The sequence below is a fragment of the Burkholderia sp. Bp9012 genome, from assembly GCF_003853825.1.
Classification (GTDB): domain Bacteria; phylum Pseudomonadota; class Gammaproteobacteria; order Burkholderiales; family Burkholderiaceae; genus Burkholderia; species Burkholderia diffusa.
Genome location: NZ_QTQA01000020.1, coordinates 56,237 through 113,907, shown reverse-complemented (window position 1 = coordinate 113,907; position 57,671 = coordinate 56,237). Strand labels below are relative to the sequence as shown.

The window sequence follows — 57,671 nt, the reverse complement described above, 5'->3', positions numbered from 1 at the left end:
TGCCGGTGCGCGCGATCAGCTGCGTCGGCACGCGGTAGATGATCGTCGTGAAGTCGATCGCCTGGCGCCGCTGCTCGGTCGCGTTCATCGCCGAATTGATCGCGTCGAACTTGCGGCCCTTCAGCGCGGGAATCAGCCCGTCGAACGACGTCTCGACCCACTTGCACGACAGCTTCGCGGTCTGGCAGACGGCGTTGCCGACGTCGATGTCGAAGCCCTGCAGGTCGCCGTTCGGCGCCTTCGACTCGAACGGCGGGTATTGCGCCTCGAGGCCGAAACGCAGCGTTTGCCCGTCGGCGAGCGCCGCGCCGGAACCGAGCGCGCACGCGAGTGCGAACGCGAGCTTGAGTGTGTGTGCATGCTTCATCGTGATCTCCTGGCTTGTCGGCCGGCGCCGTGCGTTCGCACGTGCTCCGGTTCCGTCGGTGGCTTTCCGTGCGACGTACACGTCGCCTGCTTGGGGTGCGGGCCGCGCCCGCGATTTACAGCGACCGCAACCGCCGCGCGCCTTCGATCAGCGTCGCGTCGTCTTTCGAGAAACTGAGCCGGATCACGCCCGCGTCGGTGCCGTCGGTATAGAACGCCGACAGCGGAATCGTCGCGACGCGCGCATCGCGGATCAGGCGCAGCACGAAGTCGCTGTCGCGTTCGTCCGAGAAGTGCCGGAACCGCGCGAGCATGAAGAACGAGCCTTCGCTCGGCAGCAGCTCGAAGCGCGAACCGGCCAGCTCGCGCGCGAGCAGGTCGCGCTTGGCCTGGTAGAACGCCGACAGGCCGAGATAGCTTTCCGGCCGCGCGAGGATCTCCGCGAACGCGACCTGCATCGGCGTATCGGCCGAGAACACCATGAATTGGTGCACCTTGCGGATCTCGTCCATCAGTTCGGCCGGCGCGATGCAATGGCCGACCCGCCAGCCCGTCACGTGGAACGACTTGCCGAACGACGACACGATCACGCTGCGTTCGGCGAGCTCACGGTGACGCGCGACGCTCTGATGTTGCGCGCCGTCGAACACCACGTGCTCGTAGACCTCGTCCGACAGGACCACGATGTCGGTATTGCGCGTGAGCTGCGCGAGCCGTTCGAGATCGTCGGCGGAGAACACCGTCGCGGTCGGGTTGTGCGGCGTGTTGACGATGATCATTCGCGTGCGCGGCGTGATCGCCGCGGCCACTTCGTCCCAGTTCACGCGGAAATGCTCGGGCGACAGCTTGATCGCGACCGGCGTCGCGCCCTGCAACCGCACGATCGGCGCATAGCTGTCGAACGACGGCTCGAAATAGATCACTTCGTCGCCCGGATGCACGAGCGCGCTGATCGCCGCGTAGAGCCCTTCGCTCGCGCTCGCGATCACCGTGATCTCGGTGCCCGGGTCGTAGCGCGTGCCGTACAGCGCCTCCGTCTTCTCCGCGAGGCGTTCGCGCAGCGACACGACGCCGGCCATCGGCGCGTACTGGTTGTGGCCGTCGCGCATCGCGCGCGCGACGCCCTCGACGAGCGCCGGATCGGGCGCGAAATTCGGCGCGCCCTGCGACAGGTTCAGCGCATCGTGCTGCGCGGCGAGCTGGCCGATCACCGTGAAGATCGTCGTCCCGACGTCCGGCAGTTTCGATCGGGGCGTGGTGGCGCTTCGCATGACTCCTCCTTCAATTGTCCTTCGCGCCGGCCCGCGCGACGCACGCGGCCCGGTTCGTGACGCATGATTTAGCCCGAGCCAATAAGGGCGGACAATCGAAAGTTCGTCATGGCGGCCATGCATTTTTCTCATGACCGGCCATGCGCAAGGCTCAATGCCAAGACCATGTGCCCGGCAACGCATGCGCATCAGGCATCTCCTCCCAGTGCCTGCCCACACTCGCGACGGGCTTGCGCTGGCCGCCCGGACGCACGGCCACGCCGCGCATCACGCACCCGCGGCCGCCAGATAGGCGCCGAGGACGGCCTGCAACTCGCCGCGCAACGCGGCGAAGTCCAGCGCGGGCCCGAGCGTGAGCAGCGCCTGCGACACGCCGCCGTAGCAGACCGCATGCGCCATTCGCGCGACCCCGTCGAGCCTCGCGGCCGGCGGCGGATCGCTGCACTGCGCAAGCGCGTCGCGCCACAGCGCGACATACGCGTCGTAATGGCGGCGGTATGCGGACAGCGGCGACACCTGCCGCTCCAGCGCGAAGAACGCACTCCACGGCGCGGCGTCGGCGGCGATCGCATCGACCTGCAGGTCGACGAGCACGGCCGCGAGCTCGGCACGCGGCACGCCGCGCAGCCCGTGCGCCGCTTCGCGCAGCCGGTCGGCCAGCGCCAGCACGCGCCGATGGATGCACAGCGCGGCGAGGCTCTGCTTGTCGCCGAAGTATTCGTAGAAGGTGCCGACGCTCACGCCCGCGACGGCCGCGATCTCGCGGATCGTCGCCTTCGCGTAGCCGCGCTCGAGCAAAAGCTGAACGAAGGCCTGCTGGAGTGCCTCGGACGTGGCCTGCGCGCGCGACTGGCGCGGCCGGCGGCGCAACGCGGGCGCGGGTTGCGCCGCCGGCTGGCCGGGCGGCGCCGGAACCTGAACATGTCGCGGCGGCATATTTGCTACTCTGAAATTCAGCGGAAACGCGTTTGACCGGCAGACCGCGAAGCACGAGACCGGAGACAGCCCGATGACCGAATCGACCCATGCCATCACGAACCAGTTCGACGAACTGGTCGACTATAACCTCTTCGCCACCGACGTCGCGCTGCGCGAGGCACTCGCCCGCGCGGGCGCCGGCTGGGCCGTGCCGCAGCTCGACGCGTACGGCGCGCGGCTCGGCAGCGCCGACACCGCGCGGCTCGCCGACGAAGCAAACCGCCACCCGCCGGAACTGAACGCGTTCGACCGGCGCGGCCGGCGCATCGACTGCGTCGACTTCCATCCGGCGTGGCACACGCTGCTCGGCATGTACCGCAACGAGGGCTTCGTGTCGCTCGCGTTCCGCGATACGCGCCCGGGCCGCTGGGCCGCGACCGCGGCCGGCTTCTACCTGCACGGCCAGATCGAGGCCGGCACGCTGTGCCCGGCGACGATGACGCAGGCCGCGATTCCGGTGCTGCAGAAGGAACCCGCGCTGTGGGACCTGCTGCGCGACAAGCTGTACAGCGACGACTACGATCCGCGCGACGTGCCGGTCGCCGACAAGCGCTCGATCTGGTTCGGCATGGGCATGACCGAGAAACAGGGCGGCTCCGACGTGCGCGCGAACACGACGCTGGCGAGCGCCGTCGGCGCGGGCGGACGCGGCGGCGAATACCGGCTGCGCGGCCACAAGTGGTTCTTCTCCGCGCCGATGTGCGACGCGCACCTGGTCGTCGCGCGCACCGCGGCCGGCGGCCCGTCGTGCTTCTACGTGCCGCGCTGGCGGCCCGACGGGACGAAGAACGCGGTCGAGATCCAGCGGCTGAAGAACAAGGTCGGCAACCGCAGCAACTCGAGCAGCGAGATCGAGTTGAACGATGCGTGGGGCATCATGCTCGGCGACGAAGGCCGCGGCATTCCGACCATCATCGAGATGGCCACGTACACGCGGCTGAACTGCGTGCTCGGCAGCGCGGCGATGCTGCGCCAGGGCGTCGTGCAGGCGATCGCGTACACGCGCCAGCGTCATGCGTTCGGCCGCGCGCTCGCCGAGCAGCCGCTGATGCGCACCGTGCTCGCCGATCTCGCGCTCGAAAGCGAAGCCGCGCTCGCGCTCGCGATGCGTCTCGCCGACGCGTTCGAGCGCGACGACTCGCCGCGCGAACGCGCGTGGAAGCGGATCGTCACGCCCGCCGCGAAATTCTGGGTCTGCAAGCGCGCGGTCGAGCTGACCGGCGAGGTGATGGAAGTGTTCGGCGGCAACGGCTACGTCGACGACGGCCCGATCGCGCGGCTGTTCCGCGAAGCGCCGGTCAACTCGATCTGGGAAGGCTCCGGCAACGTGATGTGCCTCGACGTGCTGCGCGCGGTGTCGCGCGAACCCGACGCGGCCGCGGCGCTCTTCGCCGAACTGACCGACCTCTGCGCGGGCGAGCCCCGCATCCGCGCGGCGCTCGATGCGCTGCGCGCGAGGCTCGCGGCACCGGCCGATACGCTCGAGGCGTCGGCCCGCGTGTTTGCGCAGCGGCTCGCGCTCGTCGCGCAGGCCTGCCTGCTGCGGCGCGACGCGCCCGCGGCCGTCGCCGACGCGTTCATCGCGACGCGGCTTGCCGCGCCCGACTGGGGCCGCATCGCGGGCGGCTTCGATCCGCACGCGCTCGACGTCGCCGCGCTGCTGCAGCGCGCATACGCGGCCTGACGGGCGCCGAACCGACCGCCGACGGCAAAGAAAAAGCCACCGGGCCCGACGGCCCGGTGGCTTCTTCACATGATGCCCGGCACGGCGCCCTTCGACGCCGCCGGCGACTCACGCCATGCTTACTTGCCGCCGATGCTCTTCAGCGGCTTCCACTCGCCCTTCTCGACCTTGTACATCGTGATGCCGCCGTTCTTCAGGTCACCCTTCGCGTCGTACGCGACGTGCGACGACGTGACGCCGGCCATGTCGGTCTTCGCGAGCACCGGCAGGTACTTCGCCGGATCGGTCGAGTCGGCCTTCTTCATCGCGTTGAGCATCGCCATCGCGCCGTCGTACGCGTACGGCGAGTACGTCTGCACGTCTTCGCCGAAGCGCTTCTTGTACTTGTCGGCGTAGCCCTTGCCGCCCGGCATTTCCTCGAGCGGGAGGCCTGCCAGCGATGCGATCGTGCCGTCGGCCGCGTTGCCCGCGATCTTCAGGAACGTCGGCGTCTTCACCATTTCGCCGCTCATCAGCGGTGCGGCGATGCCGAGCGTCTTCATCTGCTTGACCATCGGCGCTGCCTGCGAATCCGCGCCGCCGTAGTAGACGAGGTCCGGCTTCGCCGCCTTCAGCTTCGTCAGGATCGCCTTGAAGTCGACGGCCTTGTCGTTCGTGAATTCACGGTCGACGATCGTCGCGCCGCCGGCCTTCGCGGCCTTCTCGAACTGGTCGGCGAGACCCTGGCCGTAGGCCGTGCGGTCGTCGACGATCGCGATCTTCTTCATGCCGAGATCCTTCGCCGCGAAGGTGCCCGCCACCGAGCCCTGCTGCGTGTCGGACGTCATCATGCGGAAGGTCGTCTTGTAACCCTGCTGCGTGTATTCCGGCGCCGTCGCCATCGCGATTTCCGGAATGCCGGCGTTTGCGTAGATGCGCGATGCGGGAATCGTCGTGCCCGAGTTGAAGTGGCCGAGCATGCCCTTGATGCCGTCGTCGACGAGCTTCTGCGCAACCGTCGTGCCGGTGCGCGGGTCAGCCTGGTCGTCCTGCGTCTCGAGCACGAACTTCACCGCCTTGCCGCCGATCTTCGGGTTCGTCGCGTTGAAGTCTTCCAGCGCGAGCGCGATCCCGTTCTGCATATCCTTGCCGTAGTGCGCCTGGGCGCCCGTCATCGGCCCTGCGTAACCGATCTTCACGTCGTCCGCATGGGCCGTCCCCGCAAGCGACATGACGGCGACGAACGTCGCGCCTGCCAGCTTTTTCATCGTGTGTTGCATAGCATCTCCTTGGTACCAGGGTAAATGGAGCGGCTTCGGGATCGCCTTGCCGCTTCCTTTGTTTGATCCGAACGGCAAGGATGGTCAGCCGATCGTCATCAAATTCGCATTGCCGCCCGCCGCGGCCGTGTTCACGCTCACCGAGCGCTCGGTGAGCAGGCGCTCGAGCGCGTAGTCTTCCGCGTCGCCGTTCTCGAACGCGCCCGCCGACACGCCCTGCACCGACACGATCGGGCCCGGTCGCTGCGCGACGTCCTTCACGAGCGTCTGCAGTTCGTCGCTGTCGCCTTCGAACAGCACCGCATCGAACGGCGCGTCGGCCTGCTTGCGCACGGCCGCATGCCCCTTCAGCGCCGCCGGCAGCGCAGCGACCAGCGCCTCGCCCGCCGCGCCGGCGAACAGCGCGCGGTTGCCCGTCGCCAGCACCGCCGCGAACTGCGCGCGCGCGCCGCCCGGCGTGGCCGCGACACACAGCACCGTGCCGCGCGGGCCGAGTGTATACGTGTTTCGCTCGCCCGTCGGCCCGGTCAGCACCGCGGTCGCACCGGCCGGCACCTGCGCCAGATAGCCGTCGCAGCGTGCGGCCAGCGCCGGCTCGCGCTGCTCGATCAGCCAGTCGCGCAGCGTCGTGAGCGCCGCCGCCGGGTTGCCGCGTGCGTCGCCTTCGACCGCGCCGTCCGCGATCAGCATCTGCGCGAGCGAGCGCGGCAGGCCCGACGGACGCGTCGCGAGCAGGCGCTGCAGGTACAGCGCGCCGCCGGCCTTCGGGCCCGTGCCCGACAGCCCTTCGCCGCCGAACGGCTGCACGCCGACCACCGCGCCGATCACGTTGCGGTTCACGTAGATGTTGCCGACGTGCGCGTTCGAGATCACGTGCGCGATCGTCTCGTCGATCCGCGTGTGGATGCCGAGCGTCAGGCCGTAACCCGTCGCGCGGATCTGCTCGAGCAGCTTGTCGAGCTGGCTGCGGCGATAGCGCACGACGTGCAGCACCGGGCCGAACACTTCACGCTTCAGCTCGTCGATGCTGCCGATCTCGATCAGCGTCGGCGGCACGAACGTGCCGTGTGCGCAGGCTTCCGGCGACGACAGCTGCGTGACCGCGTGGCCCTTCTCCTTCATCGCCGCGACGTGCGTGTCGATCGTCTGCTTCGCTTCGGCGTCGATCACCGGGCCGACGTCGGTCGACAGCCGGTCCGGGTTGCCGAGCGCCAGCTCGTGCATCGCGCCCTTGAGCATCGTCAACGTGCGGTCCGCGACGTCGTCCTGCAGACACAGAACGCGCAGCGCCGAACACCGTTGACCGGCCGAGTCGAACGACGACTGCATCACGTCCGCGACGACCTGCTCCGCGAGCGCCGACGAGTCGACGATCATCGCGTTCTGGCCGCCCGTTTCCGCGATCAGCGGAATCGGCTTGCCGTCCGGGTCGAGGCGCGCGGCGAGCGTCTTGTTGATCAGGCGCGCGACTTCGGTCGAGCCGGTGAACATCACCGCGCGCGTGCGCGGATCGGCGACCAGCGCCGCGCCGACGGTCTCGCCCGTGCCCGGCAGCAGCTGCACCGCGCCAGCCGGCACGCCGGCCTCGCGCAGCAGGCGTACGGCCTGGGCGGCGATCAGCGGCGTCTGTTCGGCCGGCTTCGCGAGCACCGTGTTGCCGGCCGCGAGCGCGGCCGCCACCTGGCCCATGAAGATCGCGAGCGGGAAGTTCCACGGGCTGATACAGACCACGGGGCCGAGCGGGCGGTGCGTGTCGTTCGAGAATTCGTCGCGGATCTGCGCCGCGTAGTAGCGCAGGAAGTCGACGGCTTCGCGAATTTCGGCGATCGCGTTCGGCAGCGACTTGCCGGCTTCGCGCACGATCAGGCCCATCAGCGTGTGCATCTGCGCTTCGAGCAGGTCGGCCGCGCGCACCAGGCAGTCGGCGCGTGCATCGACGGGCGTCGCCTGCCAGATCGGCGCGGCGGCCACCGCGTGCGCGAGCGCCGCGCTCACGTGTTCGGCCGTCGCTTCGCTGACGGTGCCGACCAGGTCGCGCTGGTCGGCCGGGTTGCGCACGTCGCGCGCCGGGGCGTCGGCGAGCGCGTCGTCGGCGAGCATCGGCGCCGCGCGCCACGGATGGTGCGCGCTCGCGAGCAGCGCGGACGACAGCGACGCGAGACGATGTTCGTTCGACAGGTCGAGGCCCATCGAGTTGGGACGCTCGTCGCCGTAGAGGTTGCGCGGCAGCGGGATCTTCGCGTGCGGCGCGCCGAGCGGCACGACCTTCGATGCCTCGTCGACCGGATCGGCGACCAGTTCCTTCACCGACACCGTCTTGTCGGCGATGCGGTTCACGAAGGACGTGTTCGCGCCGTTCTCCAGCAGGCGGCGCACGAGGTACGCGAGCAGCGTTTCATGCGTGCCGACCGGCGCATACACGCGGCACGGACGGTTCAGCTTGTCGCGGCCCGTGACTTCCTCGTACAGCGGTTCGCCCATCCCGTGCAGGCACTGGAATTCGTACTGGCCGGGGTAGTAGTTCTGGCCGGCCAGGTGATAGATCGCGGCCAGCGTGTACGCGTTGTGCGTCGCGAATTGCGGGTAGACGGCGTCGGGTGCCGCGAGCAGCTTCTTCGCGCACGCGAGGTACGACACGTCCGTATAGATCTTGCGCGTGTAGACCGGATAGCCTTCGAGGCCGTCGACCTGCGCACGCTTGATTTCGGTATCCCAGTACGCGCCCTTGACGAGGCGGATCATCAGGCGGTGACGGCTGCGGCGCGCGAGGTCGATCAGGTAGTCGATCACGAACGGGCAACGCTTCTGGTAGCCCTGCACGACGAAGCCGATGCCGTTCCAGCCGGCCAGCTCCGGATCGAAGCAGAGCGCTTCGAGCAAGTCGAGCGAGATTTCGAGGCGATCCGCTTCTTCCGCGTCGATGTTCAGGCCGATGTCGTAGCGGCGCGCGAGCAGCGCGAGCGCACGCACGCGCGGCAGCAGCTCGCTCATCGTGCGGTCCTGCTGCGAGCGCGAGTAGCGCGCGTGCAGCGCCGACAGCTTGATCGAGATGCCCGGGCCTTCGTAGATGCCGCGGCCGCCGGCGGCCTTGCCGATCGCGTGGATCGCCTGCTCGTACGACGCGTAGTAGCGCTGCGCGTCCTCTTCGGTCGTCGCCGCTTCGCCGAGCATGTCGTACGAGTAGCGGAAGCCGCGCGCTTCGTACTTGCGGCTGTTCGCGAGCGCTTCGGAAATCGTCTCGCCGGTAACGAACTGCTCGCCCATCAGACGCATCGCCATGTCGACGCCCTTGCGGATCAGCGGCTCGCCGCCGCGGCCGATCAGGCGCGTGAGCGCCGACGACAGGCCCGCTTCGCTATTGGTCGTCACGAGCTTGCCGGTGATCATCAGGCCCCAGGTCGCCGCGTTCACGAACAGCGACGGCGCGTGGCCGACGTGCGAGCGCCAGTCGCCCTTGCTGATCTTGTCGCGGATCAGCGCATCGCGCGTCGCGCGATCGGGAATGCGCAGCAGCGCTTCGGCCAGACACATCAGCGCGACGCCTTCCTGGCTCGACAGCGAGAACTCGTGGATCAGCCCCTCGACGCCGCCGCCCGAGCTCTTCTCGCGCAGCGCCTCGACGAGCTGCGTCGCGAGCGTCTGCACGTCGGCCTGCAGGTTCGCGGGCAGGCGCGCCTGGCCCAGCAGGAACGGCACGCATTCCGGCTCGGGGCGGCGATACGCGGCCGTGATCGCCGCGCGCAGCACCGATTGCGGCTGCACGTTCTGCGCGAACTCGAGGAACGGATGCGGCGAGTTGTCGTCGTCGCCGTCCGTCGCCTGGCCGTCGGCGAGCTCCGTCACGCCGCTGTTGCCCGACAGTTCAGGCGGCAGCTGGCCGTGTTCGATCCGCTCGAGATACGCGAAGATCGCCTGCTTGATCAGCCAGTGGGGAGTGCGCTCGAGACGCGCTGCCGCGTCTTTCAGGCGCGAGCGGAGAAGGTCGTCGACTTTGACGCCGAGAGTCGTGCTTGCCATGGTGGGTTCGTGCGCCGGTGCGAGCCCGGCGATGTGGTGTGAGAGGATGCGCGAAATCCTACGGCACGCAATAAAAAGGTGCAACCGAATTGATGGATAGGTTGCACCTTCAAGTTACTCAATATAATCAGCCACTTATGAAGTTGCAACCTAGGGGTTGCCCGTGGTCGGCGGATCGGTGTTTTCCCTGATCGGGGCGAGTTGGCGCGCGTGGGCAACCCTCGGCGTGCACCACCGAGGGGAAAAGCGGGTTGCACTGTGCGAGGTGGCAGGGAATTCAGGCGGGTGTGGGACTGGCCGGCAGGCGGATCACGCAGGTCGCCGGTTCCGGCCGGCTCGGTATCGGCGAGCGGTGTGGCGGCCGCGCGCGCAGCGCTCAGATATCCAGCGGATCGACCTCGACGCTCCACCGCAGCACGCCCTTCAGCGCACACAGCTCCGGCTGCCATGCGCGCAGCGCATGCTGCAGTGCCGCCCGCGACGCGCTTTCGAGCAATAACTGCGCGCGGTGGACGTTCGCGACCTTGACGATCGTCATCGGCACCGCGTCGTAGACGGTCACGCGATCGGCGCCCGGCAGCCCCGGCAACGCGGCCGCGGCCTGCAGCAGGAACGCGAGCGCCGCATCGAGCGTGCGTCCTTCGGCGCGCAGCAGCGCCTGGTAGACGAACGGCGGCAGGTGCGCGTCGCGGCGCTCGCCGAGCGTCGAATTCGCGAAGCCGACGTAATCCTGCCGGCCGAGCGCGTGATACAGCGCGTGACGCAGGTAACGCGTCTGCACGAGCACCTCGCCCGGCAGTCCGGCGCGCCCCGCGCGGCCGCTCACCTGCATCAGCTGCGCGAACAGCCGCTCGCTCGCGCGGAAGTCGTGCGAGAACAGCGCGGTGTCGGCATTGAGCACGCCGACGAGCGACACGCGCTGGAAGTCGTGCCCCTTCGCGATCATCTGCGTGCCGACCAGGATGTCGACTTCACCGGCGTGCACGTCCGAGAACAGCGCCTGCGCACTGCCCTTGCGTCGCGTGCTGTCCGCGTCGATCCGCAATATCCGTGCGCCCGGCACGGCCTCGGCGAGCGCCTCCTCGATGCGCTGCGTGCCGCGCCCGAGCGGCGCGATATCGACGTTCCCGCATTCCGGGCACGACCGCGGAATGCGCGCTTCCCAGCCGCAGTGATGGCAGCGCAGTGCATGCTCGGGCTTGTGCAGCACGACGTAGGCGCTGCAGCGCGGGCAACCGGCGACCCAGCCGCACGCGTCGCACGCGAGCTGCGGCGCGTAGCCGCGCCGGTTCAGGAACACGAGGCTCTGCTCGCCGCGCTCGAGCCGCGCCTTCAACGCCGCGACGAGCGGCCCCGACAGCCCGCCCATCGACGCGCGCCCGCGCCGCCGCTCCTCTTCGAGATCGATCAGCCGCACGGTCGGCAGCGTCGCGTCGGCTACCGCGCGGCGCGACAGCGTGAGCCGCGTGTAGCGGCCCTGATCGGCCTGCCACCAGCTCTCGAGCGAAGGCGTCGCCGAGCCGAGCACGACCGGAATGCCGAGATGCTTCGCGCGCCACACGGCAAGATCGCGCGCCGAATAGCGCAGCCCTTCCTGCTGCTTGTACGCGGGCTCGTGCTCCTCGTCGACGACGATCAGTGCGAGCGTCGGCAGCGAAGCAAGCACCGCGAGCCGCGTGCCGAGCACGATCCGCGCGCGGCCCGTGTGCGCGGCGAGCCAGTTGCGCGCACGCTCGCCCTCGGCGAGCCCGCTATGCAGCGTGACGATCGCGTCGTCGGCGAGCGTGCCCGCGAAGCGTGCGCGGAACGCGGCCTCGAACTGCGGCGTCAGGTTGATTTCGGGCACGAGCACGAGCGCCTGCGCATCGGGCCGTGCATCGAGCAGCGCGGCGAGCGCATGCAGATAGACCTCGGTCTTGCCGCTTCCGGTCACGCCATGCAGCAGGAACGGCGCGAAGCCCTGCGCGGCGCGGATCGCATCGAGCGCCTCCGCCTGCTGGTCGGTGAGCGCCGGCGGCACAGTTCGTCCACTGGTTGTCGACAGGTTATCCACAGCTTTGGGCACAGGCGCGTCGGCCCAGCCGATTTCCTCGATGGCGACCCAGCCGCGCGCCGCCCAGTCGTCGAGCGTGGCGGCGGCCTTCGGATGCAACGCACGCGCATCGGGCAACGTCATCGAATCGGTGTCGGCGAGCGCCTGCGCGAGCCGCCGCAGCGCGGCCCCGCGCGCCGGCAGTGCGTCGGGCAGCGCCGCGCGGCCGGCTTCGGTCAGCCGGTAGCGCACCTCGGGCGCCAGCAGCCGGCCCCAGCGCTCCGCGTCGCGCAGCGCCTGCGGCAACGCCGGCAGCGCGACTTCGCCGCGACCGCGCTGGTAATAGTCGGCCGCGAACGACACGAGCGCGAGCCAATCCGGCGCGAGCGGCGGCAGCTCGGTACAGATCGCGTCGATCGCCCGCAACCGGGACGGCGGCACGTCGGTGTGAGTCGTCACTTCGCAGACGAGGCCGACAACCTGCCGCTTGCCGAACGGCACCTGCACCAGGGTGCCGGGCTCAGGCGCCGGCTGGACGTCGCAGCGGTAGTCGAACAGGGTGGCGAGCGGATGGTCGAGGGCGACCCTGAGGTAGGTGCCGCCCATCACCGCGCTCCGGCGACAGCACGGGGCGCACCGGCGAATTGCACCCGGGTCCGCGCCACGGTGGCGAACTTAAAGTAAAACTTCAGATTCGGCGCTAAGTTTTGGATTCGCATTAGGAATCGCCGTATACCCTGACCAGCCTGTGGATAACTTTGTTGAGAACTCGCCGTTCAACAGCCGCGAAGCGCGCGGGGCCGTGCTTCCCGCTGTTTTCGGCCGCCGTCGGCCGCGCCCCGCGGAGCCTTATTCCATAAGGCTGCTATTCAAATTACGGAACCATAGCGAGACATTTCGACCGATACAGGGCTCTACCGCGCTGCAACGTGGAAAATGTGCATAAGTCAAGTCTTGACAAGCCTTGAATCGGCAACCGGTGCGGGGTTGCGCCCTGTTTAGCGCCGACAGCGAAACGCCGCCACCCCGCAGTGCAGCATGGCAGCGCTTGCGCTTAGCCGACCGATCCGCTACGGATCTTGCGGCTGTGGGTGTGCACTTCGTCGACGAGCTCGGCGACGTGGTCGGGCGACGTGAACTGCGAAATGCCGTGGCCGAGGTTGAATACGTGACCGGGGTGATTGCCGTAGCTGTCGAGCACCGCACGCGCCTGCTCGCGCACCACGGCCGGCGGCGCAAACAGGATCGTCGGGTCGAGGTTGCCCTGCAGCGCGACGCGCCCGGCGACGCGTTCGCGCGCGGCGCCGAGATTGACCGTCCAGTCGAGGCCGACCGCGTCGACGCCGGTCGCCGCGATTTCCTCGAGCCACAGGCCACCGCCCTTCGTGAACGTGATCACCGGCACGCGCTCGCCGTCGTGCTCGCGCTTCAGTTGCGCGACCACGCGACGGATGTAGTCCAGCGAGAAGCGCTGATATGCGCCGTCGGCGAGTGCGCCGCCCCACGTATCGAAGATCATCACGGCCTGCGCGCCGGCTTCGATCTGCGCGTTCAGGTACGCGGCCACGGCCTGCGCGTTCACGTCGAGGATCCGGTGCATCAGGTCGGGGCGCGAATACGCCATCGACTTCACCGTGCGGAAATCGTCCGACCCGCCGCCTTCGACCATGTAGCACGCGAGCGTCCACGGGCTGCCCGAGAAGCCGATCAGCGGCACGCGCTGGCGGCCCTGGCCGTCGGTCAGCGCGCGGCGGATCTCGCGCACGGCGCCCGTCACGTAACCGAGCGTCTCCTCGATGTCCGGCACCGCGAGCTTCGCGACGTCGGCCTCGGTGCGCACCGGATGCGCGAACTTCGGCCCTTCGCCGACCTGAAAGTCGAGGCCGAGGCCCATCGCGTCGGGAATCGTCAGGATGTCCGAGAACAGGATCGCGGCGTCGAGCGGGAAGCGCTCGAGCGGCTGCAGCGTCACTTCGGTCGCGTAGTCGGGATTCTTCGCGAGGCCGAGGAAGCTGCCGGCGCGCGCGCGCGTCGCGTTGTATTCGGGCAGATAGCGGCCGGCCTGACGCATCAGCCAGATCGGCGTGTAGTCGGTCGGCTCGCGCAGAAGCGCACGCAGGAAGGTGTCGTTGAGCAGGGTATGGGCCACGGTAGGAGCGACGAGCGAAGGCAAAGCGGCATTTTACCGGAGCGCGGCCGGACGGCTGCGTATGCCGATGCGATGGCGGCCATATGACGCGCGCGATGGCTCCGTTATGATCGGACGCTGATATCGAACCGACCGAAGGAGGAGACCGATGAAGACATTCGCCACGCTGGCCACGCTCGCCGCTGCCATGCTTTGCTGCGCCGCCGCGCACGCGCAGGGTACGACCACGACGGCGGCCCCGACCACCGCGGCCGTCGGCTCGCGGCTCGACGACGTAGTCGCACGCGGCACGCTGCGCGTGTGCACGACGGGCGACTACAAGCCGTATTCGTACTACCGCGCGGACGGCCGCTTCGAGGGCATCGACATCGACATGGCCGAGTCGCTCGCGAAATCGCTCGGCGTGAAGGCCGAGTTCGTGAAGACGAGCTGGTCGAACCTCACCAACGACTTCGTCGCGAAGTGCGATGTCGCGGTGGGCGGCGTGTCAACGACACTCGAGCGCCAGAAGCGCGTGTTCTTCACGCAGCCGTACGTGGTCGACGGCAAGACGCCGATCGTGCGCTGCGCGGACGCCGACAAGTACCAGACCGTCGCGCAGATCGACCGGCCCGAGACCCGCGTGATCGTGAACCCGGGCGGCACCAACGAGCGCTTCGCGAAGCAGTTCTTCACGCATGCGAACCTGAGCGTCTATCCGGACAACGTGACGATCTTCAAGCAGATCCTCGCGGGCAAGGCGGACGTCATGGTGACGGATGCGTCCGAGACGCTGCTGCAGCAAAAGCTGAATCCGGGCCTGTGCTCCGTGCATCCGGACAAGCCGTTCCAGTTCGGCGAAAAGGCGTACATGGTGCCGCGCGGCGACGTCGTCTTCCAGCAGTACGTCGACCAGTGGCTGCATCTGGCGCTATCGTCCGGCGAATACCAGGCGATCTCCGACAAGTGGCTGAAGTGAGCACGATCGCTTGCGGAACGGGCGTCCGATAACGACGTGGACCCGTTGCCGCCGCCGGCCGGGCACCCCGCCGTTACACATCGGCGTGGCGCGTGGCCGGCGTGAAATCGCGAAAACCGGCCGAATGGCCGACTATCGCGTGCCTCAATCACGTTTCAAAATCTTTCCGACGAATGAATCGTCATGTGCGGTATCTGCCGCGCGATGCACATTCCGGCGTGTAAATCGGCATTTCATCGACGCCGATACGCATGAAAAACGCATTATGCGCACCCGATGAAAACTCTGCGGAAATGACGAGTAAATATGACCTTCTTCAGGACCCCGAAAACAGAAAAAAATCCCGGAAAGCCTTATCTGGCGGGCGTTACAACCTGAAACACTTTGTTACCGTGAGGGATCATTAATTCGCCCACAATGGGCTCAACGGTTTCAACACGGATGCGGTCTCGTGTGCCAAGTGTGAGCGGACGCGAAGCGCTGCGAGCCAGTCGGTCACGTACCGAAGCCCTTCCGAGGGGCATCCCTGTTGGAGTCGTTTCCGGCTCCCGCCGGACTCGGTTTCATCTTTGGTCTCCTCGCGCTAACCCCGTAGCGTGTGGTTTTTAGCGGGCTAATAAGCCCGCTTTTTTTCGTCCATCGAAAACGCAACGGCCCGCAGGCCGCCGCGTTCGTCCCGCCGCCGGGCCGCTTGCTCGTATCAAGCGGTCTTCTGCACGTCGAGCTTCAGTTCGTCGATCATCCGTTCGCGCATCACGAATTTCTGCACCTTGCCCGTCACCGTCATCGGCAGCTCGTCGACGAAGCGGATGTAGCGCGGAATCTTGTAGTGCGCGATCTGGCCGCTACAGAACGCGCGCACGTCATCCTCGGTCATCTGCTCGTTCGCGCGCAGCACGATCCACGCGCACAGCTCCTCGCCGTATTTCGCGTCGGGCACGCCGAACACCTGCGCGCTCTGAATCTTCGGATGCCTGAACAGGAATTCCTCGATCTCGCGCGGATACACGTTCTCGCCGCCGCGAATCACCATGTCCTTCAGCCGGCCGACGATGTTGCAGTAGCCGTCGGCGTCGAGCGTCGCGAGGTCGCCCGTATGCATCCAGCCGTCGACCAGCACCTCGCGCGTCTTCGCTTCGTCGTCCCAGTAGCCGAGCATCACCGAGTAACCCTTCGTGCACAGCTCGCCCGTCGCGCCGACCGGCACGATCTCGCCGGTTGGGTCGACGATCTTCACCTCCAGGTGCGGCTGGATGCGGCCGACCGTCGTCGTGCGCTTCTCGAGCGGGTCGTCGGTCGAGCTCTGGAACGACACGGGGCTCGTCTCCGTCATTCCGTACGCGATCGTGATCTCGGACAGATGCATCTGCGACACGACGCGCTTCATCGTCTCGATCGGGCACGGCGAGCCGGCCATGATCCCGGTGCGCAGCGTCGACAGGTCGAACTTCGCGAAGTCCGGATGATCGAGCTCCGCGATGAACATCGTCGGCACACCGTGCAGCGCGGTACAGCGCTCCTCGGCGACGGCCGCGAGCGTCGCGACCGGATCGAACGCCTCGCCGGGGAACACCATCGCCGCGCCCTTCGACACGCACGCGAGCACGGCCAGCACCATCCCGAAGCAGTGATACAGTGGCACCGGGATGCAGAGCGAATCCTGCTCGGTGAAGCGCATCGCCATCGCGATCGAGCGCGCGTTGTTGACGACGTTGCGGTGCGTGAGCGTCGCGCCCTTCGGGCTGCCGGTCGTGCCGCTCGTGAACTGGATGTTGATCGGATCGGTGGCCGCGAGTGTCGCGCCGGTTGCGTCGAGCCGCGCGACATCGAGCGTGTCGCGGCCGCGCGCCATCACGTCCGCGAAGCGGAACATGCCGGCCGGCGCGACCTCGCCCATCGACACGACCGTGCGCAGGCTCGGCACGCGTGCCGCATGCAGGTCGCCCGGCGTCGCGCCCGCGAGCTCCGGCGCGATCGTCTGCAGCATCTCGACGTACGCCGACGTCTTGAAGCGCTCGGCCGCGATCACGGCCTTGCAGCCGACCTTGTTCAGCGCGTATTCGAGTTCCGCAAGCCGGTAGGCCGGGTTGATGTTGACGAGGACTGCGCCGATGCGCGCGGTCGCGAATTGCGTGAGCAGCCATTCGCTGCGGTTCGGCGACCAGATGCCGACGCAGTCGCCCTTCACGATCCCGAGCGCGGCGAGGCCCGCCGCGAGCACGTCGACCTCGTGCGCGAACGCGCGCCAGGTCCAGCGCACCTGCTGTTCGCGGAACACGACGGCCGGGCGATCGGGAAAGCGGCCCGCCGTGTCGAGCAGGAACCGGCTGATCGTCGCTTCGGATAGCGGCACGTCGGTCGCGCCGCGCACGTACGACAGTCCGTTTTCGGGCGCGATCAGCGCCCCCTTGCCAAGGTCTGCTGCCATCGATGTCTCCGTCCGTTTTTGTCTGATCGGCTCAGCACGCGGCTGACGCGCGCGCCTGCTCCGCCACGATCGCGGCGGACTGCCTCTGCGCGGATGATGCCGCGTTCTGCTGACGACACTCTGACATCAAATCGCGGCGGGCGGATGAAATAGCACGACCGGACGATACGATCCGGCCCGCAAAAAACCGACGAAAACGACGGACGAAAAAAAAGCAGCCCGAAGGCTGCTTTCTTTCGCGGGATACGCGCGCGCGGCTCAGTGCCGGCTGCGAATCTTCGCCAGACGCTGGATCGCTTCGAGCTGCGCCATCGCGGTCGCGAGCTCCGATTGCGCCTTTGCGAGGTCGAGGTCCGACTTCGCGTTCTGCAGCGTTTCCTCGGCACGCTTGCGCGCTTCCTCGGCTTTCGCCGCGTCGAGGTCCTTGCCGCGGATCGCGGTATCGGCGAGCACCGTCACGGCGCCCGGCTGCACTTCGAGAATGCCGCCTGCGACGAACACGAATTCGTCGTTGCCGCCCTCGACTTCGATGCGCACCGCACCCGGACGAATCCGCGTGATCAGCGGCGTGTGACCCGGCAGAATACCCAGCTCACCCGTTTCGCCCGGCAGCGCGACGAATTTCGCCTCGCCCGAGAAGATCTGCTCTTCCGCGCTGACGACGTCTACTTTGATGGTTGCCATATCGACTCCTGGTTGAGCGTATTACGTGGGCGCCCGTCCGTGAAAGGATGCCATCGAGACATCCTTCACGAACGCACGGGCGCCCGCTGCGTTACACCCGACCTTTACTGGATCTTCTTGGCCTTTTCGAAGGCTTCGTCGATCGTGCCGACCATGTAGAACGCCTGTTCCGGCAGGTGGTCGCACTCGCCGTCGACGATCATCTTGAAGCCACGGATCGTTTCCTTCAGCGGCACGTACTTGCCCGGCGAGCCCGTGAACACTTCAGCGACGTGGAACGGCTGCGACAGGAAACGCTGGATCTTACGAGCGCGCGCGACCGACAGCTTGTCTTCCGGCGACAGTTCGTCCATACCCAGAATCGCGATGATGTCGCGCAGTTCCTTGTAGCGCTGCAGCGTCTGCTGAACGCGACGGGTGATCGAGTAGTGCTCTTCACCGATCACGTTCGGGTCGATCTGGCGCGACGTCGAGTCGAGCGGGTCGACCGCCGGGTAGATACCCAGCGAAGCGATGTCACGCGACAGAACGACGGTTGCGTCCAGGTGGCCGAAGGTGGTTGCCGGCGACGGGTCGGTCAAGTCGTCCGCAGGGACGTACACGGCCTGAACCGACGTAATCGAGCCCTTCTTGGTCGACGTGATGCGTTCCTGCAGCTTGCCCATTTCTTCAGCCAGCGTCGGCTGATAGCCCACTGCCGACGGCATACGGCCGAGCAGTGCCGACACTTCGGTACCGGCCAGCGTGAAACGGTAGATGTTGTCGACGAAGAACAGCACGTCGAGACCTTCGTCACGGAAGTGCTCGGCCATCGTCAGGCCGGTCAGCGCAACGCGCAGACGGTTGCCCGGCGGCTCGTTCATCTGGCCGTACACCAGCGCGACCTTGTCGAGAACGTTCGAGTCCTTCATTTCGTGGTAGAAGTCGTTCCCTTCACGGGTACGCTCGCCCACGCCCGCGAACACGGAGTAACCGCCGTGTTCCTTCGCGATGTTGTTGATGAGCTCCATCATGTTGACGGTCTTGCCCACGCCAGCACCGCCGAACAGGCCAACCTTGCCGCCCTTTGCGAACGGGCAGATCAGGTCGATAACCTTGATACCCGTTTCGAGCAGTTCGGTCGACGGCGACAGTTCGTCGAACGCCGGAGCCTTCTGGTGGATCGAACGCGTGTGTTCGCTCACGATCGGGCCGGCTTCGTCGATCGGACGGCCGAGCACGTCCATGATACGACCGAGGGTCGGCTTGCCGACCGGCACCGAAATCGGATTTGCCGTGTTCTTCACGGTCAGACCGCGGCGCAGGCCGTCGGATGCACCCAGACAGATGGTACGGACAACGCCGTCGCCCAGCTGCTGCTGGACTTCGAGCGTCAGTTCCGAGCCATCGAGAATGAGCGCGTCGTAGATCTTCGGCATGCTGTCGCGCGGGAATTCCACGTCGATAACGGCGCCGATGCACTGTACGATCTTGCCTTCTACCAAAGCAGCAGTACTCATCGCTTTTCCTTTAAATACCTGATTCTTTACTCGCGCAAAGGCGCAGTTGTCGTCCGTGGCGCGCGCTTAAACAGCAGCTGCGCCGCCGACGATCTCCGACAGTTCTTTCGTAATCGCGGCCTGGCGGCTCTTGTTGTATACGAGCTGCAGTTCGCTGATCACCGTCTTCGCGTTGTCGGACGCGGCCTTCATCGCGACCATCCGCGCCGATTGCTCGGACGCCATGTTTTCAGCGACGGCCTGGTACACCAGCGCCTCGACGTAACGCACGAGCAGTTCGTCGACGACTGCCTGCGCGTCCGGCTCGTAGATGTAGTCCCACGACGTAGCCGGCGTACCGTCATCGGCTTCGAAGTGTTCCGACGACAGCGGCAGCAGCTGCTCGATCACGGCTTCCTGCTTCATCGTGTTGACGAAGCGCGTGTAAGCGATATAAACCGCCGACAGCTTGCCTTCCGAATACAGGTCGAGCTGCGTCTTCACTGCGCCGATCAGCTTGTCCAGATGCGGGGTGTCGCCGAGGTGCACGACCTGCGACATCACCTTCGCGCCGAAGCGGTTCAGGAAACCGAGGCCCTTGCTGCCGATCGCCGTGGCTTCGACCTTCTGGCCCTTCTCTTCCAGCTCCTTGAACTTCTGCACCGTCGCACGCAGCACGTTGGTGTTCAGCCCGCCGCACAGACCCTTGTCCGTCGTGACGAGGATGATGCCGGCCGTGTTCGCGCCGTCGTTTGCCACCATGAACGGGTGGCGGTACTCCGGGTTCGCGCGGCTCATGTGCGCGGCGATGGCACGGACCTTGTCCGCGTAAGGACGAGCGGCGCGCATGCGTTCCTGCGCGCGGCGCATCTTCGATGCGGCCACCATCTCCATCGCCTTCGTGATCTTGCGCGTGTTCTGCACGCTCTTGATCTTGCCGCGAATTTCCTTCATTCCAGCCATAGCTTGCTCCTTGACCGAAGCTGCGCGGGCGCATCAGCACCCGCGCGGCCTCAGTGTGTCACTCGCGGATCAATAGGCACCCGACTTCTTGAAGGATTCGATCGCCGCGCGCAGCGCGCCTTCGTCGTCCTTCGAGAGATCCTTGGTGTCTTCGATGCGCTTGATGAGGTCAGCGTGGCTGGTCTTCAGGTTGTCGCGCAGGCCCTTCTCGAACGGCAGCACTTGCTTCACGTCGAGGTCGTCGAGGTAGCCGTTGTTCGCGGCGTACAGCGACACGGCCAGTTCCCAAACCTGCAGCGGCTGGTACTGCGGCTGCTTCAGCAGTTCCGTCACGCGGCGGCCGCGCTCGAGCTGCTTGCGGGTCGCTTCGTCGAGGTCCGATGCGAACTGCGCGAATGCGGCCAGTTCACGGTACTGCGCGAGGTCGGTACGGATACCGCCCGACAGCTTCTTCACGACCTTCGTCTGAGCGGCGCCACCGACTCGCGACACCGACACGCCGGCGTTGATTGCCGGGCGGATGCCTGCGTTGAACAGGTCGGTTTCCAGGAAGATCTGGCCGTCGGTAATCGAGATCACGTTCGTCGGAACGAACGCGGTCACGTCGCCAGCCTGCGTTTCGATGACCGGCAGTGCCGTCAGCGAGCCGCTCTTGCCCTTCACTTCGCCGTTCGTGAACTTCTCGACGTACTCTTCCGACACGCGAGCAGCACGCTCGAGCAGACGCGAGTGCAGATAGAACACGTCGCCCGGATATGCTTCACGGCCCGGCGGGCGGCGCAGCAGCAGCGAGATCTGACGGTATGCCCAAGCCTGCTTGGTCAAGTCGTCGTAAATGATCAGCGCGTCCTGGCCGCGGTCGCGGAAGTATTCGCCCATCGTGCAGCCGGCGTACGGTGCGAGGTACTGCATCGCTGCCGAATCCGACGCCGTAGCGGCGACGACGATCGTGTATTCCATCGCGCCCGTTTCTTCGAGCTTGCGAACCACGTTCATGATCGACGAAGCCTTCTGGCCGATCGCGACGTAGATACAGATCAGGTCCTTGCCCTTCTGGTTGATGATCGCGTCGAGCGCCACCGCGGTCTTGCCGCACTGACGGTCGCCGATGATCAGCTCACGCTGGCCACGGCCGATCGGCACCATCGCGTCGATCGACTTGATGCCCGTCTGCACCGGCTGCGACACCGACTTACGCCAGATCACGCCCGGGGCGATCTTTTCGATCGCGTCGGTCAGCTTCGCGTTGACCGGGCCCTTGCCGTCGATCGGGTTGCCGAGCGCGTCGACCACGCGGCCGACGAGTTCCGGACCAACCGGGACTTCCAGAATGCGGCCCGTCGTCTTGACGACGTCGCCTTCCGAGATGTGTTCGTATTCGCCGAGAATCACCGCGCCGACCGAGTCGCGCTCGAGGTTCAGCGCGAGGCCGAACGTGTTGCCCGGAAACTCGAGCATTTCGCCCTGCATCACGTCCGACAGGCCGTGGATGCGCACGATACCGTCGGTCACGGAGATCACGGTGCCCTGGTTGCGAACGTCTGCGCTCGCTTCAAGGCCCTGGATCCGGCTCTTGATCAGCTCGCTGATCTCAGAGGGATTGAGTTGCATTATTCGCTCCTGATAGTCAATTCTGTTGCGTGCCGGCGTGGCGCTCAGGCGGTCAAGGCAGCCTGCATCGATGCGAGGCGCGCGCGAACCGAGGTGTCGAGCACTTCGTCGCCGACCGTCACGCGCACGCCGCCGATCAGCGACGAATCGACTTCGACCGTCGGCTTCAGCTTGCGCTTGAACTTGCGTTCGAGGCCAGAGACGAGGCTTTCGAGATCCGCGCCGTTCAGCGGGAACGCGCTCACGATCTCGGCGTCGGCTGCACCTTCGCGTTCGTTCTTGAGCGCCTCGAACTGCTCGGCGATTTCCGGCAGCAGCGCGATGCGATGATTGTCGACCAGCATCTGCACGAAGTTCTTCGCTTCGGCGCCAGCCGCGACCGGCGACTTCACCGCAGCAAGCAGCAGCTCGGCCACTTGCGTGCGCGTCACCTTCGGGCTCGACGCGACCGACAGCACTTCCGGCAGACGCGCAACCTGGGCCAGCTCTTGCACGAGCGTGGACCAGGCGGCGATGTCACCTCCCTCGGCCACGCGGAACAGCGCTTCTGCGTAAGGGCGGGCGATGGTTGCAAGTTCGGCCATGATCAGAGCTCGGCTTTCAGTTGATTCAGCAGTTGGGCGTGGGCCGTTTGATCGACTTCGCGCTTCAGGATCTGCTCGGCGCCCTTCACGGCCAGCGCGGCGACTTCGCCACGCAGCGCTTCGCGCGCCTTCACGATTTGCTGTTCTGCTTCCGCTTTCGCCTGGGCGACGATGCGGGCGGCTTCAGCCTGGGCGTTGGCCTTGATTTCCTCGGCGACCGCCTGTGCACGCTTTTCAGCGTCGGCGATGCGCTGCTGGCCGTCGTTGCGGGCCTGCGCGAGTTCCTGGTCCACGCGCTTGTGCGCTGCGTCGAGTTCCGCCTTGCCCTTCTCCGCGGCGGCGAGGCCGTCGGCGATCTTCTTCGAACGTTCGTCGAGGGCGTTGATCAACGGCGGCCACACGAATTTCATCGTGAACCACGCGAGGACCAGGAACACGACCATTTGCGCAAACAGAGTTGCGTTGAGATTCACGGTGTTTCCTTATCTGCTATTCCGGAAAAATGAAACGGTAAGGCGCTCATCGAGTTGCATTCGATCAGCGCCCCAAGTCTCCGTTCCGCCCTGCGCCGGCTTACGCCGGACGCATATTTCCGAGGAACCTTAGCCTGCGAGCTTCGACAGGAGCGGGTTCGCGAACGCGAACAGCATTGCGACACCAACGCCGATCAGGAATGCAGCGTCGATCAGGCCGGCCAGCAGGAACATCTTCGTTTGCAGCGGGTTGATGAGTTCCGGCTGACGTGCGCAGGCTTCGATGTACTTGCCACCCATCAGCGCGATACCGATACAGGCGCCGATTGCACCCAGGCCGATGATGATGCCGATACCGATGGCGGTCAGACCCTGGATGTTGGCGATGTAAGCTTGCATGATCACTCCTTTGTGAAAAGACTTGGAACTGAGATTTAAAAAACTAAAACGGAAACTCTTTTTTGCACGCCGCGCTTAGTGCTTGTCGTGCGCCTGGCCGAGATACACCAGCGTCAGCATCATGAAAATGAATGCCTGCAACAGAACAATCAGGATGTGGAAGATTGCCCAGACGCTACCCGCGATCACGTGACCAACGAAGCCGAGGAACGTTGCGTCGCCACCGAAGCTCCACATGCTGCCGAGCAGGGCGATCAACAGGAACAACAGCTCACCCGCGTACATGTTGCCGAACAGCCGCATGCCGAGGGAAACGGTCTTTGCGAGATATTCGACGATGTTCAGCGCGAGGTTCGGGATCCACAGCAGCGGGTGCGCGCCGAACGGAGCCGACAGCAGCTCATGCACAAAGCCGCCCGCGCCCTTGATCTTGATGCTGTAGTAGATCATCAGGACGAACACGCCGAGCGCGATGCCGAGCGTGCCGTTCAGGTCGGCCGTCGGGACGATGCGATGGTGGGAAATCACGTCCGACAGACCGAGCAGACCGATGACGCGGCCCGGCAGGTCGACGGGGAGGAAGTCGAGGGAGTTCATCAGCGCGACCCACACGAACACCGTGAGGGCGAGCGGAGCGATGAAGGTGCGGTTGCCGTGGACGATGGCCTTCGATTGATCCTCGACCATTTCGACGAGCATCTCGATCGCACACTGGAAACGGCCCGGCACGCCCGAGGTCGCCTTGCGGGCGGCCAGACGCAGCAGGAGGATCGTCACGATGCCGCACACGATCGACCAGAACAGCGTGTCGAGGTTCCAGACGTGGATGTCGAAAATCGACGTCTGATGCGAGGTGGAGAAATTCTGCAAGTGGTGCGCAATGTACTCGGACGGATCCGGACCGCGCGTGCCTTCGCTAGCTGCCATATCGTTAATGCCACCCAAATTGTCGAAAATCGTTTTGCCCCGTTCCGCAATACGCTATTGCGGGAACGGGCCGGTGCGGTTCATTGTCGAAACCGCACGCTGCTTGTTGCTTACCGCCAGGCCAGCGCGATCCAGTACGTCTTCAGCACGACGAGGTAGGTGACGAGGAGCGCCGGCCAATGCACGCCGGCATAGCCGTACGCCACTGCGGCGAACATCCCGATCGTCACGCCGAGCTTCAGGGCTTCGCCCATCACCCAGCTCATCACGGTGGCCGAACCACCTGCCTTCAGTCGTGCCACGAACAACGCGCTTGGCACCCAGCCGATCGCCCCGCCCAGAAACGCGGATTGCGCAGCGGCGCCCGGCGACTTCGAAAACAGCCACCACGCCAGCGTTGCAACCAGGGACAAGACCACCTGCGCGATCACCACCTTGTAGGGGGTTACGCGCGGCGGCTTGCTCACGTTCGGACCGAACAGCCTCTCGGCTTCCGTCCGCGTGAGCGGAACGATGTTGTTATCTTGCAGCTCGGCATCCCAGTCGTCGCCATCGGACTCGCGCCGCTCGCCGGCCGCTGAAGCGGTGCGTTGCGCTCGGTGATCATCGTGCCTGTCGTTCGGCGCCTGACCCGCCATCGCAATCTTCCGCAAAATCCTTGAACCCGGCCCCAAGCTTTCCGAAAGCTTTCAGGGGTGCCTAGCTAACAAATCCGGGCGATTGTAAGCGATAGTTGCAGGTGATTCAAGGCTTTAGACGCGACAAAAACCTGCGTAAAACGACGCCTCATGATGTGAAAAAGCGTGCGCGTCGATGACGTACGATGACAGTTGTAAGGTCGGCTTTTTGCGCCGGCATTTCTTGCCCGAAAAAGGCGCGGTCGCGATGAATTGAGGTGACAACGAAGTCCGGTGCGGGCGACACCAGCGCGACGTGATCGCAGCAGAAATCCTGCTGTGACGCGATCACGGGAAATGACCCGACGCGGCGACGGGTAACAGAGGAAACACTGTGGCCGCCACGTCGAGCGCGATGCGCGAAATGCGCTTGAACGTGAGCACGCCGATGCCTGCAATCAGTTGTTGTGCCGCCACAGTAGTTCGACTGTGGTGGCACAACACTTATCAACAGGACCGCCTTCGCAACGACCGGGAACGCTGTGCGCCCTCCCCGCCATGCTTGCGGCACGCGTAAGCCGCACTGATCCGCATCGCTCAGCCGTGAACGAGCAACCACGCACCCAGCGCCGCGCTCAGGATCGCGAACGGAATCGACACGAGGTGAAACGGCACCCACATACGAGGCTCCTTCGCAAGACGCACCGCGATCAGGTTCGCGAGCGAACCGATCGCGAAACCGAAGCCGCCGACCGATACGCCGAACGCGAGCGCCCGCCAGTCGCGCGTGAATTCCGACAGCAGGATCGCCGCCGGCACGTTGCTGATTCCCTGTGACACCACCGCGCCCGCTGCGAACACACGCAGCGGCGAATCGAGATGGGTTCGCGCGATCGCATCGTGGACGACCGGCAGCGCAGCCGCGCTGCGCAGCACGACGAACATCAGCACGAAGATCAGCAGCAGCAGCCAGTCGATCTTCAGGACCGCATCACGTCTCGCCACCAGCAGTGCGATCACGACGGCGATCAGACCCGGCACCGGATTGTGCGCATCGGCGAGCAGTACGAACGCACCGAACAGCACCGCCGCGAGCAACGCATGCATGCGCTGTACGGGAACGGCCTGGACGTCTCCCGACAGATCGAGCGGCTTCGCGCGAAACGCGCACGCAGTCAGCACGAGCAGCAGCGCCATCAACGCCAGTGCGAGCGGCCCGAGCGTGACGACGAAGCGGCCAAACGACACGCCGCTCAATTGCCACAGGAAAAGGTTCTGGGGATTGCCGAGCGGGGTCGCGACGGACCCCGCGTTGACGGCCAGCGCGACCACGATCACGAGCCGCCGGAACGGCAGCGGCGTCAACGTGCGCAGCGATACCATCAGCGGCACGACGACGAACAGCGCGACATCGTTGGTGAGCCACATCGCGAGCGCCGCCGCGAACACGACGAGCAGCATCGCAAGCCCGCGCTCGGAATGCACGTGATGCACGATGCGATGCGCGAGCCACATCAGGCACCCGGACAGCTCGAGCGCCTTGGTCAGCATCAGCAGACCCGCGAGCGTCGCGACGGTCTGCCAGTCGACGAGACCGACCAGCGCGGCAATTGGTTGCGGACGCAACCATTGCAGAACAACCAGCGCAAGCGCCAGCACCGTTAGTACGGGTTCCTGCAAAAGCCAGCCAAGCCACCGGCGCGGCGCCGGTGCGCCCGTGTTTTCCATCGATCGTGCCTCGTTATTCTTCGGCCGCGACGTTGCCGCGCAAGCGCGCAAGAATGCCCTCGAGCGCGTCGAGGTTGCCGAAATCGATCATCACCTGCCCTCGCCCGCGGCGGCCGAGCTTGATCTTCACCGTCGACGCAAGCAGGTCGGACAACTCCTCCTCGAGACGACGCGTGTCGCGGCCGCCGTCATCCTTCGCGCGCGCCTTCACCGCCGGCGCTTCCTTCGTCGTATGCGCGACCAGCTTCTCGGTCTCGCGCACCGACATGCGCTTGTTGACGACCTGGTGCGCGAGCGTGATCTGCGTCGCGGCATCGACCGCAAGCAGCGCACGCGCGTGGCCCATGTCGAGGTCGCCGGCCAGCAGCATCGTCTGCACCGGCGCTGCGAGGTTCAGCAGACGCAGCAGGTTCGATACCGCGCTGCGCGAGCGGCCGACCGATTCGGCCGCCTGTTCGTGCGTGAAACCGAACTCGTCGAGCAAGCGCTGGATCCCGTGCGCCTCTTCCAGCGGATTCAGATCCTCGCGCTGGATGTTCTCGATCAGCGCCATCGCGGCGGCGGCCTGATCGGACACGTCCTTCACGAGCACCGGTACTTCGTCGAGGCCGGCCAGGCGTGCCGCACGGAAACGCCGCTCGCCCGCGATGATTTCGTATTTGTCAGATGAAATAGGTCGTACCAGGATCGGCTGCATCACGCCTTGCGCGCGAATGCTGGCCGCCAGCTCCTGCAGGCTGCCTTCGTCCATCCGCGTCCGCGGTTGGTACTTGCCCGCCTGCAGCTTGCCGAGCGCGAGCGTGTTCGGCGCCCCTTCGATCTTCACCGCTTCGGTGATGTCCGCACTGCCGCCGAGCAGCGCTTCGAGGCCACGTCCCAAGCCCTTCTTCTTTGGTACCGCGTTCATGTCTTTCTTCCTCGCTTCGCTCATGTCCGGATCACGACACCTCGAACGCGCGCACGCGATCGATCATCTCGGCACCAAACTGGATATACGCCTGCGCACCGCGCGAGTTGCGGTCGAATACGACGCCCGGCAACCCGTAACTTGGCGCTTCCGCCAAGCGCACGTTGCGCGGAATCACCGCGTCGAACACCTTGTCGCCGAAGTGCGCTTTCAATTGATCGGAGACTTGCTGCTGCAGCGTGATGCGCGGATCGAACATCACGCGCAGCAAGCCGATGATCTTCAGGTCGCGGTTCATGTTTGCGTGAACCTGCTTGATCGTATTGACGAGATCCGACAGCCCCTCCAGCGCGAAGTATTCGCACTGCATCGGGATCACGACGCCATGCGCCGCGCACAGTCCGTTCAGCGTCAGCAGCGACAGCGTCGGCGGGCAATCAATCAACACGAAGTCGTAGTCGTCGGCCACGCGTTCGAGCGCGCCCTTCAACCGTCGCTCGCGGTTATCGATGCTGATCAGCTCGATCTCGGCACCGGACAGTTCACGGTTGGCCGGCAGCACGTCGTACGTGACGCCTTCCGGACGCACGCGCGCTTCCGTCACCGATACGCCGTCGACCAGCACTTCGTACACGGTCGACTCGCAGGCGGCCTTGTCGATCCCACTACCCATCGTCGCGTTGCCCTGCGGGTCGAGATCGATCAGCAGGACTCGTTGCTCCTGCGCTGCAAGGCTTGCGGCGAGATTGACCGATGTCGTCGTCTTGCCGACGCCCCCCTTCTGGTTCGCAACGCAGAAGATCTTTGCCATCGTTGGTGTGTTCCCTTTACCTTCAAACAAACGGCGCGCTACCGCGCGCCTTCAATTCGCCTCGTCGACGGTGACCTCGATCAGATGCCGTTCGGCATCGAGCATCGGTACCGCCAGCCGCATCGTCTGCTTTACATGACTGCCCTCCGGCAACCGTGCAATTTCGTCGTCCGGATGGACACCCTTCATTGCCCAGATCGATCCACCGGGCGCGACGAGATGTCGAGCAAGTTTAACGAAGTCGGATAGATCCGCGAAAGCGCGGGATACGATCATGTCGAATTTTTCCGGCACTTCGATACCCGGCTGCAGCGATTCGACACGCCCGGTGACGACAGACAGGTTCGCGAGCTTCAGCTCGGCGCGCATCTGCGTCTGGAATGCAGACTTCTTCTGCACGATATCGTTCAGCGTGACCTGCCAGTCCGGCTGGACGATCGCCAGCACGATACCGGGCAACCCGCCGCCCGAACCCACGTCGAGCACGCGCGCCGATGCATGGTCGCGCAGATGCGGAACGATGGAAAGCGAATCGAGAATGTGCTGGATCAGCATCTGCTTCGGGTCGCGGATCGCGGTCAGGTTGTAGACCGCGTTCCACTTGCCGAGCAGCGCGACATAGTCGAGCAGCTGGTTCCGTTGTGCATCCGTCAATGCGATGCCGAGCTCGGCCGTGCCGTCGGCGAGCATCTGTTCAAGTACGTCCCGATTAACCGCCGGCGCGCGACGCGCCGTCATTGTTGCGTCGGGACGGTGCCGCCCCCCTGTTCCGTCGCCTCTGCGGCGGTGCCGTTACGACGGCCAAGGCCTCGGCGTTTCAGGTGCACCATCAGCAGCGAGATCGCTGCCGGCGTGACGCCCGAGATCCGCGATGCCTGGCCGATCGTTTCCGGGCGGAACTCGTTCAGCTTCTGGCTCACCTCGAACGACAGGCCGCGCACCTCGCGGTAGTCGATACCGTCCGGCAAGCGTGTGTTCTCGTTCGCATCGTTGCGCTCGATTTCACTGGCCTGCCGCTCGATATAGCCCTGATATTTGATGCCGATCTCGACCTGTTCCTTGATCTGCTCAAGCAGCACCGGATCGTCGGCCAGCGGCTCTGCAGGCGCGCATTCACCGCCCTTCAGGCCGCACACACCGTCGTAGCTGATACCGGGGCGGCGCAGCAATTCGGCGAGGCTGTACTCGTGATCGATCGCCTTGCCGAGCAACGCGGTCGCCTCTTCAGGCGGCAGCGTCTTCGGCGTGACCCACGTCGATTTCAGTCGTTCGGTTTCACGTGAAACAGCGTCGCGCTTCCGGCTGAATGCGTCCCAGCGCACGTCGTCGACGAGGCCCAATTCGCGGCCGATCTCGGTCAGGCGCATGTCCGCATTGTCTTCACGCAGGCTCAGACGGTACTCGGCACGGCTCGTGAACATCCGGTACGGCTCGGCCACGCCACGTGTGACGAGGTCGTCGACCAGCACGCCAAGGTAGGCCTGGTCGCGACGCGGGCACCATGCGTCCTTCTCCTGCACGTAGCGGCCCGCATTCAGACCGGCCAGCAGCCCTTGTGCGGCCGCTTCTTCGTAGCCGGTCGTGCCGTTGATCTGGCCCGCAAAGAACAGCCCGTTGATCGCCTTCGTCTCGAGCGATGCCTTCAGCGCGCGCGGGTCGAAGTAGTCGTATTCGATCGCGTAACCGGGGCGTAGGATGTGCGCGTTCTCGAGGCCGCGCATCGAGTGCACGAGTTCGAGCTGCACGTCGAACGGCAGGCTCGTCGAAATCCCGTTCGGATAGAACTCGTTGGTCGTCAGCCCTTCCGGCTCGAGGAAGATCTGGTGCGATTCCTTCGATGCGAATCGGTGGATCTTGTCCTCGATTGACGGGCAGTAACGCGGGCCGACACCTTCGATCACGCCTGTATACATAGGCGAACGGTCGAGGCCGCCGCGAATGATGTCGTGCGTGCGCTCGTTCGTGTGCGTAACCCAGCAAGGCAGCTGCTGCGGATGCTGCTCCGCACGGCCCAGGAACGAGAATACGGGGATCGGATCGAGGTCGCCCGGCTGCTCGTCCAGCTTCGAAAAGTCGATCGAGCGGCCATCGATACGCGGCGGCGTACCGGTCTTGAGGCGTCCCTGCGGCAGCTTCAACTCCTTCAAGCGCGCCGACAGCGACACGGCCGCCGGATCGCCCGCGCGACCGCCCGTGTAGTTGTTCAGGCCGACGTGAATCTTGCCGTCGAGGAACGTACCAGCCGTCAGCACGACCGCACGTGCGCGGAAGCGGATGCCGATCTGCGTGACGGCGCCGACCACGCGGTCGCCTTCGACCATCAGGTCGTCGACAGCCTGCTGGAACAGCCACAGGTTCGGCTGGTTCTCGAGCCGATGGCGGATCGCTGCCTTGTACAGGATGCGGTCGGCCTGCGCACGCGTCGCGCGCACGGCCGGGCCCTTCGACGAATTGAGGATCCGGAACTGAATACCGCTCTCGTCCGTCGCGGCGGCCATCGCGCCGCCGAGCGCATCGACTTCCTTGACCAGATGGCCCTTGCCAATGCCGCCGATCGACGGATTGCAGCTCATCTGGCCAAGCGTTTCGATGTTATGGGTCAGCAGCAGCGTTTTCGCACCCATACGGGCCGATGCCAATGCGGCTTCCGTGCCGGCGTGCCCGCCACCGACGACGATGACGTCAAATTCTGTGGGAAAAAGCATGGTGGATTCCGGGCGCAGAACTGCGCACGAACCTATCTGAGAAATGTATGGGCCGAATTATAGCGGGTTCGCTTTTCACCCGAAGACCGTCCGAATGGTAGGGCCGGTTCATTTGGCCACTTTTTTTGCCCGATCGGCTGAGCTGTGCCGTGCGGCCTGCTTCGGCGGCGCTGCTGCAGCCTCAGCGCACATCGTCATACTGTGCAAAATCGCGCACCCGGCAGTGGTTTGCGACCTCCGCCATCGCTGTGCCATCACAGCATTTCGGATCGACCTGCCCGAGCTTATCCCCTGTGCCGCTTGGCTCATGTCGATGGAACGCTGTCACGCGTGCAGCGCTCACTGCCCTGTGCAACCCGGCGCGATGAGGCCCCCACTCTCGTCACAGGGTTTCTGCTTGTCGCTCCGGCACTTATCCCCACGCCCGATTCGCCGACGCATCTCCCCACTCCCAGAAAACAAAAGCGGCGTGTTTCACGTGAAACACGCCGCACGTTTCCCGCCGACCGCCCCCCATCAAGCCGTTTTTTTCACCAGCCCCAGGTATGTTTCGATCACCCGCGGATTCTGCGCCAGCTCCGCCGCCGGCCCTTCCAGCGCAAACTCCCCCGTCTCCAGTACATAGCCGTAGTCCGAAATCTGCAGCGCAGCCCGAGCGTTCTGCTCGATCAGAAGCGTCGCGACGCCTGTGCCGCGTAACGCGCTGATGATATGAAAAATCTCCTTCACGATCAGCGGCGCCAGCCCGAGGCTCGGCTCGTCGAGCATCAGCAGATCGGGCTTGCCCATCAGCGCACGGCCCACCGCGAGCATCTGTCGCTCACCACCCGATAGCGTGCCGGCTGCCTGCTTGCGCCGCTCCTTGAGCCGCGGAAACAGCGCAAACACATGATCGAGCTGGTCGAGGAAGTTCGACTCGCCTGCGAGCTTGCGGCGATACGCGCCCAGCACGAGGTTATCCTCGACCGTCATCGTGCTGAACAGCTCGCGCTTTTCCGGCACAAGGCACATTCCCCGCGCGACACGCTGTTCGACCGGCAGTGCGCCCACGTCCTTGCCACGGTACACAACTGCCCCTGTCGCATGTCCGGTCACCGGCAACGCGCCCATGATTGCGTTCAGCAGCGTCGACTTGCCGGCCCCGTTCGGGCCGATCACGCTGACGATCTGTCCGGCGCCGACCTTGATCGCCGCTCCGTGTAACGCCTCTACCTTCCCGTACCGCACCGCCAGGCCGCGCACGTCGAGAATCGGCATCGTCGTCTCCGCCATCATTCCACCCCGCCCAGATACGCTTCGAGCACCGCCGGATCCTGCTGCACGTCCTGCGGCAGTCCTTCCGCGATCCGCGTGCCGAATTCCATCACCACCAGCCGGTCGGTGAGGTTCATCACGAAATCCATGTCATGTTCCACGAGCAACACGCTCATTCCTTCCGCCTTCAGGCGCCGCAGCAGGTGGGCGAGTTGCTGCTTCTCCTGGTAGCGCAGCCCGGCGGCCGGCTCGTCGAGCAGCAGCAGAGTCGGATCGCAGCAAAGCGCGCGCGCGATTTCGAGAATCCGCTGCTGGCCGAGCGCGAGGCTGCCGGCTTCGTCGTACATGTGCCTCTCCAGCCCGACGCGGCGGATCTGTCGTGCCGCCTCGGCCAGTAGCTGCGCTTCCTCGTGCGCATTGAACCGCGCGATGCTGCGCCACACGCCCGTATGGCCGCGCAGGTGCGCGCCGATCGCGACATTCTCGAGCACCGTCATCGTCGGCAGCAGCTTCACGTGCTGGAACGTACGACCGATCCCCCGCCGGACAATCTGGCGCGACGTGAGCCCGTCGATCCGCTCGCCGCGGAACGTGATCGTGCCGCCGGTCGGCTGCAGCACGCCGGTCACGAGGTTGAACGTGGTCGACTTGCCGGCGCCGTTCGGGCCGATCAGGCCGATGATCTGTCCCGCCTTCACCTCGAAGCTGACGTCGTTGACGGCCACCAGGCCACCGAACTGCTTGCGCGCGTTGTCGACGACGAGCAGCGGCTCGCCCGCCACCGGCTTCGCGCGCTGCGGCAGCGGATCGGCATGGTCGGGCACGTGCGCGCGCGGCCCGCGCGGAAACAGCTTCGCGACGAACGGCCACACGCCTTGGCGTGCGTACTGCAGCAGCAGCACCATCAGCACGCCGAACACGATGATCTCGAAGTTGCCCTCCGAGCCGAGCAGCTTAGGCAACAGCGTCTGCAGGTAGTCCTGAAGCACGGTGAGGATCGCGGCACCGAGCACCGCGCCCCACACGTGCGACACGCCGCCGACCACGGCCATGAACAGGAATTCGATCCCGTGGTTCAGGCCGAACGGGGTCGGGTTCACCGCGCGCTGCAAGTGCGCGTACAGGAAGCCCGAAACCGCAGCGAGCACGGCCGCGTAGATGAAGATCACGACGCGCATCCACGCGGTGCTCACGCCCATCGCCTCGGCCATCACGCCGCCGCCACGCAATGCGCGGATCGCACGGCCTGGCCGGCTGTTGAGCAGGTTCTGCACCGACACGATCGCGGCCAGCACGACGGCCCAGATCAGGAAGTACAGGCTTCGGCCGCTTCCGAGCTCGATGCCGAACAGGTTCAGTGCCGGAATCCCGTTGATCCCGTCGTACTTGCCGAGCAGTTCGAGGTTTCCGAAAAGGTAGAACAGCGCGAGACCCCACGCGATCGTGCCGAGCGGCAGGAAGTGCCCCGACAGGCGCATCGTGACCGCACCGAGCACGAGCGCGACGAGCGCCGTCAGCACGACGCCGACGATCAGCGCGAGCCACGGCGACACGCCGTAGCGCGTCGTCAGGAATGCGGTCGCATACGCGCCGATGCCGACGAATGCGGCCTGACCGAAGCTCGTCATGCCGCCAACGCCCGTCAGCAGCACGAGGCCGATCGCGACGATCGCGTAGAGGCCGATGTAGTTCAGCAGCGTGATCCAGTATTCGGGCACCTGCAGCGCGCCGGGCAGCACCGGCAGCGCGAACAGCACCACGAGAAACACCCAGAAAGTCTTGTTGCGTACCATCGTCTTCATCGCGTCACTCCTCTTCCTCTTCCGTGTGCGGCGTCGCGAAACTGCGCCACAGCAGCACCGGGATGATCAGCGTGAACACGATCACTTCCTTGTACGCGCTCGCCCAGAACGACGAATACGATTCGAGCACGCCGACCAGCAGCGAGCCGGCGGCCGCGAGCGGATAGCTGACCAGCCCGCCGATGATCGCGCCGACGAAACCCTTCAGGCCGATCAGGAAGCCGGAGTCGTAATAGATCGTCGTCAGCGGACCGACGAGGATGCCGGACAGCACACCGAGCCCGGCCGCCAGCGTGAACGCGAGCCGCCCTGCTTCGGTCGTGCCGATGCCGACGAGCCGCGCACCGAGCCGGTTCACGGATGTCGCACGCAGTGCCTTGCCGGCGATCGTGCGGCCGAAATACACGTAGAGCGCGCCGATCAGCACCAGCGCGGTCACGACCACGAGGATGCTCTGTACCGACACCGTCATGCTGCCGACCGACAGCGACGCATCCGCGAAGCCGTTGGTGCGCGAGCCTTCCGCCCCGAACATCACAAGCCCGAGGCCGACCATCGCGAAATGGACGGCGACGGACACGATCAGCAGCAGGAGTGTCGTGCCTTCGGCGATCGGCTGATAGACGAGCCGGTAGACGAACGGCCCCATCGGCACGACGATCGCGAGCGTCAGCGCGATTTGTGCAAGCATCGGCATCGGCTGCGCGGCAAAGCCGCGCGTAATCGCGAACACCGCGAGCGGCAGCAGCACGTAGCGGCTGCCGAGCGTCGCGAGCGTGCGGCCGAGCTGATGACGGCGTTCGCGATGGCGAATCAGGCCGCCGACTTCCAGCAGGAAGCACGCGATGCCCATCACGAACAGCAGCCAGCACGTGGCGGGAAATTTCTGCGCCTGCAGCGCTGCAAGCGTGAGCGCACCGTAGGCGACGAATTCGCCCTGGGGAATGAAGATCACCCGCGTGACGGAAAACACCAGCACGAGCGCCAACGACAGCAATGCATAAATGGCGCCGGTCGTGATGCCGTCTTGCGCGAGGATCGCCGCAATCGAGAGATCCATACGTTTCGGGTATCGAAGATGCTGCGGAGAAACGAAAGACGGGAATGGCCGCGGCGCACGAACGGCAAAATCGGCGCGTCAGGCGCCACGCGGCGGGCCCCGGTGATTCCATGCGGCACGGGAGCGGCCCGTCAGGCCCGCTCCGCTGCCGACGGCGCGCACGGCGCCGTTCGCGCCGCGCCCGCCGGTTTCACGTGGTGCTTACTCGGCCTGCAGCTTCCACTTGCCGTCGACGATCTGCACCATCACGCGCGCACGCGTGTCGAAGCCGTTGTGATCGGTCGGCGTCGTGTTGATCACGCCGTGCGACACGGGCAGGTCCTTCACGCTCTCGAGCGATGCGCGCAGCGCCTCGCGGAACGCCTCGGTGCCTGGCTGGCCCTTCTTCAGCGCTTCGGGGATCGCACGCTGCAGCAACAGCCCCGCATCCCATGCGTGGCCGCCGAAGGTCGACAGCGACCCCGCGCCGTACGCCTTCTCGTACGCGGCCTTGTAGCCGAGCGCCGGCTTCTTCACCGGGTTCGAATCGGGCAGCTGGTCGGTCACGAGCACCGGGCCGGCCGGGAGGATCTCGCCTTCGCAATCCTTGCCGCACACGCGCAGGAAGTCGTTGTTCGCGACGCCGTGCGTCTGATACACCTTGCCCTTGTAGCCACGCTCCTTCAGCGTCTTGGCGGGCAGCGCGGCCGGCGTGCCGGACCCGGCGATCAGCACCGCATCGGGATTCGAGCCCATCAGCTTCAGCACCTGCCCCATCACCGACGCGTCGGTGCGGTTGTAACGCTCGTTCGACACGACCTTCAGCCCGTTCTTCGCGGCAGCCGCATTGAACGTGTTGTACCAGCTGTCGCCGTACGCATCGGCGAAGCCGATGAAGCCGACCGTCTTCACGCCGTGCTTCGCCATGTAGCCGGCGATCGCATCGGCCATCAGCTGGTCGTTCTGCGGCACCTTGAACATCCATGCGCGCTTCGCGTCCATCGGCGAGATGATCTGCGCGCTCGCCGCGAGCGAGATCGTCGGCGTCTTGCCCTGCGATATCGGATCGAGCATCGCGAGCGAGTTCGGCGTGACGGACGAACCGATGATCGCGTCGACATGATCCTCGTCGATCAGCTTGCGCACGTTCTGCACCGCGCGGCTCGTGTCGGACGCATCGTCGAGCACGATGTACTGGACGCTCTTGCCCGCGATTTCCTTCGGCAGCAGCGCGATCGTGTTCTTTTCCGGAATCCCGAGCGACGCGGCCGGCCCGGTGGCTGACAGCGTTACACCGATCTTCACCTGCGCCGACGCCGTGGCCGCCGCGCACACGAGGCCCGCGGCAAGCAGAACCTCCATCCATCGATTCATCTTCATTTATGTTGTCTCCAAACGCTGCTCGAAAAATCCGCGGGTCGCTCGGGCGGCTCCCGGTCCCCAAACAAGTTAATAATTTAACTATCTCGCCGTACCGCGCCTACACTCGTTTTCCCGTGAAACGCCTGCACCGCCATCAAGCCCCGGTGATACTGCGCGCGCACGCGCCGCGGCGCGCTCCGAAACGGTCGCGCGACCGCCACGATGCGCGGCAGTAATGTCGTCTGGATGAACCAACCGGAGAAATGCGGCGTTGCGCGAGACACGATCGATGCGGACGCAACGATTATCGGAAGGTCGGCCGGCCGGGCCGGGTTCGGCTCCGCAAGCGGGCGATGCAGGATCGAAAAATCGGCCGTTCATGCGAACGCGAACGACACGTGGGATGCGAACGCAACGACCGCGGAGACCATCGTGCCGGCAAATCGCACCGGAACGCGCATGCCGGCCGCAGGACGGCTCGTGAACGCCGGGGTATGTCCGTGCACCGCCGACCCCGAACGAGCGGCGCCAGCCGCCCCTTGCACCCCGATCCATCGTCCCGCGCTTCTCATCCAACCGCACTCCCTCTTCTGCATTTTGCTTGTAGGAGAACTGCCGACCGTTTTCCCGACCGCACGGTCGGCGAAAGCTGAGTGTAACGGACGCTTTTTGCGCACGCCAACCGGGTAAGCCCGGACGGCAATGCACGTGGCTGCGCGCCAGCGGCGATCGACCGGCAGGAAGGAAGGACGAAAACGGAGGAAGACGGGATGAGACGCGAGCGAAGTCGGGCAGAATGTGGCGGCACGCCTTTGCACCAGCAACGGAAATTCGCGCACCAAATGAAAAAGCGCTGTTGGATTCCGTCCAACAGCGCTTTTGGGGTCCGGGCACTTTGTGCCTCGATTGTCTCCTCGTTCTCCACCTGCAAATTCGTTTCGCGGTGCATCAGAACTGAAACGAAGATTAAAGGACCTTTCACCCTGCGACAACTTAGCATTTACCCCTATGGTGCATCGCCGCACGAAAATGGGGCACCAGCCTTGCCGCGCGGCACCGGCGCGAGGCCGCCGAAACGCCCTTCCCGGCTGCGCCGGATGGTGCTTCGCATCAACGCGCCGCAACGGCCGCTGCGATGCAATCAGGACGGCCTGAGCGTCTTCACCCGCGCGACCATCTCGCCGACGATCCCGCGCCGGAACGCAAGCACGCATGCGATGAAGATCAGCCCCGTGACGATCGTCGCCGATTCGCCGAGCGAGTGGAACCAGCCGATGCCGGTCGCCGACGCGAGCCATTCGCCGATGTCGCCGAGCCGGTCCTCCAGCGCGACGATCAGCGCCGCGCCGAGCAACGGGCCGAACAGCGTGCCCATCCCGCCGACGAGCGTCATCAGCACGACGAGGCCCGACATCGTCCAGTACGCGTCGGACAGCGTCTCGAAACCGAGCACCAGCACCTTCAGCGAACCGGCCAGCCCCGCGAGCCCGGCCGACAGGATGAACGCGAGCAGCTTGAAGCGATCGGTATCGTAGCCGAGCGAGATCGCGCGCGCCTCGTTCTCCTTGATCGCGACGAGCACCTGGCCGAACGGCGAGTGCACGATCCGCACGATGAAGGCGCACGCCGCGACGATCACCGCGAGTACGACGTAGTAGAGCGCGACGTCGTTCGACAGGTCGACGACCCCGAACAGGTGCCCGCGCGGCACGCCCTGCAGGCCGTCCTCGCCGTGCGTGAACGGCGCCTGCAGGTAGATGAAGTAGACCATCTGCGCGAACGCGAGCGTGATCATCGCGAAGTAGATGCCCTGCCGGCGGATCGCGAACAGGCCGACGACGAGCCCGAGCAGCGTCGCGGCAACGGTACCGACCAGCACGCCGAGCTCCGGTGTGAAGCCGAGCGTCTGGATCGCATAGCCGGTCACATAGCCGGCGGTCGCGAGGAACATCGCATGACCGAACGACAGCAGCCCCGTATAGCCGATCAGCAGGTTGAACGCGGCCGCGAACAGCGCGAACGTGAGCACCTTCATCACGAACACCGGATACGCGCCGATGAACGGCGCGACGAGCAGTGCCGCGAGCAGCACGCCGTATAGCACTTTTCTCTGCATCATTTTTCCTTGCCGAACAGGCCCGCCGGGCGGAACAGCAGCACGATCGCCATGATCACGAACACGACGGTGGCCGATGCTTCCGGATAGAACACGCGCGTGAAGCCCTCGATCACGCCGAGCAGCAGGCCGGTGATGATCGAGCCGAGGATCGAGCCCATCCCGCCGATCACGACCACCGCGAACACGGTGATGATCATCGGCTGGCCCATCAGCGGCGACACCTGGATCACCGGCGCCGCGAGCACGCCCGCGAACGCCGCGAGCGCGACGCCGAAGCCATAGGTGAGCGTGATCATCATCGGCACGTTCACGCCGAACGCCTCGACGAGTTTCGGGTTCTCGGTGCCGGCGCGCAGATAGGCGCCCAGGCGCGTCTTCTCGATCACGAACCAGGTCGCGAGACACACCGCGAGCGACGCGACGACCACCCACGCGCGGTAGTTCGGCAGGAACATGAAGCCGAGATTGGTCGCGCCGGACAGCTGCGACGGCACGTCGTACGGCTGGCCGGACGATCCGTAGATCGACCGGAACACGCCTTCGACGACCAGCGTGAGCCCGAACGTGAGCAGCAGCCCGTACAGGTGATCGAGCTTGTACAGCCAGCGCAGCATCGAACGCTCGATCAGGATCCCGAACGCACCGACGATCAGCGGCGCGAGCACGAGCATCGCCCAGTACGGCAACGCGAAGTACGACAGCCCCATCCACGCGAGCATCGCGCCCAGCATGAACAGCGCGCCGTGCGCGAAGTTGATCACGTTGAGCAGCCCGAAGATCACCGCGAGCCCGAGGCTCAGGATCGCGTAGAACGAGCCGTTGACGAGCCCGAGCAGCAACTGGCTCAGCATCGCCGGCAACGGAATGCCAAAGATTTCCATCGACTTAGCCGTCAGAATGAGTTTCGTTGCGCGCGCAACGTTCAAGCCGTCGCGCGCACGGGCGGCGCAGCGGGCACATCGCTGCGGCCGCCACCACGCGCCGCTATGTCGCGCTTACTTCCACATCGCGCAGCGCGATTCCTGCTTGGTGCCGAATGCCTGGTCGCCCGGAATCGTGGCGAGCACCTTGTAGTAGTCCCACGGCTCCTTCGATTCCGACGGTTTCTTCACTTCCATCAGATACATGTCGTGAATCATGCTGCCGTCCTGGCGAATGAAGCCCTTCGCGTAGAAGTCGTTGATCTTCATCTTCTTCAGCTCGGCCATCACCTTGTCGGAGTCGGTCGTGCCGGCCGCCTGCACGGCCTTCAGGTACGTCGTCACCGACGAATAGTCGGCCGCCTGCAGGCTCGACGGCATCTTCTTCATCTTGCCGAAGTAGCGCTGCGCCCACTGGCGCGATGCCGCGTCGCGGTTCCAGTACCAGCTGTCGGTCAGCACGAGGCCCTGCGTCGTCTCCAGGCCGAGGCTGTGCACGTCGTTGATGAACATCAGCAGCGCGGCGATCTTCATCGTCTTCGTGATGCCGAATTCCTTCGCGGCCTTGATCGAGTTGATCGTGTCGCCGCCCGCGTTCGCGAGGCCGAGGATCTGCGCCTTCGACGACTGCGCCTGCAGCAGGAACGACGAGAAGTCCGACGCCGACAGCGGGTGGCGCACCGTGCCGAGCACCTGGCCGCCATTCGCCTTCACGACATCCGACGTGTTCTTCTCGAGCGCCTTGCCGAACGCGTAGTCGGCGGTCAGGAAGAACCAGCTCTTGCCGCCCTGCTTCACCACCGCCGAGCCGGTGCCCTTCGCGAGCGCCATCGTGTCGTACGCGTAGTGGACCGTGTACGGCGTGCACTGCTCGTTGGTCAGCGTGTCGGCGCCCGCGCCGATGTTGATGTAGACCTTCTTCTTCTCGGCCGCGACCTGGTTCATCGACAGCGCGGTCGCGGAGTTCGTGCCGCCGACCAGCAGGTCGAGCCCGCCGCGGTCCATCCACTCGCGCGCCTTCGACGCGGCGATGTCGGCCTTGTTCTGGTGATCGGCATAGACGACCTCGATCGGCTTGCCGAGCACCTTGCCGCCGAAGTCGGCGACCGCCATGCGGATCGCCTCGAGGCCGCCCTGCCCGTCGATGTCCGCGTAAAGGCCCGACATGTCGGTGATGAAGCCGATCTTCACGGTATCCGCGGCCTGCGCGGCGCCGGCGGTGAACGCGGCAGTCGCGAGGGCGAGACAGGCGTGTGCGAGGGTCTTCATTTTCATTGACGTCTCCTGTTGTTCTGATGCGTTGTGGTTGTTCGAAGCCGCCACGGCTAGCGGCGAGAGAGACGGGGCGGCGTCACACCCCGAGCAGGTCGTGCAGGGTGGGCATCTTGCTTTCCAGTTCGGCCGCGCGGAAATGCTCGACGATGCTGCCGTGCTCCATCACGTAGAACCGGTCGGCAAGCGGTGCCGCGAAGCGGAAATTCTGTTCGACCATCACGATCGTGTAGCCGCGCGCCTTCAGCGCGACGATCATCCGCGCCAGCGCCTGCACGATCACCGGCGCGAGGCCTTCGGAAATCTCGTCGAGCAGCAGCAGGTTCGCGCCGGTGCGCAGGATCCGCGCGACCGCGAGCATCTGCTGCTCGCCGCCGGACAGCCGTGTGCCCTGGCTCTGCCGGCGCGACGCGAGGTTCGGGAACATCGTGTAGATCTCGTCGATCGACATCGCGTGGTCGCGCGGCCCGATCGGCGGCGGCAGCATCAGGTTCTCCTCGCACGACAGGCTCGAGAAGATCCCGCGCTCCTCCGGGCAGTAGCCGATGCCGAAATGCGCGATGCGGTGCGTCGCGAGGCCGATCGTCTCGTTGCCCGAAACCTTGATCGACCCGCTGCGGCGGCCCGTGAGGCCCATGATCGCGCGCAGCGTCGTCGTGCGGCCCGCGCCGTTACGGCCGAGCAGCGTGACGACTTCGCCGCGATGCACCGTCAGGTCGACGCCGTGCAATATGTGGGATTCCCCGTACCAGGCCTCCAGGCCCGTGATCTCCAGCGCGGGCGTACCGCTCTCGACGCCGCTCAATTCGCGTTCCTCCCGTTCGCTGTGCTTCATGCGTGCGCCCCCGCGAGCGCCGCGTCGGCGCTGCCCATGTAGGCCTCGATCACGAGCGGATTCTTCGACACTTCCGCATACGAGCCTTCGGCCAGCACCTCGCCGCGTTGCAGGACGGTGATCGTGTCGGAGATGCCCGCGATCACGTTCATGTTGTGCTCGACCATCAGGATCGTGCGGCCGCTCGCGACCTTCTTGATCAGCGCGGTCACGCGATCGACGTCCTCGTGTCCCATCCCCTGCGTGGGCTCGTCGAGCAGCATCAGTTCGGGTTCCATCGCGAGCGTGGTCGCGATCTCGAGCGCGCGCTTGCGGCCGTATGCGAGCTCGACGGTCGGCACCTGCGCGAAATCAGTGAGGCCGACCTGCGTGAGGAGGTCCATCGCGCGGTCGTCGAGCCGCTTCAGCGTGCGTTCGCTGCGCCAGAAATGGAATTCGGTGCCGAGCGCGCGCTGCAGGCCGATACGCACGTTCTGAAGCGCGGTCAGGTGCGGGAACACGGCCGAGATCTGGAACGAGCGGATGATGCCGCGCCGTGCAACCTGCGCGGGCCGCTCGTCGGTGATGTCGATGCCGTTGAAGACGATCTGGCCGGCCGTCGGTGTCAGGAACTTGGTGAGCAGGTTGAAGCAGGTGGTCTTGCCCGCGCCGTTCGGTCCGATCAACGCATGGATCGCACCGCGCCGCACACGCAGGTTGACACCGTTCACGGCGGTGAAGCCCCTGAATTCCTTCGTCAGTCCGCGTGTTTCGAGAATCGTGTCGCCGAGAATCATGTTCCCTTCCGTACGAAGTCAGGCGAAGCACCGGGAAGATTCGCGAGAAGCGTCCGCGAACAGGTCCGCGGATCAGCGGGCTGCCCCCCGGGCGCCGAATTACGCCTCGAGGGTGGTCTCCCGCGCCGACGCGTATGCACACTGCGCAACATTGTCGCGCCGTTGGTGCAGTGCAATCATCGGGATTTGCACTTATAGGGCTGGCCGCCATATGGCACGCGGCTGAGCGCGAATTTCGACGCGTTTTTTTTGACGCGCGCATCATCGAAGGTCGCTCAATCGCACGACGCGTGCCTGCTCGAACGCGTGCACGTTACGCCGCGCGTCATGTCGTCGCGCAACGAGAAGGCCGCGAGCAATGCGCGGCTTGCGGCGCAATCGCCGTGCGTGTCGTCGATCCGTTGCGATCCGCACGCCGGCTTGTTTCGCATAGCGAATCAGCGGGCACCCGCATGACGGCCCGCTGTCGTGCCTGTCAGCGTGGCGTCATGCAGCCGTCATCGTCGCTTCCGTTCGCACCTGCGTCGCGTCGTGCGCAGCACGTCGATCGGCGCGGATCATGTCGCTCGCGCGCTCGGCGATCATCAGCGTCGGCGAATTCGTGTTGCCCGACGTGATGAACGGCATCACCGATGCATCGACGATCCGCAGCCCGGCGATGCCGCGCACGCGCAGCCGGCTGTCGACGACGGCACGCTCGTCATCCGTGCGCCCCATCCGGCACGTACCAACGGGATGGAAGATCGTCGTACCGACCGCACCCGCCGCTTCGATCAGTTCGGCTTCGGTCTGGTACCGCTTGCCCGGCAGGATCTCTTCCGGCTGGTAGCGCGCGAGCGCCGGCGCGGACGCGATGCGCCGCGTGAGGCGTAGCGCATTCGCCGCGACATGACGATCGTGGTCGGTCGACAGATAGTTCGGTGCGATCGACGGCGCCGCGCCCGCATCGGGGCTCGCGATGTGCACGCTGCCGCGCGAGCTCGGCCGCAGATGGCAGACGGACGCCGTAAAGGCGTTGAAGCTGTGCAGCGGCTCGCCGAAACGCTCCAGCGACAGCGGTTGCACGTGGTATTCGAGATCGGGGCGCGTGAGCGCGGGATCGTCCGGATCAGACTTCGCGAACGCGCCGAGCTGCGACGGCGCCATCGACATCGGCCCGCGCTGCAGCAGTGCATATTCGGCGCCGATCATCAGCTTGCCCCACCAGTGCGCGGACAGCGTGTTCAGCGTGCGCACGCCTTCGACGCGAAATGCCATCCGCAACTGCAGGTGATCCTGCAGGTTCTCGCCGACACCCGGCAGATCCTGCACGACGTCGATGCCGAGCGCCTGCAGCCGCGCGCCCGCACCGATGCCCGACAATTCGAGCAGCTGCGGCGAATTCACCGCGCCGGAGGTGAGCAGCACTTCGTCGCGAGCACGCGCGACGTAGTCGGTGCCGCCGCCGCGATACTCGACGCCGACCGCGCGCCGTCCGTCGAAGATCACGCGCTGTGCATGCGCGCCGGTGATCACCGTCAGGTTCGGGCGCGTCATCGCAGGCCGCAGGAACGCCTTCGACGTATTCCAGCGCACACCGCGCTTCTGGTTCACCTCGAAATAGCCGACCCCGGCATTGTCGCCGCGGTTGAAATCGTCGGTCGCCGGGATGCCCGTCTGCTGCGCGGCCTGTGCGAACGATTCGAGGATCTCCCAGCGCAGCCGCTGCTTCTCGACACGCCAGTAGCCGCCTGCGCCGTGCGCATCGCTCGCGCCCGCGTGGTGATCCTCGCTGCGCTTGAAGATCGACAGCACGCTGTCCCACGACCAGCCGGCGTCGCCGGTTTCCTGCGCCCAGCTGTCGTAGTCCTCGCGCTGGCCGCGCATGTAGATCATCCCGTTGATCGACGAGCAGCCGCCGAGCACGCGGCCGCGCGGGTACGACAGCGCGCGGCCGTTGAGCGCCGCCTCGGGCTGCGTCTTGTACAGCCAGTCGGTGCGCGGATTGCCGATGCAATATAAATAGCCGACCGGGATGTGGATCCAGTGATAGTCGTCCTTGCCGCCGGCTTCGAGCAGCAGCACACGGATCTCGGGATCCTCGGTCAGGCGGTTCGCGAGCACGCAGCCCGCGGTGCCCGCGCCGACGATCACGTAATCGAATTCGCCCTCGAGCGTGCGTTGAGTACTCACGAGTGTCTCCATCAGTTGTTGTGCACCGCGCGTGCGATTCCGCGCGTCGCTTTCAGCATAGTGCGTCGCGGGCGATGCGGTCGATGAAGCGTACTCCGGCCGCCCGCCGCCGATCCAATGAGTTATGCTGAATCGCGTTATAAGCTGCGCTCATATCACGACGATGGATCTCACCCTGCTCCGTGCGTTCGCGACGGTCGCCCGCGAAGGCAACCTGACGCGCGCCGCCGTGCAGCTGCACCTGACGCAGCCGGCCGTCAGCCTGCAGATCAAGCATCTGCAGGAAACGCTCGGCGTCACACTGTTTACGCGCACGTCGCGCGGGCTTGCGCTCACGCGCGACGGCCAGACCCTGCTGCCGCACGCCGAGCGCGCACTGGCCGCGGCCGCCGACGTGCAGCGCGCCGCTGCTGCGCTGCGGCACGAGGTGCGCGGCCGGCTGCGGATCGGCACGATCCTCGATCCCGGCTTCCTGCGGCTCGGCGGCTTCCTGCGCGCGCTGGTCGAAACCCATCCGCAGATAGAAACCGCATTGCGGCACGGGATGTCCGGCTGGGTGCTCGAACAGGTGCGTGCGCAGGCGCTCGACGTCGGCTATTACATCGGCCGGCCCGACGAGGACGATCCGCGCGACGACACGCTGTTCCACACGATCACGCTCACACGTTTCCAGTACCGCGTGCTCGCGCCGGCCGGCTGGAAGGAGCGCGTGCAGCGCGCGCACGACTGGCGCGCGCTCGCTGCGCTGCCGTGGATCTGGACGCCGCCGGCGTCCGCCCATCACCGGCTGCTGTCGCGGCTGTTCGCGGCGGCCGGCGCTCAGCCGGTGAAGGTCGCCGAGGTCGACCAGGAGCAATCGATGCTCGATCTCGTGAAATCGGGGATCGGGTTGACGCTCGCGCGCGACTCGACCGCGCTGGCCGAAGCGCACGCGCATGCGCTGGCCATCGTCGAACACGTGACGGTGCCGACCGAGCTGACCTTCGTGACGCTCGCCGAGCGGCGCGCCGAACCGGCGATCGCGGCCGCGCTGCGGCTGATCGAGACCCAATGGGCGATATGAATGCCGCTGATGCCGATGCGGCCGGTCGTGCATCGGGCTCAGGACGCAGGCGTGCGACGCGCCGCGGGTGTCCAATCGACGCCCGCAGGTGAGGGGTGTTATCGCGAACGGGCTCGAATCGCGTGCCCCGCATCGCGTCGCCGCTTCCCGCTTGCGCGTCACGCCACCATCGCAGGCTTTTTGCTAGATTGTGCCTTCGCACACCGCGAGACCCCTGATTGAAGGAGACCCGCATGGCCCGCAACATCGAGATCAAAGCCCGCGCCCGCGAATTCGACCGGCTGCGCGAACAGGCGGCCAAGCTCGCCGCCGAAGCGCCGCTCTTCTACCGCCAGCAGGATTTCTTCTACGACGTGCCGCGCGGCCGGCTGAAGCTGCGCCGCTTCGAGGACGGCACGCCGGCCGAACTGATCTTCTACCAGCGTGACGACCGTGACGGGCCGAAGGCGTCGTACTACACGCGCAGCCCGGTGACGAACCCGGACGCGATGCACTCGCTGCTCGCGACCGCGCTCACCACGCGCGGAATCGTGACGAAGGAACGGCACGTGTACCTCGTCGGCCGCACGCGAATCCATCTCGACCGCGTCGACGGCCTCGGCGACTTCATCGAACTGGAAGTGGTGCTCGGTCCCGACGACGACGAAGCCGGCGGCGAAGCCGAGGCCCATGACGTGTTCGCGAAGCTCGGCGTGGCGCAGGAGGATCTCGTAGCGGTCGCGTACGTCGACCTGCTGAACGCCGACGCACGATCCGAAGCGGCCTGATCCGGCCCTGTCCGCGGCGGCGCCTCGCGCCCCGCCGCCGGCCCGGCCGCCGCGTCAGGCGGCGCCGGGCGCCAGGTGCGCGAGCGGCAGCGCGCCGTTGCGCTTGAAGGTCGTCAGCACGATGTTCGAGCGCACGCTGTCGACGCCCGGCACGCGCATCAGCTTCTTCATCACGAACTGGGACAGCGCGTTGAGATCCGGCGCGACGATCCGCAGCAGATAGTCGGCGTCGCCGACCACCGCATGACATTCGAGCACTTCGGGCAGCACGTCGATCTGTTGCTGGAACTGCTCGATGATCGAATCGCCGTGGTGCTTGAGCTTCAGGCTCGTGAACGCCGTGACGCCGAGCCCGAGCTTTTCGGGGCGCAGCATCACGCGGTAGCCTTCAATCACGCCGGCCGCCTCGAGCCGCTGCAGCCGCCGGCCGATCTGCGACGGCGACAGCGGCACCTCCTCGCCGAGCTGCTGGTGCGTCGCACGGCCGAAGCGCTGCAGCACGTCGAGAAGCGCGAGATCGAAGTGATCGAGTTCCAGCATGAGCGTTCTCCGCATTGGTTCCTGTTTTGGTGCGCGATTATCGCATCAACAGGCGAATTCACGCCATCTTTGCGCTCATTCCGCACGCGACTCGCTCTACACTTGCATGGTTCCCAACCACAGCGTGCAGAGCCTCACCATGTCCACCGTCGTCACCGCGAAACTGCAGGAGCAGTTCGACGCGGGCCTCGAAACCCGCGCCGATTTCACCATCGACCAGCCGCTCGAACGCTACGGCCAGGTCGACCACGCGGTGTGGCAGCAGCTCTATGCGCGCCAGTCGGCGCTGCTGCGCGGACGCGCATGCGGTGCGTTCATCGCAGGGCTCGGGAAGATCGACCTGCCGGCCGATCGCGTGCCGTCGTTCGCCGACGTGAATCGCCAGCTCAAGCCGGCCACCGGCTGGGAGATCGTCGCCGTGCCGGGCCTCGTGCCCGATCGCGTGTTCTTCGAGCACCTCGCGAACCGGCGGTTTCCGGTCACCTGGTGGATGCGCCGCCCCGATCAGCTCGACTACCTGCAGGAACCCGACTGCTTCCACGACCTGTTCGGCCACGTGCCGCTCCTGATCGAGCCGGTGTTCGCTGACTACATGCAGGCATACGGCCGCACCGCGCTCGCGGTCGCGGACGACGAAGCGGCGCTCGCGCGCCTGGCGCGCCTCTACTGGTATACGGTGGAGTTCGGGCTGATCCGCGACGCAAACGGCACGAACGGACTGTCGATTTACGGCGCCGGGATCGTGTCGAGCAAGGGCGAGAGCCTGTACAGCCTCGAAAGCGCGGCGCCGAACCGGCTCGGTTTCGACCTCGAGCGCGTGATGCGCACGCGCTACCGGATCGACACGTTCCAGAAGACCTACTTCGTGATCGATGATTTCGCGCAATTGTTCGCGCTGGCGGACGTCGATGGCCGTGCGCTGGCCGACCGGCTGGCCCCGCTGTCCGAGTTCCCGGCCGACGCGGTGGTCGACCGCGATCTCGTGCTGCATCGCGGCACGGGCGAAGGCTGGCCGGACGACGCCGACGCGTAAGGCCGCGGGCCGACGCCCGCCCCTCGATGTCTGTCCCCGGATGGCCATCCCGCAACTATGAAACAATGACCGGTATCGGCTTTACCGCGTGGCCTTTGCCCGCGTGCGGGCGCCGTTACCGAACGAGGTGCAACATGATTCACAAGCTCACATCAGAAGAACGCAAGACCCGACTCGAAGGCCTGCCTCACTGGACGGCCGTGCCGGGCCGCGACGCGATCCAGCGCAGCCTGCGCTTTGCCGATTTCAACGAGGCCTTCGGCTTCATGACGCGTGTCGCGATCAAGGCGCAGGAAATGAACCACCATCCGGAATGGTTCAACGTGTACAACCGCGTCGACGTGACGCTGTCGACCCACGACGCGGACGGCCTGACCGAACGCGACATCGCGCTCGCAACGTTCATCGACCAGGTGTGCGCACACACCGATCCGGCCGCCTGAGACCTTCCTCTACCGCCGCGCATCTTTCGACGCGCGGCGCGTCAACTTTTCATTTCGATGAACGTTTTCTAGGATGTACTCAGCGAAAGCCTTCAGCTTTCCAAGCCATCCTTAAGGCGCACGTAAGTCTCGTACGCTTTCCGCGCCTTGGGGTCCAAACCTTCCAGTTGCAGCGCGCCTTCGCGCTGTACAATCAGCAGCGCATACGGCTTGGAGAGCGCGCTGGCCTCTTCGCAGAGTTTGAGTTCGTCGCCGCTCGACGGCGAGCGGGCGCGCCAGAAATTGATCGCGGCTTCGAGGTCGTGAATCGAAATATCGGACATGATTGGATTTAATCGTTCGCTGGCCGCCATGCTTGATTGTCAGGCGATGCGTCGCCCCTGTGGAAACGGCGTCGTGCTGTCCGCGTGCCTGAACCGCCAACCCATTGTACTTGAGCGAACTTCATGCGACTCCTTCTGATCGAAGACGACCGCCCCATCGCACGCGGTATCCAGAGCAGCCTCGAGCAGGCTGGCTTCACCGTCGACATGGTGCATGACGGCATCTTTGCCGAACAGGCGCTGGCACAAAACCGCCACGAACTCGTGATCCTCGACCTCGGCCTGCCGGGCATCGACGGTATGACGCTGCTCACACGCTTTCGCCAGACCAATCGCCACACGCCGGTCATCGTGCTGACCGCGCGCGACGAATTGAACGACCGGATTCAGGGCCTGAACTCCGGCGCCGACGATTACATGCTCAAGCCGTTCGAGCCGGCCGAGCTCGAAGCGCGCATCCGCGCGGTGATGCGCCGCAGCGGCCCGCACAGCGACATGCCGCGTCCGGAAGTGTCGCTCGGCGGCGTCCGCCTGTCGGGCGTCGATCGCCGCATCTTCAACGACGACAAGCCGCTGGAACTGTCGCCGCGCGAATTCGCGGTGCTCGAAATGCTGCTGCTGCGTCACGGCCGTGTGGTCAGCAAGGCCCAGCTGCAGGATCACCTCACGCACTTCGGCGGCGATCTCGGCGACACCGCGATCGAAGTCTACGTGCACCGGGTGCGCAAGAAACTGGAGCAGTGCCGTGTCGAAATCGTCACGGTGCGCGGCTTCGGCTACCTGCTGCAGGAAATCCGCCAGACCGCGAGCGTCTGAGCGGCGCCGCACGCCGGCCGGCCGCGTGCCGCCGGCAAGCCGCCCTGCCCGCGTCGCCGTCCGACGCACGTCCGCGCCGCTCCCCGTGAGCGGCGCTTATCCATTTGCCTGTCGAAATGTCTTCTGATCCGGCTGTCACCACCAGCCTGCGCCGCTCGCTGCTTCGGCGCCTCGCCGCGCCGCTGTCGATGCTCGCGCTGATGAGCGGCCTGATCGCCTACTGGCTCGCGTGGCAATACACGCAGCACGTGATCGACCGCTCGCTCGCCGATCTCGCCACCGCCATCTCCAAACAGATCCAGATCGCCGGCCCCGACGCGCCGTTCACAGTGCCGCCGCTCGCGCAGGCGATGTTCTCCGATCCGGCGGAGGCGCTGATCTATCGGATCAGCGACGGCGAACAGGAACTCGCCGGCGACCCGAAGCTGCCGCTGCGCGGCATCAACGTGCGCCGCATGCATCACGCGTACGTGTTCGAGGCCGAGTACGACAATCGCGCGGTGCGCGTCGCGCAGGTGCGTGTCGACAATGTCGAGGGCGGCAAGCCGATGGTGGTCGAGGTCGCGCAGCCGGTGCGCCACCGTTACCGGATCGCGGCCGAATTCCTCGTCGCGATCATGATGCCGCTGCTGCTGTTGCTGCTCGCGGGCTGGGGCATCGTGTGGCGGGTCGTGAACCAGCAGCTCGGCCCGCTCACGCATCTCGCCGATTCGCTGAACCGGCAGACCCACACGTCGCTCGAGCCGGTCGACGAAACCGACGTGCCGCTCGAGATCCGGCCGCTGACGAGCGCGATGAACGCGCTGCTCGGCCGCCTGAAGACCGCGCTCGACGCGCAGCGCAAGTTCATCGCCGATGCCGCGCACCAGTTGCGCACGCCGCTCACGGCCGTGAAGCTGCATGCTGAACAGGCCGCCGTCGCGCGCGACCCGCAGCAGACCTACGCCGCCGTGCGCGAACTGCGCGCGGCCGCCGACCGCGCGGTGCGGCTGTCGAACCAGCTGCTGTCGCTCGCGCGTGCGGAGCCGGGCGAACAGGCCGCGCGTTTCGTCGACGTCGACCTGGCCGCGATGGCGTTCGAGACGGGTGCCGAGTGGGTGCCGCGCGCGCTCGCCTCGCATGTCGATCTCGGCTTCCAGCGCAGCGACGATCCCGGCGAAGACGAAACGCTGAACGTGCGCGGCAACCCCGTGCTGCTGCGCGAAGTGATCGCGAACCTGCTCGACAATGCGCTGAAATACGTGCCGCTCGCACGGCCGGCGGGCGCGCGGATCACGGTGAACGTCGCACGCGGCGCGCTCCAGGACGGCCAGCCAGCCGCCGAGATCGTCGTCGAGGACAACGGCCCGGGCGTGCCGGCCGGCCAGCAGGCCGACCTGTTCAAGCGCTTCTTCCGCGGCGATGCGCAGAGCGGCAACGGCGTCGAGACGGGCGCCGGGCTCGGCCTCGCGATCGTGCACGACATCATCGCGATGCACGGCGGCACGGTGTCGTACGAGGATGCAGCGGAAGGCGGCTCGCGTTTCGTGGTGCGGGTGCCGCTCGCCAAGCGCACCGCGAAGCCGGCGAGCGAGACGCCGGCCGCCACGCCGACGCACTGAGGCGCGTGCTGGCCCCCGTATCGGGCAGGACGGACGGCCGCGCGGCGGCCATCCTGGTGAAGGTGAAACGGCCGCGCCGGTCACTTCTTCTTTTTCTTGTCCTTCGCGACGGACTCTGACTTCCTGTCCTTCTTCTTTTTCTTCTTGCCATCGTCGTCCGGCGTAGCGAGCAGCGTGCCGCGACACGCGGCCGCGCCGCAATGGCACGCGTATTCGCGCTTGAGCTTCTTCGTCAGCTTCTCGTCGATCACGAGGCCGTAGTCGTAGAACAGCTCTTCTTCTGGCCCGATATCGCGCAGCGCATGGATGAACACGCGGCCCTCGATCTCCTCGGCCTCGCAGTTCGGCGCGCACGAATGGTTGATCCAGCGCGCGCTGTTGCCGTCGATCTTGCCGTCGATCACGCCGCCCTCTTCCAGTGCGAAGTAGAACGTATGGTTCGGCTCGTTCGGGTCGTGCGGATGGCGGCGCAGCGCTTCCTTCCACGAAATTCGCTCGCCCTTGTATTCCACTACGCGTTCGCCGGCCTTGATCGGCGCCACCGCGAACACGCCCTTGCCGTGTACTCCCGAGCGGCGCACCGCGATCCTGCGTGAACTCATCGAACGAATCCTTTGAAGACGACTTGAATGGAAGACGGCCGCGCTTTCGATTTGCGCGGCCTTGCGTCGCGCGAAACGAAAACGCGGCACCGGTTGGTGCCGCGTCGGGGCATGCGGCGAATCACCCGCATCCTACACGTTCACGATTGCTTCGTTCAACATCGCGCGCAATATCGCACGCATGCCGCTCAGCGCTGGCCGAATGCGATGTCGCCGAACAACGCCTTGTGCTCGCGGGGCTGCGAACGCCAGTACTGCGGCGGCGCCGACACCTGTGCGCCGAGCTCGGCGGCCGCATGCCACGGCCAGCGCGGGTCGTACAGCATCGCGCGCGCCATCGCGACGAAATCGGCGTCGCCGGCCTCGATCAGCTGGTTCGCATGCGCGGGCTCGTTGATGAGGCCGACCGCGATCGTCGGCATCCCGACCGCGCGCTTCACGGCCTTCGCGAACGGCACCTGGTAGCCGGGCGACAGCGGGATCTTCTGCAGCGGCGACACGCCGCCGGACGACACGTCGATCCAGTCGCAGCCGCGCTCCTTCAGTTCGTGCGCGAACGCGATCGTATCCTCGAGTTCCCAGCCGCCCTCGACCCAGTCGGTCGCCGACACGCGCACGCCCACCGGCCGGTCCGCCGGAAATGCCGCGCGCACGATGTCGAAGATCTCGAGCGGAAAGCGCATCCGGTTTTCTCGCGAGCCGCCGTATTCGTCGGTGCGCTGGTTCGAAAGCGGCGACAGGAACTGATGCAGCAGATAGCCGTGCGCCGCATGCACCTCGATCGCATCGATGCCGAGGCGCGCGGCGCGCTTCGCTGCAGCAGCGAACGCTTCGCGGATCCGGTTCAGGCCGGCCGCGTCGAGCGCGAGCGGCGGCGTCTCGCCGTCCTTGTGCGGTAACGCCGACGGCGCATGCGGCAGCCAGCCGCCATCGGCGACGGACACGAGCTGGCCGCCCTTCCACGGCACCTCGCTCGACGCCTTGCGCCCGGCATGCGAGAGCTGCATCGCGACACGGACCGGCGAATGCTTGCGGATCGCCGCCAGCACCGGCTTGAGCGCCGCTTCGGTCACGTCGTCCCACAGGCCGAGGTCGCCGGCCGTGATGCGCCCGTCGGGTTCGACGGCGGTCGCTTCGATGCAGAGCAAGCCCGCACCGGACAGCGCGAGATGGCCGAGGTGAATCATGTGCCAGTCGGTCGCCTCGCCGCGCTCGGCCGAGTACTGGCACATCGGGGAGATCACGATCCGGTTCGGAAGGGTCACGCCGCGCAGCGTGAACGGAGAAAACAACGCAGTCATGGATGCCGCTCGCCAGGAAAGGGAAACAGCGGACCAGCGTAGCATGCGGGCTCGAAGCCTGCTCGTAGCCGGCTCGGCAGTAAGCGGATGGTCAGGCAGGGGGCCGGCGTGCAGCCGGCCGCGAGGCAGCGCGCACGCGGCGTGCGGCGGTGCGCCGACCCGCAATGCCCGCGGGCCGGTCACGCGCGATGCCGCTCGCCCGGGATCAAAGCCCGACGCTGTCGAGCCACTCGCCGAACATGCGTCGTGCGGCCGTCTCCAGCGCAGGACCGTGCTGAACGGTGTCGGCGCGCAACTGGCGCGCGTCGATGCCGGGCGTCGACGCGATTTCGCCGGCATTGCCGATCAGCCAGGGTTCGAAGCGGTCGGCGCGGATTTCAGGATGACATTGCAGCGCCAGCACGTGCTGCCCCCACGCGAAAGCCTGATGGCGGCACGCCGGTGTCGATGCAAGATGGATCGCGCCGCCCGGCAGGTCGAACGTATCGCCGTGCCAGTGCAGCATCGAGGTCGCCGCGCCGTCGAGGTGGCGCAGCGGCGACGCGCGGCCCGCGTCGGTGAGCGTCAGCGGCGCCCAGCCAAGTTCCTTCTGCGCAGCCGGATAGACGCGCGCACCGAGCGCGCGGGCGATGAACTGCGCCCCGAGGCAGATGCCGAGGATCGGCAGTCCGGCATCGATGCGCTGGCGCACGAGTGCCGCGAGCGGCGCGATCGACGGATACTGCGCATCCTCGTACACGCTGAGTGGCCCGCCGAGCATCACGATCAACGCAGGCTTGAGCGCGTCAAGCGCCTCGACGCGCGACGATCCGACGTCGACGTATCGCACCCGCCGCCCGCGCTCTCCGAGCACCTGCTCGAAGCTGCCGAGGTCCTCGAAATGCACGTGGCGGATCGCCACCACTTCAGCGTTCATCATCGGCCTCCCGGTCGATCGACGGACGTCAGCCGGCGAACAACTTCCAGGTCTTCTTTTGCGTCGCCGCGTCGGCTTCTTCGTGCACCGAACAGTCGAGACGCAGATCGCTGTCGGCCATCGACAGATCGAGCGCCGCGCAGTGATGCACGGTCTTCTTCGACTGCTTGCCCGGCTGGAAATGCGCGCACGTCAGGCACATGCGCTGCGGCGGCGTCGCACCGGCCACCTGCAGCTCGCGCAGCGTCTTCAGCAGCGCGCGGTACAGCGTGCTCTGCTCGTCCGCGCCGAGCTTGCCGACTGCTTTCGTCAGGAATTCAGGCCATTGCAGCGCCTTCTTCGCCGCGGTGCGGCCGCGGGCCGACAGGCGCACGGCGAGCGCACGGCCGTCGTCCAGTGCGCGACGCTTCTCGACGAGCCCCTTCGTCTCGAGCGTGCTGACCGCATCGCTGGTGGTCGCAGCCGTGAGTTGCGTCTCGCGGGCGATCTCGCCGAGCCGCATCGGGCCCTTGCGTTGCAGCAGCAGCACGAGGATCTCGCCCTGCGTCGGCGTGAGGCCTGCACCTTCCGCCCAATCCCATGCCTGGCTTCGCATGGCCGTACTCAACCGCAGCAAGCTGTGGGTCACACGTCCCGAAGCCTGATTCCCGTAAACGCCTTCGCTCATAGTCTTTTCGCTTTGCCGCCGCCCGGATCGCCGAGCAGCCGTAGTGTGGAGATCGAATGTCTATCTCAAAACAGACGCTCGTTGAAGAGCGTCGACACGGCCGTCGCGAGGCACACGCGGCGGTCGCGTTCGCGGCGACCGGTGAGACACGGGTCGTTCCGGTGTCCGCAAAGCCGACATTCTAAGCGAGAGCGGAAAATCGCACAGCTAAGTTATCCCCTTCAATCTGTGGAAAATCGCTGGATAACCGGATTTTTTCGTTGTGCCGGCAATCTCTGCCGACCCCACAACCGAACGCGCAAACATTTTCCTGTTGGAATCGGCCATCGTGCCGATGGTACCGATCCACCGGGTTATCCATCCCGCAGAGCATTGACTTTGAAGCGGAATATCAGGTTATCCACAGATTTTCAGGACGACTGGCGACGCGCTGCGCACGAATCGGCGTCGAACGGCGTTCAGCGAATCGGCGCGCGGTCGAGCCTGTAATCTGCAAAACATTTTTTCATTCACGCCAGCGCAGGCATTGCTGACGGACCGTCTCGTTCAGCGATTTTTCCTGTTTGAAAACGGTTCTCAACCACGATGCGTCATTCACCCGCGCCTTCGCGAGCGCGCCGATCTCGTCGAGCGCCGCGCGCGAGCCGAGCGCGGCCGCATGCGGCGCGATCCGGTCGAGCGTGTCGAGGATGTCTTCCGCGATCGTGCGGCGCTCACCTGTCTGAGGATTGACGCAGGTGCCCTCGAGCCCGAAGCGGCACGCTTCGAAACGGTTGAATGTGTAGACGAGATAGTCGTCCTCCGACAGCTTCAGCGGCCGGTCGGTCAGCAGGTAGCGCGCGAGCGTCTGGATGTAGCAGGCAATCGCGGCCGCGCGATCGACCGACAGCGGCGTGTCCATCACGCGCACTTCGATCGTCCCGTAGCCGGGCTTCGGCCGGATGTCCCAGTAAAAGTCCTTCATCGAGTTGACGACGCCCGTGTTGACCATCTTCGTGAAGTACTCCTCGAAGCTGTCCCAGGTCAGCACGAACGGCGCGCGGCCCGACAGCGGGAACGCGAACACCGAATTCAGGCGCGCCGAATGGAAGCCGGTATCGACGTTCTGCACGAACGGCGACGACGCGGACAGCGCGATGAAGTGCGGAATGAAGCGCGACATCGAGTGCAGCAGGAACAGCGCGCTGTCCGGATCGGGGCAGCCGATGTGCACGTGCTGGCCGAACACGGTGAACTGCTTCGCGAGATAGCCGTACAGCTCGGAGATGTACTGGAAGCGCGGCGCGTCGTAGATCTGCCGGTCGCTCCACTGCTGGAACGCGTGCGTGCCGCCGCCGGCGAGCCCGACGTTGAGCTGGTCGGCCGCCTTCACGAGCACGTCGCGGATCGCGTGCAGCTCGCTGACCGCCTGTTCGTGCGAATGGCAGATGCCGGTCGACAGCTCGATCATGCTCTCGGTAATTTCGGGCGTGATGTTGCCGGGGAAGGTCTCGCCCTGGATCAGGCGCATCAGGTCGGATGCCGCCTTGGTCAGGTCGTAGTTGTGCGTGTTGACGACCTGGATCTCCAGTTCGACGCCGAACGTGAACGGTTCGGAATTGACGAAAGTTTCGAGTGCCATGGCAGGTTCCGGAAATCAGTTGCCGTCGCTGCGTTCGCTGACCGCCGACAGGCAGCGGTAGACGACGAACGGGCTGACGAGCTGCAGGATCACGATCGTGCACATCACGATCGCACGCAGGTGCGGGTCGAAATTCGGATAGAGCTGGTAGGTGTCGTCGACGAGCAGGTACGACAGCGCGGACATCGGTGTGAGCGCGATGCCGAGCGCGATGCCTTGCTTCATCCCGATGCCGCTCGGCTTCGCGAACGCGACGACGCCGGCCAGCTTCGCAACGAGCCGCGTGACGATCAGCACGATCGCGAGCAGCCCGCCGAGTGCGATGTCGCCCCACGTGAACGACGTGAGCGTCAGCACGAACAGGACCACCGTCAGCAGCCAGCCGGCCGTGCCGAAATGCTCGGGCCACAGCTGCGGCCGCGCTTCGAGGTTCTTCACGATGATGCCGGCGAGCAGCAGCGTGAGCAGCGTCGACAGCTTCAGCGCCTGCGCCACCGCGATCGCGAGCATCACGAGCCCGAACAGCGCGACGAACGAATGCTCGTCGCGCATCGTCGAGGTCATGTGGCGGAACAGGTAATTGCATGCACGCGCGACCAAGTACGCGACGATGAACGAACCGGCGATCAGGTAGACGGGTTGCAGGATCGTCGCGAAAACGTTCCCGTACGCCTCCTGGTGGAGCCAGCTCGTGACGAGCTTGGTCAGCACGATCGCGTACACGCTGTTCAGCGCGGTCAGCGTGATGAGGCGCTGCGACACCTGCCCTTCCGCGCGCAGTTCGGTCTTGAGCTGGATCACCATCGACGGCGACGTCGCGATCGCGATCGCCGACAGCACGAGCGCGACCATGCCCGACACGCCGAGTGCGAGCATCACGAACAGCACGAGTACGAATGTCAGCGTCGCCTCGGCAAGGCTCGACGCAATGAGCCACGGATTGCGGCGAATCCATTTCAGGTCGAGACGGCTGCCGAGCTCGAACAGAAGCAGCCCGAGCGCGACGTCGATCAGCAGCCGGGAGGTTTCGTCGGTGCTCGCGTCGATCACGCCGAATCCGAACGAACCGGCGACGAGGCCGATCACCGCATAGCCGGTGATGCGCGGCAACCGCCATGCGCGGTAGCACAGCTCGCCGCACAGACCGGCCGCGAACAACGCGAGCCCGGCCCAGAACACGGCATCCGGTGCAAGCGGCCAGTTGGGCAGGAATGAAAACGCCGACTTCATCGTGGTGACTTCTCCTTTGGAAGCAATCGCCAGCGGCGCGGGGTCAAGCGTCAGAAATGAGATGCACGCCGGCTGGGTATCGCCCCGAATGTGATTGTTGTGGTCGACGACGGCGGGACATGGGATCCGCCTTTTTCCGCCGTCCGGCGGAACTGTCGTTCAGGCTGC

At 65.9% G+C, this 57,671-nt stretch carries 49 protein-coding genes (1 of these 49 cut by a window edge); 8 read left to right on the top strand and 41 right to left on the bottom strand.

The window, feature by feature from the left end:
* The 3 genes from DIE11_RS25415 to DIE11_RS25405 form a co-directional block, all read right to left on the bottom strand.
* A protein-coding gene (locus tag DIE11_RS25415) for an ABC transporter substrate-binding protein (protein WP_124627925.1) crosses the window boundary here: on the bottom strand, window positions 1-367 show its 5' end (the start). It extends 422 nt beyond the left edge of the window; the window shows 367 of its 789 coding nt (coding positions 1-367); the start codon lies at window positions 365-367; its stop codon lies beyond the left edge, outside the window.
* Window positions 368-482: 115 nt separating this feature from the next.
* Window positions 483-1,637, bottom strand: a complete 1,155-nt coding sequence (locus tag DIE11_RS25410) for a pyridoxal phosphate-dependent aminotransferase (RefSeq protein ID WP_124627923.1) — start codon at window positions 1,635-1,637, stop codon at window positions 483-485.
* A gap of 267 nt (window positions 1,638-1,904) precedes the next feature.
* A complete protein-coding gene (locus DIE11_RS25405) occupies window positions 1,905-2,573 on the bottom strand; it encodes a TetR/AcrR family transcriptional regulator (protein WP_124627921.1) in 669 nt (222 codons plus the stop codon).
* Between the two features lie 73 nt (window positions 2,574-2,646).
* Here DIE11_RS25405 and DIE11_RS25400 point away from each other — a divergent pair, with 73 nt between their 5' ends.
* On the top strand, window positions 2,647-4,299 hold the full coding sequence (locus DIE11_RS25400) for an acyl-CoA dehydrogenase family protein (protein ID WP_124627919.1): 1,653 nt from the start codon (window positions 2,647-2,649) through the stop codon (window positions 4,297-4,299).
* Window positions 4,300-4,418: 119 nt separating this feature from the next.
* Here the strand turns inward: DIE11_RS25400 and DIE11_RS25395 are convergent, their stop codons facing one another.
* The 4 genes from DIE11_RS25395 to hemE all read right to left on the bottom strand — a co-directional run bounded on the left by DIE11_RS25395 (window position 4,419) and on the right by hemE (window position 13,756).
* The gene (locus DIE11_RS25395) at window positions 4,419-5,558 is read right to left on the bottom strand and encodes a branched-chain amino acid ABC transporter substrate-binding protein (protein ID WP_124627917.1); all 1,140 of its coding nucleotides are present in this window, start codon (window positions 5,556-5,558) and stop codon (window positions 4,419-4,421) included.
* An 84-nt stretch (window positions 5,559-5,642) separates the two neighbouring features.
* Entirely contained in the window at window positions 5,643-9,575 is a 3,933-nt protein-coding gene (putA, locus tag DIE11_RS25390; RefSeq protein WP_059602057.1) for a trifunctional transcriptional regulator/proline dehydrogenase/L-glutamate gamma-semialdehyde dehydrogenase, read from the bottom strand.
* 376 nt (window positions 9,576-9,951) lie between these two features.
* Window positions 9,952-12,213, bottom strand: a complete 2,262-nt coding sequence (locus DIE11_RS25385; RefSeq protein ID WP_124627915.1) for a primosomal protein N' — start codon at window positions 12,211-12,213, stop codon at window positions 9,952-9,954.
* Between the two features lie 448 nt (window positions 12,214-12,661).
* A complete protein-coding gene (gene hemE, locus DIE11_RS25380; RefSeq protein ID WP_124627913.1) occupies window positions 12,662-13,756 on the bottom strand; it encodes a uroporphyrinogen decarboxylase in 1,095 nt (364 codons plus the stop codon).
* Window positions 13,757-13,904: 148 nt separating this feature from the next.
* Between hemE and DIE11_RS25375 the strand changes: the two genes are divergently transcribed.
* Complete coding sequence (locus DIE11_RS25375; protein ID WP_124627911.1) at window positions 13,905-14,714, top strand: transporter substrate-binding domain-containing protein; 810 nt, start codon at window positions 13,905-13,907, stop codon at window positions 14,712-14,714.
* Window positions 14,715-15,414: 700 nt separating this feature from the next.
* Here DIE11_RS25375 and DIE11_RS25365 read toward each other — a convergent pair.
* The 26 genes from DIE11_RS25365 to DIE11_RS25245 form a co-directional block, all read right to left on the bottom strand.
* On the bottom strand, window positions 15,415-17,142 hold the full coding sequence (locus tag DIE11_RS25365) for an AMP-binding protein (RefSeq protein ID WP_124627909.1): 1,728 nt from the start codon (window positions 17,140-17,142) through the stop codon (window positions 15,415-15,417).
* Between the two features lie 258 nt (window positions 17,143-17,400).
* A complete protein-coding gene (locus DIE11_RS25360; RefSeq protein ID WP_006477288.1) occupies window positions 17,401-17,826 on the bottom strand; it encodes a F0F1 ATP synthase subunit epsilon in 426 nt (141 codons plus the stop codon).
* A gap of 104 nt (window positions 17,827-17,930) precedes the next feature.
* Window positions 17,931-19,325, bottom strand: coding sequence for a F0F1 ATP synthase subunit beta (atpD, locus tag DIE11_RS25355; RefSeq protein WP_034183838.1), 1,395 nt, complete (start codon window positions 19,323-19,325; stop codon window positions 17,931-17,933).
* Between the two features lie 66 nt (window positions 19,326-19,391).
* Window positions 19,392-20,267 (bottom strand): F0F1 ATP synthase subunit gamma, encoded by an 876-nt coding sequence (gene atpG / locus DIE11_RS25350; RefSeq protein WP_059602072.1) that lies wholly within the window; start codon window positions 20,265-20,267, stop codon window positions 19,392-19,394.
* Window positions 20,268-20,336: 69 nt separating this feature from the next.
* Window positions 20,337-21,878 carry a F0F1 ATP synthase subunit alpha gene (gene atpA, locus DIE11_RS25345; RefSeq protein WP_059602075.1) on the bottom strand — a complete coding sequence of 514 codons (1,542 nt, stop codon included), beginning with the start codon at window positions 21,876-21,878 and terminating at the stop codon, window positions 20,337-20,339.
* Window positions 21,879-21,922: 44 nt separating this feature from the next.
* Complete coding sequence (locus DIE11_RS25340; RefSeq protein WP_014895498.1) at window positions 21,923-22,462, bottom strand: F0F1 ATP synthase subunit delta; 540 nt, start codon at window positions 22,460-22,462, stop codon at window positions 21,923-21,925.
* A gap of 2 nt (window positions 22,463-22,464) precedes the next feature.
* Complete coding sequence (locus DIE11_RS25335; RefSeq protein ID WP_006477283.1) at window positions 22,465-22,935, bottom strand: F0F1 ATP synthase subunit B; 471 nt, start codon at window positions 22,933-22,935, stop codon at window positions 22,465-22,467.
* Between the two features lie 129 nt (window positions 22,936-23,064).
* Window positions 23,065-23,334 (bottom strand): F0F1 ATP synthase subunit C, encoded by a 270-nt coding sequence (gene atpE, locus DIE11_RS25330; protein ID WP_006482730.1) that lies wholly within the window; start codon window positions 23,332-23,334, stop codon window positions 23,065-23,067.
* A 75-nt stretch (window positions 23,335-23,409) separates the two neighbouring features.
* Window positions 23,410-24,261, bottom strand: coding sequence for a F0F1 ATP synthase subunit A (gene atpB, locus DIE11_RS25325; protein WP_039351439.1), 852 nt, complete (start codon window positions 24,259-24,261; stop codon window positions 23,410-23,412).
* A 110-nt stretch (window positions 24,262-24,371) separates the two neighbouring features.
* On the bottom strand, window positions 24,372-24,899 hold the full coding sequence (locus DIE11_RS25320; protein ID WP_059682672.1) for an ATP synthase subunit I: 528 nt from the start codon (window positions 24,897-24,899) through the stop codon (window positions 24,372-24,374).
* A gap of 327 nt (window positions 24,900-25,226) precedes the next feature.
* Window positions 25,227-25,355, bottom strand: a complete 129-nt coding sequence (locus DIE11_RS37075) for a hypothetical protein (protein ID WP_260437177.1) — start codon at window positions 25,353-25,355, stop codon at window positions 25,227-25,229.
* Window positions 25,356-25,475: 120 nt separating this feature from the next.
* On the bottom strand, window positions 25,476-26,606 hold the full coding sequence (locus DIE11_RS25315) for an SLC13 family permease (protein WP_124627907.1): 1,131 nt from the start codon (window positions 26,604-26,606) through the stop codon (window positions 25,476-25,478).
* A 13-nt stretch (window positions 26,607-26,619) separates the two neighbouring features.
* A complete protein-coding gene (locus DIE11_RS25310; RefSeq protein ID WP_059682910.1) occupies window positions 26,620-27,513 on the bottom strand; it encodes a ParB/RepB/Spo0J family partition protein in 894 nt (297 codons plus the stop codon).
* A 31-nt stretch (window positions 27,514-27,544) separates the two neighbouring features.
* Window positions 27,545-28,324 (bottom strand): ParA family protein, encoded by a 780-nt coding sequence (locus tag DIE11_RS25305; RefSeq protein WP_059602087.1) that lies wholly within the window; start codon window positions 28,322-28,324, stop codon window positions 27,545-27,547.
* A gap of 51 nt (window positions 28,325-28,375) precedes the next feature.
* Complete coding sequence (gene rsmG / locus DIE11_RS25300; RefSeq protein WP_124627906.1) at window positions 28,376-29,062, bottom strand: 16S rRNA (guanine(527)-N(7))-methyltransferase RsmG; 687 nt, start codon at window positions 29,060-29,062, stop codon at window positions 28,376-28,378.
* The gene (gene mnmG / locus DIE11_RS25295; RefSeq protein ID WP_124627904.1) at window positions 29,059-31,029 is read right to left on the bottom strand and encodes a tRNA uridine-5-carboxymethylaminomethyl(34) synthesis enzyme MnmG; all 1,971 of its coding nucleotides are present in this window, start codon (window positions 31,027-31,029) and stop codon (window positions 29,059-29,061) included. Before mnmG ends, rsmG begins: the two co-directional genes overlap by 4 nt.
* A gap of 516 nt (window positions 31,030-31,545) precedes the next feature.
* On the bottom strand, window positions 31,546-32,301 hold the full coding sequence (locus DIE11_RS25290) for an ABC transporter ATP-binding protein (protein WP_059602253.1): 756 nt from the start codon (window positions 32,299-32,301) through the stop codon (window positions 31,546-31,548).
* A complete protein-coding gene (locus DIE11_RS25285; RefSeq protein ID WP_124627902.1) occupies window positions 32,301-34,085 on the bottom strand; it encodes an ATP-binding cassette domain-containing protein in 1,785 nt (594 codons plus the stop codon). The genes DIE11_RS25290 and DIE11_RS25285 overlap by 1 nt, the downstream gene beginning before the upstream one ends.
* A 4-nt stretch (window positions 34,086-34,089) precedes the next feature.
* Window positions 34,090-35,145 (bottom strand): branched-chain amino acid ABC transporter permease, encoded by a 1,056-nt coding sequence (locus DIE11_RS25280; RefSeq protein WP_059682658.1) that lies wholly within the window; start codon window positions 35,143-35,145, stop codon window positions 34,090-34,092.
* 201 nt (window positions 35,146-35,346) lie between these two features.
* On the bottom strand, window positions 35,347-36,504 hold the full coding sequence (locus DIE11_RS25275; RefSeq protein WP_124627900.1) for an ABC transporter substrate-binding protein: 1,158 nt from the start codon (window positions 36,502-36,504) through the stop codon (window positions 35,347-35,349).
* A 1,123-nt stretch (window positions 36,505-37,627) separates the two neighbouring features.
* Window positions 37,628-38,602 carry a branched-chain amino acid ABC transporter permease gene (locus DIE11_RS25270; RefSeq protein WP_170296431.1) on the bottom strand — a complete coding sequence of 325 codons (975 nt, stop codon included), beginning with the start codon at window positions 38,600-38,602 and terminating at the stop codon, window positions 37,628-37,630.
* Window positions 38,602-39,486 carry a branched-chain amino acid ABC transporter permease gene (locus DIE11_RS25265; RefSeq protein WP_059602103.1) on the bottom strand — a complete coding sequence of 295 codons (885 nt, stop codon included), beginning with the start codon at window positions 39,484-39,486 and terminating at the stop codon, window positions 38,602-38,604. Before DIE11_RS25265 ends, DIE11_RS25270 begins: the two co-directional genes overlap by 1 nt.
* A gap of 114 nt (window positions 39,487-39,600) precedes the next feature.
* Window positions 39,601-40,800: an ABC transporter substrate-binding protein gene (locus DIE11_RS25260; protein ID WP_059682654.1), complete on the bottom strand. Its 1,200-nt coding sequence runs from the start codon at window positions 40,798-40,800 to the stop codon at window positions 39,601-39,603.
* Window positions 40,801-40,876: 76 nt separating this feature from the next.
* The gene (locus DIE11_RS25255) at window positions 40,877-41,632 is read right to left on the bottom strand and encodes an ABC transporter ATP-binding protein (protein WP_124627896.1); all 756 of its coding nucleotides are present in this window, start codon (window positions 41,630-41,632) and stop codon (window positions 40,877-40,879) included.
* A complete protein-coding gene (locus DIE11_RS25250; protein WP_021160426.1) occupies window positions 41,629-42,408 on the bottom strand; it encodes an ABC transporter ATP-binding protein in 780 nt (259 codons plus the stop codon). The genes DIE11_RS25255 and DIE11_RS25250 overlap by 4 nt, the downstream gene beginning before the upstream one ends.
* A gap of 486 nt (window positions 42,409-42,894) precedes the next feature.
* The gene (locus DIE11_RS25245) at window positions 42,895-44,580 is read right to left on the bottom strand and encodes a GMC family oxidoreductase (protein WP_124627894.1); all 1,686 of its coding nucleotides are present in this window, start codon (window positions 44,578-44,580) and stop codon (window positions 42,895-42,897) included.
* 163 nt (window positions 44,581-44,743) lie between these two features.
* Between DIE11_RS25245 and DIE11_RS25240 the strand changes: the two genes are divergently transcribed.
* Both DIE11_RS25240 and DIE11_RS25235 read left to right on the top strand, forming a co-directional pair.
* Window positions 44,744-45,643, top strand: a complete 900-nt coding sequence (locus DIE11_RS25240) for a LysR family transcriptional regulator (RefSeq protein WP_124627892.1) — start codon at window positions 44,744-44,746, stop codon at window positions 45,641-45,643.
* Between the two features lie 233 nt (window positions 45,644-45,876).
* Window positions 45,877-46,410, top strand: coding sequence for a class IV adenylate cyclase (locus DIE11_RS25235; RefSeq protein WP_059531241.1), 534 nt, complete (start codon window positions 45,877-45,879; stop codon window positions 46,408-46,410).
* 54 nt (window positions 46,411-46,464) lie between these two features.
* Here DIE11_RS25235 and DIE11_RS25230 read toward each other — a convergent pair whose 3' ends face one another.
* The gene (locus tag DIE11_RS25230; RefSeq protein ID WP_006408082.1) at window positions 46,465-46,950 is read right to left on the bottom strand and encodes an Lrp/AsnC family transcriptional regulator; all 486 of its coding nucleotides are present in this window, start codon (window positions 46,948-46,950) and stop codon (window positions 46,465-46,467) included.
* A 106-nt stretch (window positions 46,951-47,056) separates the two neighbouring features.
* On the opposite strand from DIE11_RS25230, the gene phhA reads away from it, so the two are divergent.
* Complete coding sequence (phhA, locus tag DIE11_RS25225; RefSeq protein ID WP_124627890.1) at window positions 47,057-47,983, top strand: phenylalanine 4-monooxygenase; 927 nt, start codon at window positions 47,057-47,059, stop codon at window positions 47,981-47,983.
* Between the two features lie 134 nt (window positions 47,984-48,117).
* Entirely contained in the window at window positions 48,118-48,426 is a 309-nt protein-coding gene (locus DIE11_RS25220; protein WP_059452552.1) for a 4a-hydroxytetrahydrobiopterin dehydratase, read from the top strand.
* A 92-nt stretch (window positions 48,427-48,518) separates the two neighbouring features.
* On the opposite strand, the gene DIE11_RS25215 is transcribed toward DIE11_RS25220, so the two are convergent.
* On the bottom strand, window positions 48,519-48,749 hold the full coding sequence (locus DIE11_RS25215) for a DUF3717 domain-containing protein (RefSeq protein ID WP_006756491.1): 231 nt from the start codon (window positions 48,747-48,749) through the stop codon (window positions 48,519-48,521).
* A gap of 123 nt (window positions 48,750-48,872) precedes the next feature.
* Between DIE11_RS25215 and DIE11_RS25210 the strand changes: the two genes are divergently transcribed.
* Together DIE11_RS25210 and DIE11_RS25205 are read left to right on the top strand one after the other, a co-directional pair.
* Window positions 48,873-49,565, top strand: a complete 693-nt coding sequence (locus DIE11_RS25210; RefSeq protein ID WP_006401494.1) for a response regulator transcription factor — start codon at window positions 48,873-48,875, stop codon at window positions 49,563-49,565.
* Between the two features lie 116 nt (window positions 49,566-49,681).
* Window positions 49,682-51,166 carry a sensor histidine kinase gene (locus tag DIE11_RS25205; RefSeq protein ID WP_124627888.1) on the top strand — a complete coding sequence of 495 codons (1,485 nt, stop codon included), beginning with the start codon at window positions 49,682-49,684 and terminating at the stop codon, window positions 51,164-51,166.
* An 80-nt stretch (window positions 51,167-51,246) separates the two neighbouring features.
* Here the strand turns inward: DIE11_RS25205 and DIE11_RS25200 are convergent, their stop codons facing one another.
* From DIE11_RS25200 to DIE11_RS25175, 6 genes are all read right to left on the bottom strand, one after another.
* Entirely contained in the window at window positions 51,247-51,768 is a 522-nt protein-coding gene (locus DIE11_RS25200) for an SET domain-containing protein (protein WP_124627886.1), read from the bottom strand.
* Between the two features lie 188 nt (window positions 51,769-51,956).
* On the bottom strand, window positions 51,957-53,069 hold the full coding sequence (locus DIE11_RS25195) for an NADH:flavin oxidoreductase/NADH oxidase (RefSeq protein WP_059602125.1): 1,113 nt from the start codon (window positions 53,067-53,069) through the stop codon (window positions 51,957-51,959).
* A gap of 205 nt (window positions 53,070-53,274) precedes the next feature.
* On the bottom strand, window positions 53,275-53,985 hold the full coding sequence (locus DIE11_RS25190; RefSeq protein WP_124627978.1) for a glutamine amidotransferase: 711 nt from the start codon (window positions 53,983-53,985) through the stop codon (window positions 53,275-53,277).
* Window positions 53,986-54,013: 28 nt separating this feature from the next.
* Entirely contained in the window at window positions 54,014-54,652 is a 639-nt protein-coding gene (locus DIE11_RS25185; RefSeq protein ID WP_124627885.1) for a MarR family winged helix-turn-helix transcriptional regulator, read from the bottom strand.
* Between the two features lie 505 nt (window positions 54,653-55,157).
* Entirely contained in the window at window positions 55,158-56,273 is a 1,116-nt protein-coding gene (locus tag DIE11_RS25180) for a YbdK family carboxylate-amine ligase (protein ID WP_006490006.1), read from the bottom strand.
* Between the two features lie 15 nt (window positions 56,274-56,288).
* On the bottom strand, window positions 56,289-57,503 hold the full coding sequence (locus DIE11_RS25175) for a cation:proton antiporter (RefSeq protein ID WP_059682635.1): 1,215 nt from the start codon (window positions 57,501-57,503) through the stop codon (window positions 56,289-56,291).
* Window positions 57,504-57,671: the final 168 nt, after the last annotated feature.

Excerpts from the sequence above, each read along its gene's own strand:
- DIE11_RS25410 (WP_124627923.1), bottom strand. The coding sequence starts at position 1,637 with ATGCGAAGCGCCACCACGCCCCGATCGAAACTGCCGGACGTCGGGACG.
- DIE11_RS25405 (WP_124627921.1), bottom strand. The coding sequence starts at position 2,573 with ATGCCGCCGCGACATGTTCAGGTTCCGGCGCCGCCCGGCCAGCCGGCG.
- DIE11_RS25400 (WP_124627919.1), top strand. The coding sequence starts at position 2,647 with ATGACCGAATCGACCCATGCCATCACGAACCAGTTCGACGAACTGGTC.
- DIE11_RS25395 (WP_124627917.1), bottom strand. The coding sequence starts at position 5,558 with ATGCAACACACGATGAAAAAGCTGGCAGGCGCGACGTTCGTCGCCGTC.
- putA (WP_059602057.1), bottom strand. The coding sequence starts at position 9,575 with ATGGCAAGCACGACTCTCGGCGTCAAAGTCGACGACCTTCTCCGCTCG.
- DIE11_RS25385 (WP_124627915.1), bottom strand. The coding sequence starts at position 12,213 with ATGGGCGGCACCTACCTCAGGGTCGCCCTCGACCATCCGCTCGCCACC.
- DIE11_RS25375 (WP_124627911.1), top strand. The coding sequence starts at position 13,905 with ATGAAGACATTCGCCACGCTGGCCACGCTCGCCGCTGCCATGCTTTGC.
- DIE11_RS25365 (WP_124627909.1), bottom strand. The coding sequence starts at position 17,142 with ATGGCAGCAGACCTTGGCAAGGGGGCGCTGATCGCGCCCGAAAACGGA.
- DIE11_RS25360 (WP_006477288.1), bottom strand. The coding sequence starts at position 17,826 with ATGGCAACCATCAAAGTAGACGTCGTCAGCGCGGAAGAGCAGATCTTC.
- atpD (WP_034183838.1), bottom strand. The coding sequence starts at position 19,325 with ATGAGTACTGCTGCTTTGGTAGAAGGCAAGATCGTACAGTGCATCGGC.
- atpG (WP_059602072.1), bottom strand. The coding sequence starts at position 20,267 with ATGGCTGGAATGAAGGAAATTCGCGGCAAGATCAAGAGCGTGCAGAAC.
- atpA (WP_059602075.1), bottom strand. The coding sequence starts at position 21,878 with ATGCAACTCAATCCCTCTGAGATCAGCGAGCTGATCAAGAGCCGGATC.
- DIE11_RS25340 (WP_014895498.1), bottom strand. The coding sequence starts at position 22,462 with ATGGCCGAACTTGCAACCATCGCCCGCCCTTACGCAGAAGCGCTGTTC.
- atpE (WP_006482730.1), bottom strand. The coding sequence starts at position 23,334 with ATGCAAGCTTACATCGCCAACATCCAGGGTCTGACCGCCATCGGTATC.
- atpB (WP_039351439.1), bottom strand. The coding sequence starts at position 24,261 with ATGGCAGCTAGCGAAGGCACGCGCGGTCCGGATCCGTCCGAGTACATT.
- DIE11_RS25320 (WP_059682672.1), bottom strand. The coding sequence starts at position 24,899 with ATGGCGGGTCAGGCGCCGAACGACAGGCACGATGATCACCGAGCGCAA.
- DIE11_RS25315 (WP_124627907.1), bottom strand. The coding sequence starts at position 26,606 with ATGGAAAACACGGGCGCACCGGCGCCGCGCCGGTGGCTTGGCTGGCTT.
- DIE11_RS25310 (WP_059682910.1), bottom strand. The coding sequence starts at position 27,513 with ATGAACGCGGTACCAAAGAAGAAGGGCTTGGGACGTGGCCTCGAAGCG.
- DIE11_RS25305 (WP_059602087.1), bottom strand. The coding sequence starts at position 28,324 with ATGGCAAAGATCTTCTGCGTTGCGAACCAGAAGGGGGGCGTCGGCAAG.
- rsmG (WP_124627906.1), bottom strand. The coding sequence starts at position 29,062 with ATGACGGCGCGTCGCGCGCCGGCGGTTAATCGGGACGTACTTGAACAG.
- mnmG (WP_124627904.1), bottom strand. The coding sequence starts at position 31,029 with ATGCTTTTTCCCACAGAATTTGACGTCATCGTCGTCGGTGGCGGGCAC.
- DIE11_RS25290 (WP_059602253.1), bottom strand. The coding sequence starts at position 32,301 with ATGGCGGAGACGACGATGCCGATTCTCGACGTGCGCGGCCTGGCGGTG.
- DIE11_RS25285 (WP_124627902.1), bottom strand. The coding sequence starts at position 34,085 with ATGAAGACGATGGTACGCAACAAGACTTTCTGGGTGTTTCTCGTGGTG.
- DIE11_RS25280 (WP_059682658.1), bottom strand. The coding sequence starts at position 35,145 with ATGGATCTCTCGATTGCGGCGATCCTCGCGCAAGACGGCATCACGACC.
- DIE11_RS25275 (WP_124627900.1), bottom strand. The coding sequence starts at position 36,504 with ATGAAGATGAATCGATGGATGGAGGTTCTGCTTGCCGCGGGCCTCGTG.
- DIE11_RS25270 (WP_170296431.1), bottom strand. The coding sequence starts at position 38,602 with ATGCAGAGAAAAGTGCTATACGGCGTGCTGCTCGCGGCACTGCTCGTC.
- DIE11_RS25265 (WP_059602103.1), bottom strand. The coding sequence starts at position 39,486 with ATGGAAATCTTTGGCATTCCGTTGCCGGCGATGCTGAGCCAGTTGCTG.
- DIE11_RS25260 (WP_059682654.1), bottom strand. The coding sequence starts at position 40,800 with ATGAAAATGAAGACCCTCGCACACGCCTGTCTCGCCCTCGCGACTGCC.
- DIE11_RS25255 (WP_124627896.1), bottom strand. The coding sequence starts at position 41,632 with ATGAAGCACAGCGAACGGGAGGAACGCGAATTGAGCGGCGTCGAGAGC.
- DIE11_RS25250 (WP_021160426.1), bottom strand. The coding sequence starts at position 42,408 with ATGATTCTCGGCGACACGATTCTCGAAACACGCGGACTGACGAAGGAA.
- DIE11_RS25240 (WP_124627892.1), top strand. The coding sequence starts at position 44,744 with ATGGATCTCACCCTGCTCCGTGCGTTCGCGACGGTCGCCCGCGAAGGC.
- DIE11_RS25235 (WP_059531241.1), top strand. The coding sequence starts at position 45,877 with ATGGCCCGCAACATCGAGATCAAAGCCCGCGCCCGCGAATTCGACCGG.
- DIE11_RS25230 (WP_006408082.1), bottom strand. The coding sequence starts at position 46,950 with ATGCTGGAACTCGATCACTTCGATCTCGCGCTTCTCGACGTGCTGCAG.
- phhA (WP_124627890.1), top strand. The coding sequence starts at position 47,057 with ATGGTTCCCAACCACAGCGTGCAGAGCCTCACCATGTCCACCGTCGTC.
- DIE11_RS25220 (WP_059452552.1), top strand. The coding sequence starts at position 48,118 with ATGATTCACAAGCTCACATCAGAAGAACGCAAGACCCGACTCGAAGGC.
- DIE11_RS25215 (WP_006756491.1), bottom strand. The coding sequence starts at position 48,749 with ATGTCCGATATTTCGATTCACGACCTCGAAGCCGCGATCAATTTCTGG.
- DIE11_RS25210 (WP_006401494.1), top strand. The coding sequence starts at position 48,873 with ATGCGACTCCTTCTGATCGAAGACGACCGCCCCATCGCACGCGGTATC.
- DIE11_RS25205 (WP_124627888.1), top strand. The coding sequence starts at position 49,682 with ATGTCTTCTGATCCGGCTGTCACCACCAGCCTGCGCCGCTCGCTGCTT.
- DIE11_RS25200 (WP_124627886.1), bottom strand. The coding sequence starts at position 51,768 with ATGAGTTCACGCAGGATCGCGGTGCGCCGCTCGGGAGTACACGGCAAG.
- DIE11_RS25195 (WP_059602125.1), bottom strand. The coding sequence starts at position 53,069 with ATGACTGCGTTGTTTTCTCCGTTCACGCTGCGCGGCGTGACCCTTCCG.
- DIE11_RS25190 (WP_124627978.1), bottom strand. The coding sequence starts at position 53,985 with ATGAACGCTGAAGTGGTGGCGATCCGCCACGTGCATTTCGAGGACCTC.
- DIE11_RS25185 (WP_124627885.1), bottom strand. The coding sequence starts at position 54,652 with ATGAGCGAAGGCGTTTACGGGAATCAGGCTTCGGGACGTGTGACCCAC.
- DIE11_RS25180 (WP_006490006.1), bottom strand. The coding sequence starts at position 56,273 with ATGGCACTCGAAACTTTCGTCAATTCCGAACCGTTCACGTTCGGCGTC.
- DIE11_RS25175 (WP_059682635.1), bottom strand. The coding sequence starts at position 57,503 with ATGAAGTCGGCGTTTTCATTCCTGCCCAACTGGCCGCTTGCACCGGAT.